Origin of the sequence: Spirosoma utsteinense (genome assembly GCF_014282275.1) — a bacterium.
GTDB lineage: Bacteria > Bacteroidota > Bacteroidia > Cytophagales > Spirosomataceae > Spirosoma > Spirosoma utsteinense.
This window is the reverse complement of record NZ_VFIA01000031.1, coordinates 1-57671: the sequence shown is the minus strand read 5'-3', so window position 1 is coordinate 57671 and position 57671 is coordinate 1. Positions and strand designations below refer to the sequence as shown.

Annotated in this window: 47 protein-coding genes (1 of these 47 running past the window's edge); 27 read left to right on the top strand and 20 right to left on the bottom strand. The window is 51.9% G+C overall.

The features are described from left to right. Positions 1 to 703: the 3' portion of a carboxynorspermidine decarboxylase gene (nspC, locus tag FH603_RS20830; protein ID WP_186739635.1), read on the top strand. Its footprint begins 494 nt before the window's first position; the window shows 703 of its 1197 coding nt (coding positions 495-1197); its start codon lies off the left edge, out of view; it ends in the stop codon at positions 701 to 703. Between the two features lie 160 nt (positions 704 to 863). On the opposite strand, the gene FH603_RS20825 is transcribed toward nspC, so the two are convergent. Both FH603_RS20825 and FH603_RS20820 read right to left on the bottom strand, forming a co-directional pair. Beyond that, positions 864 to 1844, bottom strand: a complete 981-nt coding sequence (locus tag FH603_RS20825; protein WP_186739634.1) for a UDP-glucuronic acid decarboxylase family protein — start codon at positions 1842 to 1844, stop codon at positions 864 to 866. Between the two features lie 97 nt (positions 1845 to 1941). Next, positions 1942 to 3276 (bottom strand): UDP-glucose dehydrogenase family protein, encoded by a 1335-nt coding sequence (locus FH603_RS20820; protein WP_186739633.1) that lies wholly within the window; start codon positions 3274 to 3276, stop codon positions 1942 to 1944. Positions 3277 to 3632: 356 nt separating this feature from the next. On the opposite strand from FH603_RS20820, the gene FH603_RS20815 reads away from it, so the two are divergent. After that, positions 3633 to 4805 carry an acyl-CoA dehydrogenase family protein gene (locus FH603_RS20815; RefSeq protein WP_186739632.1) on the top strand — a complete coding sequence of 391 codons (1173 nt, stop codon included), beginning with the start codon at positions 3633 to 3635 and terminating at the stop codon, positions 4803 to 4805. A 118-nt stretch (positions 4806 to 4923) separates the two neighbouring features. Here the strand turns inward: FH603_RS20815 and FH603_RS20810 are convergent, their stop codons facing one another. Both FH603_RS20810 and pgeF read right to left on the bottom strand, forming a co-directional pair. Further along, positions 4924 to 5166 carry a GlsB/YeaQ/YmgE family stress response membrane protein gene (locus FH603_RS20810; protein WP_186739631.1) on the bottom strand — a complete coding sequence of 81 codons (243 nt, stop codon included), beginning with the start codon at positions 5164 to 5166 and terminating at the stop codon, positions 4924 to 4926. A 73-nt stretch (positions 5167 to 5239) separates the two neighbouring features. Then, complete coding sequence (gene pgeF / locus FH603_RS20805; protein WP_186739630.1) at positions 5240 to 6004, bottom strand: peptidoglycan editing factor PgeF; 765 nt, start codon at positions 6002 to 6004, stop codon at positions 5240 to 5242. A 237-nt stretch (positions 6005 to 6241) separates the two neighbouring features. On the opposite strand from pgeF, the gene FH603_RS20800 reads away from it, so the two are divergent. From FH603_RS20800 to FH603_RS20780, 5 genes are all read left to right on the top strand, one after another. Continuing rightward, positions 6242 to 6646: a hypothetical protein gene (locus FH603_RS20800; RefSeq protein WP_186739629.1), complete on the top strand. Its 405-nt coding sequence runs from the start codon at positions 6242 to 6244 to the stop codon at positions 6644 to 6646. A 349-nt stretch (positions 6647 to 6995) separates the two neighbouring features. Beyond that, the gene (locus FH603_RS20795; RefSeq protein ID WP_186739628.1) at positions 6996 to 8672 is read left to right on the top strand and encodes a putative maltokinase; all 1677 of its coding nucleotides are present in this window, start codon (positions 6996 to 6998) and stop codon (positions 8670 to 8672) included. Between the two features lie 84 nt (positions 8673 to 8756). Further along, on the top strand, positions 8757 to 9617 hold the full coding sequence (locus FH603_RS20790) for an SDR family NAD(P)-dependent oxidoreductase (protein ID WP_186739627.1): 861 nt from the start codon (positions 8757 to 8759) through the stop codon (positions 9615 to 9617). Positions 9618 to 9762: 145 nt separating this feature from the next. Further along, positions 9763 to 11778, top strand: coding sequence for a 1,4-alpha-glucan branching protein GlgB (gene glgB / locus FH603_RS20785; RefSeq protein WP_186739626.1), 2016 nt, complete (start codon positions 9763 to 9765; stop codon positions 11776 to 11778). 132 nt (positions 11779 to 11910) lie between these two features. Beyond that, positions 11911 to 12684, top strand: a complete 774-nt coding sequence (locus tag FH603_RS20780; protein ID WP_186739625.1) for a hypothetical protein — start codon at positions 11911 to 11913, stop codon at positions 12682 to 12684. A 73-nt stretch (positions 12685 to 12757) separates the two neighbouring features. Here the strand turns inward: FH603_RS20780 and FH603_RS20775 are convergent, their stop codons facing one another. Further along, a complete protein-coding gene (locus FH603_RS20775; protein WP_186739624.1) occupies positions 12758 to 13720 on the bottom strand; it encodes an alpha-E domain-containing protein in 963 nt (320 codons plus the stop codon). A gap of 143 nt (positions 13721 to 13863) precedes the next feature. On the opposite strand from FH603_RS20775, the gene FH603_RS20770 reads away from it, so the two are divergent. Then, positions 13864 to 14640: an NIPSNAP family protein gene (locus FH603_RS20770; RefSeq protein WP_186739623.1), complete on the top strand. Its 777-nt coding sequence runs from the start codon at positions 13864 to 13866 to the stop codon at positions 14638 to 14640. A 97-nt stretch (positions 14641 to 14737) separates the two neighbouring features. Here the strand turns inward: FH603_RS20770 and FH603_RS20765 are convergent, their stop codons facing one another. Beyond that, entirely contained in the window at positions 14738 to 15391 is a 654-nt protein-coding gene (locus tag FH603_RS20765; RefSeq protein ID WP_186739622.1) for a DUF3267 domain-containing protein, read from the bottom strand. A 67-nt stretch (positions 15392 to 15458) separates the two neighbouring features. On the opposite strand from FH603_RS20765, the gene FH603_RS20760 reads away from it, so the two are divergent. Beyond that, positions 15459 to 16853, top strand: a complete 1395-nt coding sequence (locus tag FH603_RS20760) for a Gfo/Idh/MocA family oxidoreductase (RefSeq protein ID WP_186739621.1) — start codon at positions 15459 to 15461, stop codon at positions 16851 to 16853. A gap of 63 nt (positions 16854 to 16916) precedes the next feature. Here the strand turns inward: FH603_RS20760 and FH603_RS20755 are convergent, their stop codons facing one another. After that, positions 16917 to 18767 (bottom strand): ABC transporter ATP-binding protein, encoded by a 1851-nt coding sequence (locus FH603_RS20755; RefSeq protein ID WP_186739620.1) that lies wholly within the window; start codon positions 18765 to 18767, stop codon positions 16917 to 16919. A 127-nt stretch (positions 18768 to 18894) separates the two neighbouring features. On the opposite strand from FH603_RS20755, the gene FH603_RS20750 reads away from it, so the two are divergent. The 4 genes from FH603_RS20750 (at position 18895) to FH603_RS20735 (ending at position 22860) form a co-directional block, all read left to right on the top strand. Further along, entirely contained in the window at positions 18895 to 19401 is a 507-nt protein-coding gene (locus tag FH603_RS20750; RefSeq protein WP_317171271.1) for a thioredoxin family protein, read from the top strand. A 115-nt stretch (positions 19402 to 19516) separates the two neighbouring features. Then, on the top strand, positions 19517 to 20011 hold the full coding sequence (locus tag FH603_RS20745) for a low affinity iron permease family protein (protein WP_186739618.1): 495 nt from the start codon (positions 19517 to 19519) through the stop codon (positions 20009 to 20011). A 78-nt stretch (positions 20012 to 20089) separates the two neighbouring features. Continuing rightward, positions 20090 to 22111, top strand: coding sequence for an excinuclease ABC subunit UvrB (gene uvrB, locus FH603_RS20740; protein ID WP_186739617.1), 2022 nt, complete (start codon positions 20090 to 20092; stop codon positions 22109 to 22111). 224 nt (positions 22112 to 22335) lie between these two features. Continuing rightward, positions 22336 to 22860 (top strand): DUF2911 domain-containing protein, encoded by a 525-nt coding sequence (locus FH603_RS20735; protein WP_186739616.1) that lies wholly within the window; start codon positions 22336 to 22338, stop codon positions 22858 to 22860. A gap of 7 nt (positions 22861 to 22867) precedes the next feature. On the opposite strand, the gene FH603_RS20730 is transcribed toward FH603_RS20735, so the two are convergent. After that, entirely contained in the window at positions 22868 to 23815 is a 948-nt protein-coding gene (locus tag FH603_RS20730; RefSeq protein ID WP_186739615.1) for an alpha/beta hydrolase, read from the bottom strand. 475 nt (positions 23816 to 24290) lie between these two features. On the opposite strand from FH603_RS20730, the gene FH603_RS20725 reads away from it, so the two are divergent. Continuing rightward, positions 24291 to 25442 carry a sigma-54-dependent transcriptional regulator gene (locus FH603_RS20725; protein WP_186739614.1) on the top strand — a complete coding sequence of 384 codons (1152 nt, stop codon included), beginning with the start codon at positions 24291 to 24293 and terminating at the stop codon, positions 25440 to 25442. A gap of 82 nt (positions 25443 to 25524) precedes the next feature. Here FH603_RS20725 and FH603_RS20720 read toward each other — a convergent pair whose 3' ends face one another. Continuing rightward, positions 25525 to 26709, bottom strand: a complete 1185-nt coding sequence (locus FH603_RS20720; protein ID WP_186739613.1) for a LuxE/PaaK family acyltransferase — start codon at positions 26707 to 26709, stop codon at positions 25525 to 25527. A 38-nt stretch (positions 26710 to 26747) separates the two neighbouring features. Here FH603_RS20720 and FH603_RS20715 point away from each other — a divergent pair, with 38 nt between their 5' ends. Then, positions 26748 to 27290, top strand: coding sequence for a hypothetical protein (locus FH603_RS20715; RefSeq protein WP_186739612.1), 543 nt, complete (start codon positions 26748 to 26750; stop codon positions 27288 to 27290). Positions 27291 to 27341: 51 nt separating this feature from the next. On the opposite strand, the gene FH603_RS20710 is transcribed toward FH603_RS20715, so the two are convergent. Continuing rightward, the gene (locus tag FH603_RS20710; protein WP_186739611.1) at positions 27342 to 28535 is read right to left on the bottom strand and encodes a sensor histidine kinase; all 1194 of its coding nucleotides are present in this window, start codon (positions 28533 to 28535) and stop codon (positions 27342 to 27344) included. A 401-nt stretch (positions 28536 to 28936) separates the two neighbouring features. On the opposite strand from FH603_RS20710, the gene hemA reads away from it, so the two are divergent. Continuing rightward, the gene (gene hemA, locus FH603_RS20705; RefSeq protein ID WP_186739610.1) at positions 28937 to 30235 is read left to right on the top strand and encodes a glutamyl-tRNA reductase; all 1299 of its coding nucleotides are present in this window, start codon (positions 28937 to 28939) and stop codon (positions 30233 to 30235) included. 92 nt (positions 30236 to 30327) lie between these two features. On the opposite strand, the gene FH603_RS20700 is transcribed toward hemA, so the two are convergent. Continuing rightward, positions 30328 to 30891, bottom strand: coding sequence for a hypothetical protein (locus FH603_RS20700; RefSeq protein WP_186739609.1), 564 nt, complete (start codon positions 30889 to 30891; stop codon positions 30328 to 30330). Between the two features lie 128 nt (positions 30892 to 31019). On the opposite strand from FH603_RS20700, the gene recQ reads away from it, so the two are divergent. The 4 genes from recQ to FH603_RS20680 all read left to right on the top strand — a co-directional run bounded on the left by recQ (position 31020) and on the right by FH603_RS20680 (position 37201). Then, the gene (gene recQ, locus FH603_RS20695) at positions 31020 to 33218 is read left to right on the top strand and encodes a DNA helicase RecQ (protein WP_186739608.1); all 2199 of its coding nucleotides are present in this window, start codon (positions 31020 to 31022) and stop codon (positions 33216 to 33218) included. A 182-nt stretch (positions 33219 to 33400) separates the two neighbouring features. Then, entirely contained in the window at positions 33401 to 34480 is a 1080-nt protein-coding gene (locus tag FH603_RS20690) for a lytic transglycosylase domain-containing protein (protein WP_186739607.1), read from the top strand. 155 nt (positions 34481 to 34635) lie between these two features. After that, the gene (locus tag FH603_RS20685; RefSeq protein ID WP_186739606.1) at positions 34636 to 35868 is read left to right on the top strand and encodes a lytic transglycosylase domain-containing protein; all 1233 of its coding nucleotides are present in this window, start codon (positions 34636 to 34638) and stop codon (positions 35866 to 35868) included. A 103-nt stretch (positions 35869 to 35971) separates the two neighbouring features. Beyond that, complete coding sequence (locus FH603_RS20680) at positions 35972 to 37201, top strand: lytic transglycosylase domain-containing protein (RefSeq protein WP_235985451.1); 1230 nt, start codon at positions 35972 to 35974, stop codon at positions 37199 to 37201. On the opposite strand, the gene FH603_RS20675 is transcribed toward FH603_RS20680, so the two are convergent. Together FH603_RS20675 and FH603_RS20670 are read right to left on the bottom strand one after the other, a co-directional pair. Further along, positions 37202 to 38518 (bottom strand): cryptochrome/photolyase family protein, encoded by a 1317-nt coding sequence (locus FH603_RS20675; protein WP_186739605.1) that lies wholly within the window; start codon positions 38516 to 38518, stop codon positions 37202 to 37204. It abuts the gene before it with no gap. Positions 38519 to 38631: 113 nt separating this feature from the next. Continuing rightward, positions 38632 to 38979 carry a hypothetical protein gene (locus FH603_RS20670; protein ID WP_186739604.1) on the bottom strand — a complete coding sequence of 116 codons (348 nt, stop codon included), beginning with the start codon at positions 38977 to 38979 and terminating at the stop codon, positions 38632 to 38634. Between the two features lie 423 nt (positions 38980 to 39402). Here FH603_RS20670 and FH603_RS20665 point away from each other — a divergent pair, with 423 nt between their 5' ends. Continuing rightward, complete coding sequence (locus FH603_RS20665) at positions 39403 to 41457, top strand: penicillin acylase family protein (RefSeq protein ID WP_186739603.1); 2055 nt, start codon at positions 39403 to 39405, stop codon at positions 41455 to 41457. 104 nt (positions 41458 to 41561) lie between these two features. On the opposite strand, the gene FH603_RS20660 is transcribed toward FH603_RS20665, so the two are convergent. Then, positions 41562 to 42269: a GNAT family N-acetyltransferase gene (locus FH603_RS20660; RefSeq protein ID WP_186739602.1), complete on the bottom strand. Its 708-nt coding sequence runs from the start codon at positions 42267 to 42269 to the stop codon at positions 41562 to 41564. Between the two features lie 351 nt (positions 42270 to 42620). Here FH603_RS20660 and FH603_RS20655 point away from each other — a divergent pair, with 351 nt between their 5' ends. Together FH603_RS20655 and FH603_RS20650 are read left to right on the top strand one after the other, a co-directional pair. Beyond that, the gene (locus FH603_RS20655) at positions 42621 to 43997 is read left to right on the top strand and encodes an MFS transporter (RefSeq protein ID WP_186739601.1); all 1377 of its coding nucleotides are present in this window, start codon (positions 42621 to 42623) and stop codon (positions 43995 to 43997) included. An 81-nt stretch (positions 43998 to 44078) separates the two neighbouring features. After that, a complete protein-coding gene (locus FH603_RS20650; RefSeq protein ID WP_186739600.1) occupies positions 44079 to 44885 on the top strand; it encodes an ion transporter in 807 nt (268 codons plus the stop codon). Positions 44886 to 44930: 45 nt separating this feature from the next. Here the strand turns inward: FH603_RS20650 and FH603_RS20645 are convergent, their stop codons facing one another. The 5 genes from FH603_RS20645 to FH603_RS20625 all read right to left on the bottom strand — a co-directional run bounded on the left by FH603_RS20645 (position 44931) and on the right by FH603_RS20625 (position 50462). After that, entirely contained in the window at positions 44931 to 46046 is a 1116-nt protein-coding gene (locus FH603_RS20645) for an ABC transporter ATP-binding protein (RefSeq protein ID WP_186739599.1), read from the bottom strand. Between the two features lie 24 nt (positions 46047 to 46070). Further along, positions 46071 to 47345 (bottom strand): hypothetical protein, encoded by a 1275-nt coding sequence (locus tag FH603_RS20640; RefSeq protein ID WP_186739598.1) that lies wholly within the window; start codon positions 47343 to 47345, stop codon positions 46071 to 46073. A gap of 14 nt (positions 47346 to 47359) precedes the next feature. After that, positions 47360 to 48172 (bottom strand): carbohydrate ABC transporter permease, encoded by an 813-nt coding sequence (locus tag FH603_RS20635; RefSeq protein ID WP_186739597.1) that lies wholly within the window; start codon positions 48170 to 48172, stop codon positions 47360 to 47362. 59 nt (positions 48173 to 48231) lie between these two features. Beyond that, on the bottom strand, positions 48232 to 49083 hold the full coding sequence (locus tag FH603_RS20630; protein ID WP_186739596.1) for a carbohydrate ABC transporter permease: 852 nt from the start codon (positions 49081 to 49083) through the stop codon (positions 48232 to 48234). A 71-nt stretch (positions 49084 to 49154) separates the two neighbouring features. Next, entirely contained in the window at positions 49155 to 50462 is a 1308-nt protein-coding gene (locus tag FH603_RS20625) for an extracellular solute-binding protein (protein ID WP_186739595.1), read from the bottom strand. A gap of 493 nt (positions 50463 to 50955) precedes the next feature. Between FH603_RS20625 and FH603_RS20620 the strand changes: the two genes are divergently transcribed. Further along, the gene (locus tag FH603_RS20620; protein ID WP_186739594.1) at positions 50956 to 52899 is read left to right on the top strand and encodes a DNA polymerase III subunit gamma/tau; all 1944 of its coding nucleotides are present in this window, start codon (positions 50956 to 50958) and stop codon (positions 52897 to 52899) included. 124 nt (positions 52900 to 53023) lie between these two features. On the opposite strand, the gene FH603_RS20615 is transcribed toward FH603_RS20620, so the two are convergent. Further along, a complete protein-coding gene (locus tag FH603_RS20615) occupies positions 53024 to 54136 on the bottom strand; it encodes a tetratricopeptide repeat protein (RefSeq protein ID WP_186739593.1) in 1113 nt (370 codons plus the stop codon). A 109-nt stretch (positions 54137 to 54245) separates the two neighbouring features. On the opposite strand from FH603_RS20615, the gene FH603_RS20610 reads away from it, so the two are divergent. From FH603_RS20610 to FH603_RS20600, 3 genes are all read left to right on the top strand, one after another. Next, entirely contained in the window at positions 54246 to 55493 is a 1248-nt protein-coding gene (locus FH603_RS20610; protein WP_186739592.1) for a M16 family metallopeptidase, read from the top strand. Between the two features lie 55 nt (positions 55494 to 55548). Then, positions 55549 to 56025 carry a 2-C-methyl-D-erythritol 2,4-cyclodiphosphate synthase gene (gene ispF / locus FH603_RS20605; protein ID WP_186739591.1) on the top strand — a complete coding sequence of 159 codons (477 nt, stop codon included), beginning with the start codon at positions 55549 to 55551 and terminating at the stop codon, positions 56023 to 56025. Between the two features lie 84 nt (positions 56026 to 56109). Further along, complete coding sequence (locus FH603_RS20600; protein ID WP_186739590.1) at positions 56110 to 57405, top strand: AAA family ATPase; 1296 nt, start codon at positions 56110 to 56112, stop codon at positions 57403 to 57405. Positions 57406 to 57671 lie beyond the last annotated feature (266 nt).

The following is a 57671-nucleotide window of genomic DNA, read 5'->3' as shown; positions in this document are numbered from 1 at the left end:
GGGTTCCCGCCTGGGTGCCACCCGCGATCAACTGCCCGATCAATTACCGGATGGACTGGACGGTATTCACTTCCACACCCTCTGCGAAAATGACTCGTTTACGCTGGAACGCACGCTCGACGCGCTCGAAAGCCGGTTTGGAGAATTGCTCCATCAGGCAAAATGGGTAAACCTCGGCGGAGGCCACCTCATGACCCGCGAAGGCTACGACACCCAGCACCTGATTGGTCTGCTCAGGGCATTCCGCGAGAAATATAACGTCGATATAATTATGGAGCCTGGCTCGGCCATTGCCTGGCAAACGGGCGTACTGGTTTCCACGGTACTCGACGTGCTCAACAGCCAGGGAATCGACGTAGCAATTCTGGACACCTCCTTCGCGGCCCATATGCCCGATACACTTGAGATGCCCTACAAACCACGCATTCTTTCTGCCTATCACGAACCGGTAGCAGGCAAACCTACCTACCGGTTAGGTGGTATGACCTGCCTTGCCGGTGATTTTATGGGCGATTACTCGTTCGACAAGCCATTGGAAATTGGCGATACGCTCGTCTTCGACGATATGATCCACTATACGATGGTAAAAACGACGACGTTCAATGGGGTCAATCTGCCAGCCATTGGTATGTTGACAACCGACGACCGGTTTGAATTGATCCGGACGTATGGCTACGAAAGTTTTAAAGATCGGCTGAGTTAACCGGTTGTTAGCCGACCATCACTTATGGTCGGCTAACAAACAAAAAACCTGCGTACAATACAGTTCGCAGGTTTTTAGAAGACAGCTAAAGGCAACGGCGCAAGGCAGTTACCTCTGTAAAGGTAAGCCGGTTTTACAAATCATACTACCGGCAACTTTATTAAATCTTGGCAAACTCCCGGTGGTAAGCGGCTTTGTAAAGCTCCTCTTCGGGCAGGCTCTTAAAGTATTCGTAGGTAATCCGAAGACCTTCCTCGCGCGACACCTTCGGCTCCCAACCCAAAATTGCTTTTGCTTTGGTAATATCGGGCTGACGCTGCTTGGGATCGTCGGTAGGCAGGTCCCTGAAGACCAACTGCTGCGATGTACCCGTCAGTTTGATAATCTCCTCACCGAATTCTTTGATCGTGATCTCCGACGGATTGCCAACGTTTACCGGGTAGGCGTGGTCGCTCAGCAGCAACCGGTAAATTCCTTCAACCAGGTCATCGACGTAGCAGAACGAACGCGTCTGGCTACCGTCGCCAAAAACCGTCAGGTCTTCGCCCCGGAGTGCCTGGCCAATGAAAGCCGGCAACACACGGCCGTCGTTCAGGCGCATTCGTGGTCCGTAGGTGTTAAAAATCCGAACAATACGCGTTTCCAGGCCGTGGTATGTATGATAAGCCATTGTCATGGCTTCCTGAAAGCGCTTGGCTTCGTCATAAACGCCACGCGGTCCAACGGGATTCACGTTACCCCAGTATTCTTCTGTTTGCGGGTGAACGGTTGGGTCGCCGTACACTTCAGAGGTGGATGCGATCAGCACACGCGCCCCTTTCACACGCGCCAGACCCAGGCAGTTATGGATACCCAGCGACCCCACTTTAAGGGTCTGAATCGGAATTTTCAGGTAGTCGATCGGACTGGCTGGCGAAGCAAAATGCAGGATGTAGTCCAGTTCACCCGGCACGTGGATGTACTTGGATACGTCATGGTGGTAGAACTCAAAATTCGGCAGGTGGAACAGGTGCTCGATATTGCGAACATCGCCCGTGATGAGGTTATCCATAGCCATCACGTGATACCCTTCTTTAATAAACCGGTCGCACAGGTGCGATCCTAAAAACCCGGCCCCGCCGGTAATGAGTACTCGTTTCATATGTTTGACGGTATGTTGACCCATGTCGTGTAATTTACCCAGAGGTAAACGGACTACATGGGTCAACGATCGGTATCCTTTTTACGTGCAGGTTTACTTATTTAACAGGCTGCTCAACAGGCACCTTGATAGCCTCACGGCCAACGCTGTAATAGGTATACCCCATATCGCGCATCTGCTCCGTTTCGTAGACGTTACGTCCGTCAAAGATAACGCGGCCTTTCATCAGCAGATTCATTTTATCGAAATCAGGTGTACGGAACAGCGGCCACTCAGTAATGATAAACAGGGCATCGGCATCATCGAGCGCAGCATACTGCGTATGGGCGTAGGCTACGGTATTGCCAATCTGATTCCGCACGTTGTCCATCGCTTCGGGGTCGTAGACGGTTACCTTCGCACCGGCTTCCACGAGCGCCTTGATATTGTCAAGCGCTGGTGCTTCCCGAATATCATCCGTGTACGGCTTGAAGGCCAGTCCCCAGACAGCAATGGTTTTCCCTTTCAGATTGCCGCCAAAATGCGCCAGTATCTGCGGAATCATCATTGTTTTCTGACGGTAGTTGACTTCCATAACCGACTTGAGCACCTTGAAGTCGTAGTCGAAATCCTGGGCCGTTTTAGCCAGGGCCTGTACGTCCTTAGGAAAACAGCTGCCACCATAGCCGATACCGGCAAACAGAAAGCGCTTACCAATGCGGCTATCGGTACCGATTCCCCGGCGGATATCATCGACGTTGGCCCCAACTCGTTCGCACAGGTTGGCAACTTCGTTCATGAACGTGATTTTCGTGGCCAGAAACGCGTTAGCCGCATATTTGGTCATTTCAGCCGAACGCTCATCCATAAAAATAACGGGGTTGCCCTGCCGAACCAGCGGAGCATACAAGCGGTTCATTACCCCTTTCGCACGATCTGATTTCGTACCGATCACGACACGGTCAGGCTTCATGAAATCTTCGACGGCCACACCTTCCCGGAGAAATTCGGGGTTGGAGACAACATCGAAGTCCACTTTGGCATTGTCGGCAATGTGGGCATGAACTTTTTCGGCCGTTCCAACGGGAACCGTGCTCTTGTCGACGATCACAGCATACTGGTTCAGGATTGGACCAAGGTCGCTGGCTACCTTCAGAATATATTTCAGGTCGGCCGATCCATCCTCGCCCGGAGGGGTTGGCAGGGCAAGGAAGATAACTTCCGCTCCTTTGATGCCTTCTTCCAGATTAGTGGTGAACGTCAGGCGACCTTCTTCAACATTCCGGTGAAACAAGGTTTCGAGACCTGGCTCGTAAATGGGCACGATGCCGTTATTGAGTTTTTCAACTTTACGCTCGTCAATATCAACGCACGTAACCTGGTTACCCGTCTCTGCAAAACAAGTACCCGTAACAAGACCTACATATCCTGTACCGACGACTGCCAATTTCATAGGCGTATATAAAAAGAAGTTAAAATTCTACGATCGATAATAATCCACTCTGCTCCGGACTATCGCAAAAATAGGAGTTTTCTCCTAACACATCACTCAATTCGCCCCTTTAATGACTCACCGGTAGCTAAGTTGTTACGGGCGTCGTCAAAATCCGGTATCTGACAAAAAAAGTTACAAAACCGGCGTTAGTTGTCATCAAAACACTCATTATAAAGATCATCCTTTTTTTTCATACTAATTTCCGGCCATAGGGCATCCGTTTTGGTCGAATTGTGGTTATATAAGAAGATATTGCATTTGTCCATTATGGATATAAATTCATCAATAAACTACACAAGTAAACAGTAACCAGAATGACCAGTGAAATTGTAGAAAACCAAGTAAGCGCCGGTGATGAGAGGGCAGACGTTTCACAACTTATTGTACAATCGGTACGCGATTTGAGCGAGCGATTAATTCGCCCGAACATTCGAAAATGGGACGAAGACCAGTATTTTCCCGCCGATCTGTTTCGTCAGTTAGGGGATCAGGGCCTGATGGGCATGCTGGTGCCGGAACTATATGGCGGAGCCGGTTTGGGCTACCGTGAGTATGTGGCCGCTATTGTGGAGCTATCACGGGTCGATGGGTCTGTGGGTTTATCGATGGCTGCCCACAATTCACTCTGCACCAACCAGATTTTGATGTTTGGCAATGAGGCCCAGAAACAACTGTACCTGCCCCGGCTGGCTACAGGCGAATGGCTGGGCGCGTGGGGGCTTACCGAACCCAATACGGGGTCGGACGCAGGCAATATGCGTACTACAGCCGTTAGAGAGGGAGACGAATGGGTGCTTAATGGTGCTAAAAACTTTATTACCCACGGTCGCAGCGGTAACGTTGCCGTAGTCATCGCCCGTACGGGCGAACCCAATACGTCGCGCAATGCCACAGCCTTCATTGTCGAACGCGGAACCCCCGGTTTCTCAGGAGGGCGCAAAGAGGATAAATTAGGGATGCGGGCGTCAGAAACCGCCGAGATGCTTTTCCAGGACTGCCGCCTGTCGGACAGCCAACGGCTGGGCGAAGTGGGCGATGGGTTTGTGCAGTCGCTGAAAATACTCGATGGTGGGCGAATTTCCATCGCAGCCCTAAGCCTGGGCATTGCTTACGGAGCCTACGATGCAGCGCTGGCCTACGCCAAAGAACGTGAACAGTTCGGCCAGCCCATTGCTAACTTTCAGGCTATTGGCTTTAAACTAGCCGATATGGCAACGGATATTGAAGCCGCCAAACTGCTTACCTATCAGGCAGCCGATTTGAAAAACGAAGGCAAGTCGGTTACGAAAGAATCGGCAATGGCGAAACTGTTCGCATCAGAAACAGCGGTACGGGTAGCGAACGAGGCCGTCCAGATTTTTGGTGGCTACGGTTATACCAAAGATTTTCCGGTTGAGAAGTTCTACCGCGACGCCAAACTCTGTACTATTGGCGAAGGCACCAGTGAAATCCAGAAACTGGTTATCTCGCGGCAGATACTGAAATAAAGGGAGGAAAGGGAAGAAAAAAGGGAGTAAAGGGAGGAGGGGGACGAAAGGGAGGAAGGACTAGCGCGACAGCAATCCTTTTTCCCTTTCGTCCCCCTCCTCCCTTTACTCCCTTTATTTATATTGTTTTGCGTGACCCTTTGATCAGAGCAGCAATACCAAGCACAATAACAGCGCCAACGAAGGCGGTCACAATCTGATCGATGATTCCACCATCGCGGCCAAAGATGTAGCCGCCAATGAACCCGCCTAAAATACCCAGCAGAATCTGGACGATCAGCGAGAAAGAAAACCGTTTAAATACGAGGTCAGCCAGAAAACCAGCAATACCACCGACGAGGATTGAATACAGGATACCCATAGTTTTAATAAATGCGTTGAGTGAGAGATATATTTGAGAAACAGGAACATAACTCCGCTCCTTCCCTTTTTGTTTAAGCGCCTATACCAATAACGGCCAGCATCCGCCCGGTTTTCCCCTGTTCGGCCCGGTAAGAAAAATACTCATCATTGTTTAGTACCGTCGAGAAAGCTGACACGTCGATCTGTGCGGCAGGAATACCAAAGGCAGCTAACAGGCTTACGTTGGCCGCTTTAAGATTGGCGCAGGTTACCTGTCTACCGGGGTCAGTCTGCACGAAAGCTGGCGGAAACTGACTCGCCACCTCGTCGCCGACTTCAAATGTCGTTTCGTCAATGCACGTACCCACATAAACATAACACTGTTTCCCCGTTGTCCCGAACTGCTGCTGCATAGCCAACAGCGTTTTGGTGACGATACCCCCCACCGTGCCGCGCCAACCCGCATGAACGGCCGCCACCGCCTGGTGCTCGTGGTCATAGATCAGGATAGGCACACAGTCAGCTACGGTTACGCCAACCAGGAGACCCGGCCGACTGGTGATGAGCGCATCATACCCAGTGAACCGGCCAGACTCCGTTGTGTGTAAAACGTCAGTACCGTGAACCTGATAGGAAGACGCAAACCCGAACGTGTCGGCTGTTAAAGCCTTGAAAAACCGGCGTCGGTTTTCGTCGACATGACTGGCTTCGTCATCGGTGTTGATACCAAGGTTAAGCGAAGAGAAGGGCGGTTGGCTCACCCCCCCATGCCGGGTACTTTCGGCCGCAACCAGATGCGTAAAGGGCTTGAACACGTGCGGAACACGATGGGTTAGAGCAGACGATTCAATGATCATGGTCAAATTCAGCTGATTGAGCGCTTACAGGTGCAAGTTACACCCTGAAGTGATATCGTTCAGCGTCAGAAATTCAGCTCACTTATGATCGATACAACGCCCTTTATCCGCTCATCCCGACATTCGACCGTTCTAGTACTTTGTAATGCATAGTACCAGCTGTAGCCTATATCTTTGTTTCACCAATCGGGAATAACCCGGGTCTAACTAGTCACTCAAACAAAAAAACCAAGTATCATGAAAACGCTCACCAAATCCCTGCTCCTGGCTTTTTCGCTAAGTTTTGTCGCTCTCTCGGTTAGCGAAGCCAAACCTGGTCGTCCAACAGCGGCAACCTTCAAAACCGGCATATACACCTCCGGCAACAGCAAACTCAATATTGCGCTCGACAAACAAGTTGGTGGGGCTGTCGATATTCAATTGAAAACAACCAATGGTGTACTCCTGTATACGCAGCGCGTTGGCAAGAAAGAAGAATCATTCCGCATTCGTCTAAATCTGGACGAGTTGGTTGATGGTGATTATGTGCTCGAAATCACCAACGGTGTTCAAGTAACCCGTCAGACCGTTTCGCTCAAGACCAGGCAGCCAGCCGCCCTCAACCGTGTTATTCAAACTGAACTTTCTGCAATCAATGAGTAGCGGCTCAGCACGCCATTACCAGCCGGACCGATCAGATCGGGCCGGCTTTTTTTTGACCTGTCCAGGCTGCTGCCCCTGAAATGGGCGGGAAACAGCGTAGTCGCTCGTCTCTCTGCCCCAGGTAGACAATTACCTGAACGGGGCCTTATTCGAATCAAAACCAGTTTCATCGGGCCGAAACTGGTTTTTTAGTGTTTACTACCCAGCACCTTGCCTGGCCTAAGCCGATTTTTGTCAGCACTGTCATGGTATACTATAGTGTATATTCAAGAAATTTTTGACTCATAAAAGGAAAAGGCGACTTTAAGGTAACCCAAAATGCTGCCTATCCTTTAACCGACTGCCATTCATGCCTACAGATCAGCCTTTTGTTTCGTCTGTTACCTGGTCCGATGCGATCAACAATTCCGGTTTCTGGTCCTCCCTGGCCCAGACAGTACTTCCTCCCTACGTCAATACCTGCCGGTGGTTTGCCGGGAAAGCCCGTCCTCAAACTGGTTTCGCCATTCAGACTGTACATGTAGTGCCGTTGAGCGATGGAGATGTAGCTTATCTGCTCATTCTGGAAGCCAGCTATGCCAACGGCTTACCCGAACAGTATTTATTGCCCCTTTCGTTTGTTAGCGATCGGGCATCGCGGACCCTGCCCTTTCGTCTGGCCGACGTTCCTGAAAAGGGCCGCATAGGCGACGCGACGCTGGGCGGGCGGGTAGGAACCCTTATCGACGCCATTTACGATGAGCGCTTCCGGCAAGCCTTGTTTGGCGGTATTCAGCAAAATCAGACCATAGCGCAGGCCAACGGTCAGCTTACCTTCCATCGCGGTAATGGGCTCGACAATGACGACAGACTTCATTCGCAGGTATTGCCTGTCGATTCGAGCAATTCGGCAATGACGTTCGGCGATAAATATTTCCTGAAGCTTTATAGAAAGTTGTTCAGCGAGACAAATCCGGAGGTGGATATGGTAGCCTTTTTAACCGACGAGAGCAGCTTCGACAATATACCGGCTTTCGGCGGCAGCATTGTCTGGAAGCAGGGGTCTACCGACGTAACACTTGGCATGATGCAACGAATGGTTTCCAATGACAGAGATTCGTGGGCACAAACGGGCGACTACCTCAACGATTTCCTGTATGCCGTTCCGCAACGTATTTTTTCAATCCGGGAAGACGTCTTCGAAAAGGTTGAACTGCTCGCCAGACGGACAGGTGAAATGCACTGTGCCCTGTACAAACCTATCCGGGACGGTATACCCTCTAACCCGGATTTTGCCCCTGAATCGTTCACCCCTGAGTACCGTGATTTCCTGATCCAGCGCTTCGAAGATTTGCTGGAACGCCGGTATACATTGCTGATCGACAACTACACGAAACTCGATCCACAGGCACAGCGGCTGGCCTGGGTGTTTATGGAAGCCCGGGAAATGATTGAGACGTTTATCGCCGACTTCCGCACGCGTTCCATCGATTCGATGCGTATCCGTATTCACGGCGACTATCACCTCGGGCAGGTCCTGGCAGTAAAGAATGAGAACAACGAGGATGACTTCATCATTATTGATTTTGAGGGTGAGCCAGAGTCCAGCATTAGTGAGCGTAAGATCAAACACTCGCCCCTTAAAGATGTAGCGGGCATGATCCGGTCGTATCACTACGCTGTTTCGGCTAAGCTCTTTAACTCGGCCGAAACGGAAGAACTCGACCCCGATCATTTACAGCGGGTGTCGGACCGATGGTTTTACCTCATCCGGGACACCTTCCTGAATGCTTATTTCGACGTCTTCGGTACACCGCATCCGCTATTCAGGAATAATAATGAAACCAACTTTCTGCTACTGATCTATCTGCTCGAAAAAGCGGTCTACGAACTGGGTTATGAAATCAGTTACCGACCCTCCTGGGTGAAGATTCCTCTCAAAGGTATTATCGACGTGATCCGCGAAATCGAAAAAATCCGCCTGAGCGATAGCGATGGTCCGTCCGACGTTCCCATGCTACAAACCGGGTTGTTGCAGAAAAATTGAGGGTACCCGTTACGGGCATTTGTGAAAAGCAATCTCTACATTACCGGACATTATCTTTACTCCGTAACATTCATCTTTTCCGGTATGAATCTTTTCCAGAACACCACCGTCATCATTACCGGGGCTGGCTCCGGCATTGGTCGCCAGCTCACGTCTCAGGCAGCGGCCGAGGGCGCGCACGTCATTGCAACGGATGTGAACGAAACCGGGCTGGCAGAGACAAAACAGCTGGCTTCGGGAAACGTTACGACTGCCCGCCTGGATGTGGCCGATGCCGAAGCCATCCGGAGTTTTGCCGACAAAACCATTCCGACATTAGCCAATACCCGGCTCGTGCTCATCAATAATGCGGGCGTGGCGTTAGGGAGCGGCCCCTTTTCGGAAACAAGTCTGGACGATTTTGACTGGTTGCTCAACATTAACCTCTGGGGGGTAATCCGAATGACGAAGGCTTTTCTACCGTACATGCTGGACCGGGATCGGGACGGTGGTCCGGGCAGTCATATCGTCAACCTATCCAGCGTTTTTGGGCTGGCGGGCGTTATGCACCAGTCAGCGTATTGTACCGCCAAATTCGGGGTTCGGGGATTCAGTGATGTCTTGCGCATGGAATTGATGGATACCAGGATTCGGGTAACGTGTGTACATCCGGGGGGTATCAAAACCAATATTGCGGCCAATGCCCGCCTTGGCAGCAGTGGTTTCGTGAGCCGATCCATGCACCGCCAGGGAGCAGCCAGCTTCGCCAGGGTAGCCAGAACGACACCCGAGGAAGCAGCCCGGCAAATTATAGCGGGCATCCGTCAGCAGAAAGCCCGGGTGCTGATTGGGACCGATGCGTATCAAATCGAGTGGCTAACGCGCTTATTCCCTACGCGTTACGTCCAGCTCATGCGCCAGCAAATCGAGAAAACATTTGGGACGACAGGTCAGGCCATACGGTAAAGCAGGCGATAAAGAACCGCCGGCAATGGCTGTCCTGTATCAACACATTTCACCCGCTTGCGGACTGGAATGCAAGGGCCTACCGGTTTTTTTTTAACTTTCCAGCATTGATCGGGTTCAACCCTGTAACCGATTCACTTAACCAATGGCAAAACGCAAAACCACGCCGTTACCGGCCGAAATTGAACCAGTAGTTCAACCATCTGTTACCGGGCAGCCCCGAACCACTCCCGAAGTCGATCCGGCGACGCAGCAGGCAAATCCGATATATTCCCGTTTTTCCGACTTCGACGTTCATCTGTTCCGGGCTGGAAAACATCAGAAGCTATACGAAAAATTTGGCTCTCATGTCGTTGAACATAACGGCGTCATTGGCACTTACTTCGCCGTCTGGGCCCCTTCTGCCCGTTATGTTGCGGTCATCGGCAACTTCAACGGCTGGGATAAAGGCAGTGCGCCTATGAGCGTGCGCTGGGATTCATCGGGTATCTGGGAAACCTTCATTCCTCATATTGGCCGGGGCGAAACGTATAAATATTTTATTGTTCACGAAGGGGGCCGTGAGGTTGAAAAAGGAGACCCATATGCTCACTCCTGGGAAGTTCCACCTAAAACCGCGTCGCTCATCTGGGATACCTACCACGAATGGCAGGACCAGGACTGGATGGCCAACCGGAAAGCCAAAAACGCCCTGAACGCCCCGTTCTCGGCCTACGAGATGCACCTCTCGTCGTGGCGACGTGATCCAGGCAATCCGGAGCGCGAACTCAGCTACGGCGAAATTGCCGATGCGCTCGTACCGTATATTCAGGATATGGGCTTCACCCACGTCGAGTTCATGCCGGTTATGCAATACCCGTATGCGCCGTCATGGGGCTACCAGATCACGGGCTACTACGCGCCCAGCAGCCGGTTTGGCACTCCGCAGGAGTTTATGCAACTCATTGAACGCCTGCATCAGGCGGGGGTTGGCGTTATCCTGGACTGGGTTCCCTCCCACTTCCCGGGCGACGCCCACGGCCTGTATGAGTTTGACGGTTCGCATCTCTACGAACACCCGGACCCGCGCCGGGGCTACCACCCCGACTGGAAAAGTTATATTTTCAACTACGGCCGCCCCGAAGTACGCTCCTTCCTGATTTCGAACGCCATGTTCTGGCTCGATCGTTGTCACGTAGATGGCTTGCGGGTAGATGCCGTAGCATCCATGCTCTATCTGGACTACTCGCGTAACGCCGGCGAGTGGGAACCGAATGCCCTGGGTGGTCGCGAAAACCTCGAAGCCGTATCGCTGTTCAAAGAAATCAACGAAGCCATTTACGCTCAATTCCCCGATACTCAGGTTATTGCTGAAGAGTCGACTTCGTTTCCGGGTGTGTCGAGACCCGTTTATGTAGGGGGGCTTGGTTTTGGTATGAAGTGGATGATGGGCTGGATGAACGATACGCTGCGGTACTTCGAGCGTGACCCGGCTTTCCGCAAATTTCACCAGGACAACCTGACCTTCAGTACGGTTTACGCGTATACGGAGAACTTCATGCTGCCGCTGTCGCACGATGAAGTGGTCTATGGTAAGAAATCGCTGGTCGAGAAAATGCCGGGCGATGAATGGCAGCGGTTTGCCAACCTGCGCCTGCTGTTCAGTTATATGTTCACCCATTCCGGTACGAAACTGCTGTTCATGGGCGGGGAGTTTGGCCAGACCTCGGAATGGAAATTTGATGACAGTCTGGACTGGCATCTACTGCAACACGCTCCTCATAAAGGCACGGCTGCCTGCGTAAAATCCCTCAACCACTTGTACAGAACCGAACCGGCTATGTATGAGCGAACCTTTACGGCCGACGGTTTTGAGTGGATTGACACGGCCGACCGCGAGAACAGTATCGTTAGTTATGCCCGCAAAGGAAACGACCCAAACGATACATTGCTCATTGTACTGAATATGACCCCTATTCCCCGCAGTAACTACCGCATTGGTGTTCCGTCAGCAGGGAGCTATTGTGAAATTTTCAACAGCGACGCCACCGAGTTCTACGGAAGTGGCGTAATGAATGGCACCCCTATCGAGAGCGAACAAACTGCCTGGCAGGGCCGCCCTCAGTCGATTCAGTTAAACATCCCACCCCTGGGCGCTGTGGTGCTTAAAGTGGGCGCTTAAACGAAAAAAGAGCTGATTGGCGAAAGGGAGGACGGAGAAAAGCGGTATAATGTATACCCCTTCCCTGGTCCTCCCTTTCTCCGTCCTCCCTTTCCCGCTATCTTTGCCCGCCAAAACAGGCTGCTCCATTGCATGAAGAAACTACTTATCGCGTTACTGACTTTCTCTTCCGTTTATAGTTTTGCCCAATCGCCGGTATCGAACCGGCTCAGTAGCGGTTACGAGGTGGGGATGGCTTATTCGAAAAATAATTACAATCCATCCCTGGGGTACTATCAGTTGATCAATATTGGTGAACACAAGCTGGTTTCGCTGGGGTGGACAGCCAAACTTGGTGCTTTTTATGGCGACAACATCAATTACTACACCGCACCCGCCCGCCTGACGCGTGGCAAAACTGGCTTCGGAGCCTTATCAGGGCCGCTGATCGACAATAACATCGACACCGTCCGGTTCGATTATGTGACCATGACCTCGCTGAATATTGGCGTTCGGGCTCAGGTAAATCTGGGGCGGGTAGAGTTGGGAGCAAGTGCCGATCTGCTGGGGCTAACACTCGGCCGCCGGCGTACCGCCCGCTACAGATCATCGACGGGAGCCTTTGACACAGATACGGTACAGAATGCTACTGTGCAGACGACGCCTTTCACAGGAGCCAACATATCCCAGCGGGCTCGTCCAAGCCACCTGAACCTGCGGCTGCTAGGCGACAACGACATGGGTACACTCACGACCGAAGTATACGCCCGTGTTCACGTTAGCCAGCGCCTGGCGGTTAAAGTCGGCTACCAATGGCTGACCACCGAGGTGACGGTTCAGAACCGGGATGTTATTGCCGACAACAACCGCTTTCGGAATCGGGCAGGCATGGCGTATGTAGCCCTGACGTTCCCGATTTTCTACTAGGTAAAAAAAGGATAAAGGGTGAACGAGCGGCTGGATTGTGCTGCTCGTTCACCCTTTATCCTTTTTTGCTGGTTTAGGCGTCTACCGGTTTCAGATCGAAGTAAGTTTCAAAGATAGCCGCCCCCGCTTCGTTGGTACGGGTCTGGAACGTATCGAGGTACTGGTGTAGCCCGGCTTTGAAAATATCCCTCGTTTCGGTAAACTCGATATCGGTACGGAGCTTACTGAGTGTCCGCTCGGCCGTATTGCCGAAACCGCTGGTGATGTTATTACCCGAAATCTCGTAAAGCGACAGTTCGGCCTGCCGGATACAGTGAGCGGCCGCCCGGGGAAACATCTTGTCCAGAATCAGAAACTCGACAATGCTCGACGGTGTCAGCGATCGGTATTGCTGCCGGTGCATATTATAAGCACTGACTGACTTGAGCACCGCCGACCAGATCATCAGATCGAGCGTCGATCCAACAGCGTCGGCTTCGGGCAGGAGGGTAAAATACTTCACATCCAGAAAGCGCGATGTTTTATCGGCCCGCTCCAGAAAACGACCTAAGCGCCCAAAGTGCCAGGCCTCGTTGCGGGTGATGGTAGCGTCGATGATGCCGTAAAAAAGCTGTGTACCGTTTCTGATTTCGGTGAAGAAGCTCTGCGTCTGACTTTGGCCCCACTGTTGTTTAGGGGCCGTATCACGCACCATGAGGTAAAACTGGTTGAGGTGTTCCCACATCTCTTTAGAAATAGCCTCACGAATGGTGCGGGCGTTCTCGCGGGCATAACTCAAACAGGCGACAATCGAATTGGGATTGCGCTTGTCGAAGGTCATAAACTGAATGACATTCTCGCGGGTAGGCTCATCGTAATACTTGGCAAACAATTTATCGTCGGCGGTGGCAATCAGCAGCGGTTGCCACTGTTGATCGACATTGGGCGGCAGGTCGAGGGCAAGATTAAAATTGACGCTCATAAACCGGGCATAGTTTTCGGCCCGCTCAATGTAGCGATGCATCCAGTAAACAGAGTTGGCAACGCGGCTTAGCATGAGGTAATTATAAATGGTTACAGGATGGGGTATTGACAAAAATAGGCGTTGGCCCGTGTTTTACAAGTAATATGAGAGCAGTTGCCCCTTTTTCATTCGCATACCGTCTCTATTGTTCTTATTTTCGCTTTTCATTTCAAATTATGCACAAATTAATTCTATCGCTGGCCGTTGGCGTATTTCTGGCAACCACCATCTTCACCGGGGGCGTTTCGGCTAAGTCCGCTCCGGTCAAACCCACGAACAAGCTATACGAGATTCGGATCTATTACCCTACACCGGGCAAATACGCCGAAATCGTTGACCGGTTCCGGCAGTATACGACCAAGATCTTCGCCAAGCACGGTATGGAAAATATCGGCTACTGGACTCCTACCGATACCAGCCGGAAAGAGTTGGTCTATATTCTGGCCTATCCCAGCCGCGAAGCACGCGAAGCATCCTGGCAAGCCTTCGGCAGCGACCCGGAATGGAAAGCTGTCGTTGCCAAAACAGAAGCCAATGGCAAACTTGTCGATCATGTCGATCAGATTTTCATGATGGAGTCCGAACTGTCGCCGGCGGTGAAAACCGTAGCCAAACAACCCGAGCGCACCTTCGAGCTACGCACCTACACGCCCGCGCGCGGCAAGCTGACCAATCTCCTCGCTCGTTTCCATGACCATACGCTGAAGCTGTTTTCCAACCACGGTATGACTAACATTGGCTACTGGCTCACGACGGAGGCCGATGGGAAACAGCCCAAACTGATCTACATACTGGCCCATCCATCAGAGGCAGAAGGGAAACAGCATTTCGATGACTTCCGCAAAGATCCTGAATGGGTCAAGGTAAAAGCCGAATCTGAAAAGAACGGACCCCTGACCGACAAAGTTGAATCCGTTTACATGAAGCCAACGGATTATTCACCGATTCGATAATTCTTTTTTCAGACAGGATAAAGGGGATGGACAGGATTTGTTTTATACATCCTGTCCATCCCCTTTATCCTGTCTGAAAAGTATTCTGTTCAACTCATCACCCTCGTTCCTCGAAGAAGTACGTCATTCGCTCGCCTTCTACGTCATCATACGTGTAAACCCTGCGATGGCGGGTCTTGATGTAATAATTGATCAGCACAAAGTCGCCTATGCAGCCGCTCGTATGCATAAGCAGCAACATAGCCCAGAACACACCATACGTTGGCCATACGATCCAGGCCGTGATCAGCCCGGCCGTAATAAGCACAAAAGGCAGCACCGCCACGAACGCCACCTCACGCATAGTGGTCGGAAACTTCTGGCAGTAGGCATACACCATCATACTCCTGAGTGAGTAGCCATACCCAACGTTCGGTGCCCCAATGCGTTTGAAAGCCAGCCCATGAATAAATTCGTGGATCGGCAGGAGCAGAAACAGCGCCAGCACCCCGGCTCCCACCTGCCACAAAAACGAGTCAACACCTGCGTTACCCTTTAACAGTTTTCCCCCGGCATACCCAAACGCTCCCCCGGCCAGTGTCAGACCGACCAGAAAAATCCAGCTTCCGGTGCGCTGTTTTTGAGGCTCCGGGTTCGGTTTCTTTACCATCCCCAGTTCCCGCATCAAAAACTGACTCATCTCGTCGATTTTGAACGATTCGAGCAGTATGTACTGGCCTGACGTATGCAATTGCTCAACTGTTGGACGCATGAAGTCATTCGATTGGTTTTTTTACAACAAAGTAAAAATCAGTCAGTTTTCCTGCAAATACAACGTTATGAAACCGATCAATTCGCTTGTCAACCAGTTTTTCAGTCAGGTTGGTGAACCTGCCCTGTCTCGTCATCAATTCTTAAAAGCGGCCGGGCGTAGTGTGGCCCTTGGCGTGGTAGGTAGCACCATCGCTTCGTGCGATAAGAAGCCCGCTACCACCACCGCGACACCACCGGTAGCCAGCACACCCAGCGGCCCGGTGCCTAAATTACCCGCCACATCTCCACCAGCCGATATCCCGGCCGATCAGCAGAAACCCGTGGAGCTGGAGCAGATCAAAGCCAACACCGAGCAGCAGGAATCGTCCACGCCTACGCCCCTGCCACCCGATCAACGCGTTGGCTACGCTGTTGTAGGTCTGGGCCACCTGACCCTCAACCAGATTCTGCCTGCCTTTGGAACCTGCCAGAAGTCCAGAGTTGTGGCATTAGTGAGCGGCAGTCCCGAAAAAATGCAGAAGGTAGCGACCCAGTACGGCATCAAACCCGAAAGCTGCTATAGCTATGCCGATTACGACAAACTGCGTGATAACAAAGAAGTACAGGTGATCTATATCGTGTTGCCCAACGGCATGCACGCGGAGTATACCATCCGGGGGGCGCAGGCAGGCAAGCACATTTTATGCGAGAAACCTATGGCCAACACGGCCTCGGAATGCCAGTCGATGATCGACGCCTGTACGAAAGCGGGCCGTAAACTGATGATCGCCTACCGGATTCAGTACGAACCACACAACCGGATGGTGCGCGAGATGGTACAGAAAGAGCAGTTCGGCAAGGTGAAATCGATCATAGCCAACAACGGACAAAACTCCGACAACCCGAAGCACTGGCGGTTCAACAAGGCGCTGGCCGGGGGCGGGTCACTGCCCGACGTAGGCCTGTATTGTCTGAATACTATCCGGTATGTGCTAGGCGAGGAACCCACCGAAGTGTCGGCCTATGTGCATAGTACGCCCAACGACCCGCGCTTCAAGGAAGTAGAAGAGCAGGTAAACTGGCTGATGAAATTCCCGAGTGGGGTTCAGGCCAGTTGCGCTACCAGCTACGGTCACCACGATGACAAGAACTACAAGGTGCTGGCCGACACGGGCTGGATCAAAATGGACCCGGCTTTCCCCTACAAAGGGCTGAAACTGGAAACCAGTCAGGCGCAGGGTGAAGCGAATCAGGTAATCCAGCATAACCTGGGCGACAAAGACCATTTTGCCACTGAGATGGACCATTTTTCTACCTGTGTGCTGGAGAACAAAACGCCGTTCACGCCCGGGGAAGAAGGCCTTCAGGACCAGAAAATCATGGAAGCTATCTACCAGTCGGCTCGCGAAGGGCGACCCGTTAAGCTCCCTGCGGTAGACAAAAAAGATGCGTTTCGCGGACCCGAGCCGGAGAAAGCGTAAATCTGTTTGTGCACAGAAAAGCCAGCTACAGTTGACTATAACTGGCTTTTCTATGCACAAACATTATTGATACCCCCGCGCCTGCAAGCCGAACAACTCGGCGTAGCGGCCGTCTTTTTCGAGTAGCTCGTAATGACTCCCGATTTCGAGCAGGGTGCCGTTTTCCAGCACCAGAATCCGGTCGGCCATCCGTACAGTGCTGAACCGGTGGGAGATGATAACAGACGATTTCCCGTCGGTCAACTGACCAAACCGCTGGAACACTTCGTACTCGGCCCGCGCGTCGAGGGCGGCCGTCGGTTCGTCGAGAATGATCAACTGGGCATCACGCATGTAGGCCCGGCCCAGCGCTACTTTCTGCCACTCGCCACCCGATAGCTCAACCCCTTTCCCAAACGACCGGCCCAACTGCTGATCGTAGCCACCGGAAAGTTTGGCAATGACCGTGTCGGCCAGACTCCGCTGCGCTGAGGTTTCGATACGGGGCTGGTTGGTACGCTGGTCGATGTCTCCCACGGCAATGTTGATACCAGCCGACATTTTGAACCGGGTGTAGTCCTGAAAGATGACCCCGATATTTCGTCGGAGTTCTTCGAGATCATACTCGCGCAGGTCGTGTCCGTCGAGCAAAATACGGCCTTCGATGGGGTCGTAGAGTCGGGCCAGCAGTTTGACCAGCGTGGTCTTACCCGCACCGTTCTCCCCCACCAGGGCCAGCTTCTCGCCTGCCTGAAGTGTAAACGACAGATTACGCAAGGCCCAGCGTTCGGAATTGGTGTATTTGAAACCGACATTGTCAAAGACAAACCCTTCACGAATGGGTTTAGGAAATGGCCGTATCGTTTTGGGCGAATGAATGAGCGGCTCAATGGCGAAGTAATCGAACAGATCCTGCAGGTAGATAGCTTCCTGCGTCAGGCTGCTGAACTGAAGCAGAATCCCTTCCAGGGAACCCCGCACCTGCCGGAACGACCCGGCCAGAAACGTCAGATCGCCAAGCGAAATCTGCCCGCTGACAGCGCGGGCCACAATCCAGACATAGGCACCGTAGTAGCCAGCCGTTCCGAGGGCTGTAAGTACCACGCCCCAGCCTGCCCGGCTGATAGCCAACGCCTTATTTTTCTGAAAAAACTCATCCGACAATGTACGGAACCGGTCGATCAGGAAACCCGATAGTCCGAAAATCTTGACCTCCTTGGCCGTTTCATCACTAGCGCCCACAAACCGCAAATAGTCAAGCTCGCGCCGTTCGGGCGTCCACGAACGGGTGAGTGAGTAGCTGCGCTGGTTGAAGTAGTTGTCGCCGATGAACGAGGGCGTAACCGCCACCAGGATCAGGAGCAACAGCCACGGATTGTATACGGCCAGACCAGCCGCCAGAAAGCCAACCGAGATCAATTCCTGTACCTGCCCGAACACCCCGGAAAGCAGCGCCGTCCGGCCGTTGGTCTGCCGTCGGGCCCGTTCCAGTTTATCGTAGAAGGTAGCGTCCTCGAACTGCTCCAGATCGAGCGTGGCAGCATGCTCCATGAGCCGGACAGAAGTCCGGTTGGCGAACAGATCGCCCAGCAGCCCATCCATGAGTGCCACTGCCCGACCTAATGCCGTCGACAGAATGGCCAGTCCAAATTCAGCCCCAACAAGGGTCCAGAGGTAGGTCGTATCATCAGGCCCGCCCGGTGCCGATAGCCGTACGACCTCATCGATCAGCAACTTGCCAATGTAAAGCGTAGCCGCCGGAATGGCGGCCCGGATAAGCCGCAGGAATGCGTTGCCAATAAATAATGCCGGTGATACCTCCCACACCAGTTTAAAAAAAGCAGGCAGGTTTCCGAGGGCAGCAAATCGTTCGCGCCAGCTTAGTTCGTCCTTAGTATCAGCGGGATTCGTGCTTGTTTGTGTCTTCTTTGCCATGTATAAAAAAGACAAGCTGGCCAGGGTATTAGTTCACCCGAATACCACGGAACGGAGCCCGGAAAACCGTTCGTCTGGCTACCTTTGTTTCTGCTTGTCTACGTTCATTCCCCATTGCCCACAACCTGTGAAAACCGCATTACTCCTGTTGGCATTTTGCTTCCTCACTACGCGTCAACTCCATGCCCAGCCACCGGCAGGCGTTACCTTCTTTGCGGGCTCGTGGCAGGCGGCCCTGGCCGAAGCCAGACTTCAGAATAAGCCGATCTTCCTCGATGTCTATACAACCTGGTGCCCGCCCTGTCGCCGGATGGCCCGGGAAGCGTTTCCAAATGCCAAAGTGGCTGAGAAATACAATGCGCGCTTTGTCAATTACCAGATAAACGCCGAGTTTGGCGAGGGCGCAGACCTGGCCCGTACCTATGCCGTAGGGAGTTACCCTACCCTGCTCTTTATTGCCCCCAATGGCGAACTGGTCCAGCGTTCTGTTGGCTACACCGGCATCAATGGCATGCTGACCCTGGCCGATATGGCCCTGGCCATACCGAAACTACGCCGGTACCTTGCCAAAGGCGCAAGGGCGGCAAAAATTTCTGCCGACAGCCTGCGCCGTGAAACCGGACAGATGCCCTAGACAGGAAAAATGGTGCCTCAAAGCCCCCGGAGCAGACATTAATGTGATTTAATTTCTGGAAGTAGCGTTGGCAGCGTTTACACGGTATCTATACGTTTAGAAACCATTCCTGTTCATGAAAACAAATTCATTCACGCAACGCTTCGAGTCGTTTGCCTCTACGGCAACCCGGGCTACCGGTTCATCGACGGCCTTTTTGCTGGCGTTGACAACCATTATCGTCTGGGTCTTTACCGGTCCGCTTTTCGGCTATTCCGATACCTGGCAACTGGTCATCAACACCAGCACGACGATCATTACCTTTCTGATGGTATTTCTGATTCAGAAATCGCAGAACAAAGACTCACTGGCCATGCAGATCAAGCTGAACGAATTGATCGCGGTCAATCGGAAAGCCTCCAACCGACTGCTCAATGTGGAAGACCTGAGCGAGGTAGAACTTATGGCCCTACACCAGTTTTTTGGCAAGTTGGTCGAGAAAGCCAAAGCGCAGGACAGCCTGTATGAAACGCACTCCGTGGAAGAAGCGGAGGAGATCCACCAGGAGAAACTGGACGAGCAAGAACACCGCCGGAAAGACAAACAAAGCATGAAGCGGACGATAAAATAACGGAAAAGCCAGCCTTGCAATCCGTTCCGATTTTTCGTAAATTAGCCTGATTACAGCGGGCCGCACAGGCCAATACGAATGAATTTCAAACTAACGTCAGAATTCCAGCCTACCGGCGATCAGCCTGCCGCTATCGAGAAGATGGTGAAAGGCGTTCGGGAAGGCGAACCCGCCCAGGTGTTGCTGGGTGTAACGGGGTCGGGCAAAACGTTTTCGGTGGCCAATGTCATCGCTCAAACCAACCGGCCCACCCTCGTACTGAGCCATAACAAGACATTGGCTGCTCAGCTTTACGGCGAATTCAAGCAGTTTTTCCCTGAAAACGCCGTCGAGTACTTCATTTCCTACTACGACTACTACCAGCCCGAAGCCTACATCGCTACAACGGGTACGTACATCGAGAAAGACCTCGCCATCAATGAGGAAATTGACAAGCTGCGGCTGGCAGCCACGTCAGCCCTGATGAGCGGTCGGCGCGACGTAATCGTGGTCGCGTCGGTGTCATGTATCTATGGCATGGGCAACCCCGAAGAATTCAAACGTAACGTGGTGCGGATCGGGGTGGGCGAGCAGATGAGCCGCAACCACTTCCTGCACCAGCTGGTCAGTATTCTCTACAGCCGTACCGAAGGCGAGTTTGCCCGGGGCAATTTCCGGGTTAAAGGCGACACGGTCGATCTGTATGTGGCCTACGCCGACTTTGCTTACCGCGTTATTTTCTTTGGCGACGAAATAGAGACCATACAGCGGATCGATCCCGGCACCGGCAAGAAACTGTCCAGCGAGACACTGGTGACTATATTTCCGGCTAATCTTTTTGTAACAGGCCGCGACACGCTCAACGGGGCCATCAACCAGATTCAGGATGATATGGTCACGCAGGTCCGCTACTTCGAGTCGGAGTTTCGCGAACAGGAGGCTACCCGCATTCGGGAACGAACCGAATTCGACCTCGAAATGATGCGCGAACTGGGTTACTGCTCGGGTATCGAGAACTATTCCCGCTATTTTGACAAACGCATGCCCGGCCAGCGGCCTTTCTGCCTGCTCGATTATTTTCCGGATGATTACCTGATGGTCATCGACGAAAGCCACGCGACCATCCCGCAGATACGGGCCATGTGGGGCGGTGACCGATCCCGCAAGACGGCCCTCGTAGACTATGGTTTCCGGCTTCCCTCGGCCATGGACAACCGCCCGCTGACCTTCCAGGAGTTCGAAGAGCTATGTGGTCAGTCAATTTATGTGTCGGCTACCCCATCCGATTACGAATTGCGCCGGAGTGAGGGCGTCGTTGTGGAGCAGCTTATCCGGCCAACCGGCTTGCTCGATCCCGAAATAGAAGTACGCCCCAGCCTGAACCAGATCGATGATCTGCTCGAATCCATCGACAGCCGTATCAAAGTCGGTGAACGGGTGTTGGTCACGACGCTGACCAAACGCATGGCCGAAGAGCTGACCAAGTATCTGGAGCGGGTAGGCATCAAAACGCGCTATATCCACTCGGAAGTAAAAACGCTCGACCGGGTCGAAATCCTGCGCGATCTGCGGCTGGGCGTATTCGATGTACTGGTGGGTGTCAACCTGCTGCGCGAAGGACTCGACTTACCGGAAGTGTCGCTGGTGGCTATCATGGACGCCGATAAAGAAGGCTTCCTGCGGGATATCCGGTCGCTGATTCAGACCATTGGCCGTGCAGCCCGGAATGTAAACGGCAAGGTTATCATGTATGCCGATACCATGACGGGCTCTATGCAGAAGGCCATCGATGAAACGAACCGACGCCGGGCCATCCAGCTGGAATATAACACCGATAATGGTATTACGCCTAAAACGATCTTCAAGTCGCGCGAGGCCATCATGGGTCAAACCAAAGTTGCCGACTCGAAGGTGAAACAGTTTTACGTCGAACCTGACGAGATTCGGATTGCGGCCGACCCGATTGTCAAATACATGGGCAAGAACGATCTGGAAAAAGTCATCTACGATACGCAGGTCAAAATGGAGCGTGCTGCCCGGGATCTCGACTTCCTGGAAGCGGCCCGTCTGCGCGATGAACTGTTTCAGCTGCGCGACAAGCTGAAGAAGGAAACGGCTTGATAGCCTGCCTGTCGCTTCGCCGGGCATAAGTTGCCAGCTCATGCACGGGCAGGAAGCGACTTCAGACAGATTTTTATAGGCTCATAGTGAGGTGATGCGGTATGACCGTGTCACCTCATTTCTTTTATTCCTGTCAGTTTCCAGAACAGGCAGCAACGTTTGGCGAGCCGATTTCCTAATTCTGCCTAACTTGCCCGGTATCAGTCCCAAACCACCAGGAAATTATGAAACGTATCTTTATCATCCTCGGCGTCATTGCCGCTGTCGTACTCGTCGGCATCTTTGTACTGCGAACGGTCACCAAGTCGGGAAGCCCCGAAGCCGTAGCGGAGACCACGCAGAATGGCCTCACCGTAAAAGTCAACTATTGCCAGCCCTACAAGAAAGGGCGCGTAATCTTTGGCGAACTGGTTCCTTACCAGAAAGTCTGGCGTACGGGTGCCAACGAAGCAACAATCATTGAGTTCAAACAGCCAGTAACCATTGCGGGCAAGCAATTGAAATCGGGCAAATACTCATTATGGTCTGTTCCATTCCCGAATGGCTGGCAAATGATTTTCAATCGGGAGACCGGCCAGTGGGGTACTAATTACGATTCCACAAAAGATGAATTGCGCGTCATGGTCAACACCCGTCCGCACAGCCCGATGGCCGAGCAATTCACAATCAGTTTTGCCCCAGCCACGGGCGGAACCGACATGGTATTGGCCTGGGACACCACCGAAGCCGTCGTTCCGATCAGGCAGTAGGTCCCGCTTACCGGCGGAAATTTTCGGCTATGAATTTCAGCGCATCAGGTAGCCCCGTCCGCCAGTAGGCCCAGGTATGGGCACCATCCCGAACGCGGTATTCGTGCGGAATCCTACGATCGAGCAGCGCTATATGTAAGAGCGAGTTGCCTGCCGACAAAGCGTCATCGTCGCCACAGTCGATATACCAGCGTACTTTCTTCAGGTCACCTTCGGGCGCTGACCGGGCCAGGGTAATTGGGTTATTGCGTTTCCAGGTGAGGGTTAGCCGGTCGTTACCCGTGGCGGGGCCGCTAAATACCGGGCTAAAAACAGCATTGTACCGCTCTTCAGGTATAGCAACAAACATCTCGTCGGTGCGGGCAGCCGCACTCAACGCGGCACAGGAACCAAAGAGGTCGGGCCGGTGCATAGCCAGGGCCAGTGAGCCAAAACCGCCCATCGACAGGCCCGATATAGCCCGGTACTCCCGTTGCGGACGGGTACGGAACGAAGAATCGATATAGGGGATCAGTTCCTGAACAAACATGTCCTCATAACGAACCTTGTTCTGGTAATCATTGACGTAAAAGCTGGCACCCCCGTTTGGCATCACAATAATCATGGGTGGCAGGTGGCCCGTTTTCACGTTGTCATCTACGATACGGTCGACTTCGCCGAACTGCACCCAGCTGGTTTCATTATCGCCGTAACCGTGCAGTAAATACACAACCGGATAGCGACGATTAGATACATAATAATCAGGCGGCAGATAGATCGAGTAGTTGATTGCCTGGTTCATCAGCGAACTATTGAACCGCAGACTCTCCAGCAGCCGTGCCTGCGGAGCCGAAACAACCGGCACCGGGCTGTTGCTCTGCGGAGCTGTCAGCTGCGCCCGACGGCGTGACTGGGCCGGGACGGTTATCGCTGAGAGTGTGATCAACGCACATAAAAGTACAGTACGAGTAGACATGGGTACGATGAGTGGGTTAAGCCAAATAAATGTAGACCAAATTTAACCGGTAACATGGGTCCACTAGTCATTAACGTACACACCGGGTGCAAACGCCTGTAGTCTATTTCATTTCTGCCGTTTTTCGCCCTCACGACCGGTCACGCATACTGGATAACAAATCGCGTTAACCTGACAACAGCAGGGCTTTACAATACACTACTTTCCCTATATTATTAACGGATTATTACCATCTTCAGAAAGGATAGGCTGATTTTCCAGGAAACCGGATGAACATAGCTCCTGATGGAGGTATTTACGTACAATTTGTTAACGATTAAAGCACGTTTTCAGGGAAAAAGGAATGATGCCAATAGCTTCCTTAGCCCCCACAATGTGTAAATTGATTACATTTGGGCACTAACCAGTACAGGGCAATTACAAACCCTTTATTTTAGCTTGTACACAACCTTACTGTTCAAACCACCCTTACTATATGGCCAAATTGATTATCGTGGACGACGAAAAAAGCATTCGGGCGGCACTACGCGATATCTTAGAGTATGAAGGCTACGATGTAGACGAAGCCAAAGATGGCGAGGAGGGACTGGAAATGATTATGCGCACAAACTACGAAGTAGCCCTGTGCGACATTAAAATGCCCAAAATGGATGGGCTGGAATTGCTCCTGAAAGCCAGCGAGGCCAGTAAAAGCACCCAGTTCATTATGATTTCCGCCTTCGGTAACGTCGAAAACGCCGTTGAAGCAACAAAGCGGGGTGCCTTCGATTTTATCACCAAGCCACCCGATCTTAACCGATTACTCATTACGGTCCGTAACGCCATTGAACGGGCCAAGCTGGTTCAGGAGACCAAGACACTCAAGAAACGGATTTACAAACTCAATGAGATCGTTGGCGAATCAGATCCAATCCGAAAGGTAAAAGATACCATCAACCGCGTGGCTGCTACCGAAGCGCGGGTGCTCGTTACCGGTGCCAACGGTTCGGGTAAGGAGATGGTTGCCAAGCAAATTCATGAAAAAGGCAGTCGTGCCAATATGCCACTCGTTGAAGTGAACTGCGCGGCCATTCCGAGCGAACTCATCGAGAGCGAACTGTTTGGCCATGAGAAGGGTGCCTTCACGGGAGCAGTAGCCCGGCGCGTGGGTAAATTTGAGCAGGCTGACAGCGGTACGCTTTTTCTCGACGAGATTGGCGATATGAGTTTATCGGCGCAGGCCAAGGTGCTGCGGGCGCTACAGGAAAATAAGATTACCAGGGTTGGCGGAGACAAGGAGATCAAAGTCAATGTCCGGGTTATTGCGGCTACCAACAAAGACCTGCGGCAGGAAATTGCCAACGGGAACTTCCGCGAAGACTTATTTCACCGCCTGAGTGTCATTGTTATCAACGTACCACCGTTGGCCGAACGCCGAAGCGATATCGCCCTGCTAGCCGATAAGTTTTTGCAGGATATCGCTACGGAGTACGGTTCGCCACTAAAAGACATGACGCCTGATGCTATGACCTACCTCCAGTCGCTCCCCTGGACGGGTAACGTCCGCGAACTGCGGAACGTCATTGAGCGGCTGGTGATCATGTGTGGTGATCAAATCTCGCTGGATGACGTGAAACTGTACGCGTAAGTAATTGAGGTGTCCGTCAGTTGACGAGCCGGGGAATAGTTATAGAAAGCAGTCCTCCCCGACTCGTCAACTGACGGACTTCTCAATTGATAACCAGCAGATTGCATCCCCGTACGTCGGAGTTGTCGAAGCGGCCGATGACGCGAAACGCCCCGGAGAACGATTCGCCCTCGTCAACGTACTGCCCCAAATCCTGCGTTTCGATAAATGAGCAGGAATCCAGATTGGCCAGATCGACAACATTGATACCGCCGGTCTGGCGTGACCCCGTCTGGCGTGACACGGTCTGGCCGGGGGTAATACGCTGAAACGGGTCGTTGATGTCGCGCAGGACCACGCGCAACGTTGGACTTGGCCGAAACACGCCCTCCCCCATAGAATAAGCCTGCGAAAGCAGTTCCGTCATCCCGTATTCGGAGTGAACGCGGGAAATACCCAGCCGGTCAGTCAGGACTTCATGCACCTCTTCGCGCAGTAATTCCTTTCGTCGGCCTTTCATGCCACCTGTCTCCATCACAACCAGGTTCGGATTTTGGCCCAGAAAACGCAGGTCGGCATCAGACTCGGCCCAGTCGAGCAAGGCAAACGTGACACCAATAAGTAGAATCCGTTTGCCATCCGGCTGGTCGGTCAACTGCCGAAGCCGCCGGGTTAACTCGTCGACGTTGTTCAGAAAGAAATTTGCCGATTCGTCGGCGGTCAGGGCAGCATCTGTGGGCAGGTGTCCGCTTGTAAATCGTCCACTCTGCGCCATAAATCGCTGAACCATATACACGAGCGACGAGTTATTTCGTTCAAGATAAGATGGCAGCAGCGCCAGAATATGAAAGTTTGTGAGGGGGCCGTAAGCCTGCTCGAAAATGCGGGTGCTCACAGCGTCATACAGCTCAGGATCAGGCACAAGGTGGTGGCTGGTCTCGGCAGATTCAGAAGACGGCGACCCGACCTTTCGGCTTGTGGTTCCGCTGCTGGCAAACGTCAGGGTGTCAGCAGCCATTCTGTCGTTGGGATCCAGTCCCGTCAGGATGGTGTGATATTTGAAAAAGCCAATCGGCATGAACGGAACCTGATCTAACCCGGTCACGTGTTCAGGCCGAACGGAAAGGCAGTCCAGATAGGTCCTGTAAACTGGGTTGTAAGCTGCCTGATAGCGAAAAACAGCCAGCGCCAGCGATTCGAACGATTCGTTGCCGACCGTCAGGATTTGTTGCCGGAGTGATTGCCGTATGGATATGGCTTCGGCGGAGAGAGTTGATAGAAAAGACAAAGTTAAAAACGCGTTTATTGCAACACGAATACAACAGTATGCGACGGCAACAAATTCAACCGTATCTTCTTATGCTGGGCATGGCCCTGGCCCTTTCGGCTTGTTTCAACGAGCCTAACTACTCCGACACACCTGAAATTGAGTTCGAGGAGATCTATCCTTACCCCCTGCAAGCGGGCACGGGAGTTGGTAAAGCCAGGCGTGATTCGGTCGTTATTACAGTCAACTTCAAAGATGGTGATGGTAACTTGGGCAACGATACGCCGGTTCCGTCGGGCGATTCGGCCCGTTACGCATCGAATGGTGGCTGGGGCAACTACCGGCTACGTACGTTTCGTCTGATAAACGGAAAATACGAGGAGATCAGGCTCGATGTGACCAACACATTATTTTTCCCGGAACTCACCAAAGGAAAACCTAAAGGGCCCATCAAAGGCAAACTGGACTTTAATACCACGTTCCAGTATGGAACTACGTTTCGGATGTACCCAACAAAGTTCAGGATCACCGTACGCGACCGGAGCCTGAATGTAAGCAACGAGATCGAAACCGATACGATTAGTCTTCCCTTTATCCGGTAGTTTTCGATCAACAACACCGATCAGGAAAGTTTATCGTCTGAGCAGGCTTTCCTAATCGGTGTTCAGAACAATCCGGAAGGTGGTTCCCTTACCCACATCCGAGCTTTTAACATAAAGGCGTCCGTCGTGGTATTCTTCGACGATCCGTTTGGCCAGCGTAAGGCCCAAACCCCATCCTCGCTTTTTGGTACTGTAGCCGGGATTGAACACTTTCTGCATGTTGGCTTTCGAAATACCTTTGCCCGTATCGGTAATGTCGATGGCAACCTCCTGATGGGGTAGCATGATCATGTTCAGCCGCAATTCGCCTACCCCTTTCATGGCATCCACTGCATTCTTGCAGATGTTTTCGATTACCCATTCGAACAGCAGCTTATTCATCTTCACCGTCTGACCAGCAGGAAGCTGGCTGGCTACACTCATTTTCACTTTTGTCGAAATACGTCTCGCCAGGTAACCAGTAAACTGCTGGACTACGTCGTTCAGGTCTTCGTCTTTAAGCGTTGGAACTGATCCAATACTCGAAAAACGCGCCGTTATGGTTTCCAGCCGCTGAACATCCTTTTCGATCTCATCCGTGATAGACCCATCAAACTGCTCCGGATCCGACCGCATGTATTCTACCCAGGCCATCAGCGAGGACATGGGCGTACCGAGTTGGTGGGCCGTCTCTTTGGCCAGTCCTACCCATACCCGGTTCTGCTCAGCCCGGCGCGACGAACTGAACGCCAGGTAGGCTAGTACCCCCAGCGAGGTTAATATGGCTAACAACGCATACGGAAAGTAATTGAGCTGTCGAAGCGATCCGGAGTTGTTATAGTAAACCAAACCCCGTACGCCATTACCGATTTCGACAACAACGGGCATATGATTCTTACGCATCTCATCGCGCTTTTCCCGTAAATACTGTTGTTTTTCTTCATCGGTCATAGTCGCCGAAAGCGTAAAGTTTAACGGCATCGAAATTTCACCGTCCGGATTGACGTAGATCGCCGGGATCGTCTGGTTCGCCTGTAGAATTTCGCTGGTAACAAAGTTGAGATCCCCGGAGTTGGAGTGTGTCGTATCGGTCAGGTAAGCGATGCTTTTGGCATATAGCTGTATGTACTGCTCTTCCCGAAGTTCCAGCTTGTTGATCAGCCGGTTGGTATACAATAACGAACCCGTTCCTACCAGAAGCAGATTCAGGGCCACGATGATCTTCAGAATATTATTCTGACTGTAAATGTCGAATGACTTCAGCATAATGTTACGTTACGAATCAACGACGGATATATTGACTAACCGCTGGTTGAAAGCAACCCGCTCAGAAAATAGTACCAGAACCTACCCTGCTCGTCAGCTTGTATACTCTATCAACCCTATCAGATTGACACGAACGGATATTCTGTTCAAGTAAACGGAAAAATACGATCGATGGTGCAAAAGAGATGACTGAAGCATAAAAGCTGCTAGTTTATATACCCTGATAGAACGTCTGAAGCCAAACTCCTGTTATTTTATAGAATAGGACTGTAACAAGAATGAAAACTTATTATTTGGATAGATTCTAAATAACCAAACCCTTTACACAGGTTGTTTTCATGTCCAGTGATTGTACCGTATTTTTGTGCTTGCTAAAGGTCCTTTAGCGTGTTTTATCTGAGATGTTAGATACGTTCAAATCAATTAGTTTATCTCATAAAACGGCTCCTCTCCGGGTGCGTGAACTAATTGCACTCAACGAAGATGAAGCGAAGCGATTAATGCTCCGTCTGCGTGATTTCTTCGGCCTGACCGACCTTCTGGTGGTTTCGACCTGCAACCGTACCGAAGTGTACTATGCTACCGAACCTGCTGCTGCGTCGCCCAATCTTAACGCCGATATTGCCCGGTTGCTGCTCATAGAAAAGGGCCTGACCGATACGGACACTTACCTGCCTTACTTCCAGTTTTTCGATGCTCACAACGCGGCCGTTCGGCATTTGTTCGAAGTTTGTGTTGGGCTCCATTCGCAGGTAGTGGGCGACATGCAGATCCCGAATCAGGTGAAGCACGCTTACCAGTGGTCGGCTGACCTGGACATGGCCGGACCATTTCTGCATCGGCTGATGCACACCATCTTCTTCACTAATAAGCGCGTTGCTCAGGAGACCTCATTCCGCGATGGAGCGGCTTCGGTTTCCTACGCAGCTGTTGAACTGATCGAAGAACTGGTTGGCGAAAACCAGAACCCTAACGTGCTGGTTATTGGCCTGGGCGAAATTGGCACCGACGTTTGTAAAAACCTGGAGGCGAGAAAGCTCAATAATATTACACTTTGCAACCGCACTCACGCGAAAACCGAGGCCCTTGCTCAAAAGTACGGATTCCGGGTGGCCGACTTTGCCAACCTAACCGACGAAATTCGCCGGGCCGACGTGATTATTTCGTCGATCACCCGCGACGAACCGCTGGTTACGCCCCTGCTGCTGAAGTCGCTGAACGTGTTGACGTATAAGTATTTTATCGACCTTTCGGTACCACGCAGCGTCGATGCCGCTGTTGAGCAGATACCGGGTGTGCTGGTTTATAATATCGACCACATCCGGAACCGCGCTGACGAAGCGCTGAATCAGCGGCTGGCAGCTATTCCACAGGTCGAAGCCATTGTGGATCAGGCAGTAGCTGAATTTGGCGACTGGTCTAAGGAGATGATCGTTTCACCGACGATCAACAAACTTAAAAATGCGCTGGAGCAGATCCGGAAAGAAGAGATTGCCCGGCATCTAAAACACCTGACTCCCGGTGAGTCGGAGAAAATAGACAAGATTACGCGGGGCATCATGCAAAAGATCATCAAGTTACCCGTCTTACAGCTTAAGGCTGCCTGCAAACGGGGCGAAGCCGAAACGCTGATCGACGTGCTGAACGATCTGTTCGATTTGGAGAACCAAACCAGCGACGAACCGAAACGTACTATTTAACTGCTTATAAAACCACCAAAAATGCCCGAGCCATCCTGTGGCTCGGGCATTTTTGGTACTAGTAGACTTAGACAGTTAAGTGAGACTGGATTTTAGCCCTTGTTACCACTTAGATAGGTCTTATTCCCGTTTTTATTGATGTAATACTTCCCACCGCGCGGGCCAGTCATCACGGGCTCACCATTGGGTCCTTTCGACGACCGATCGATTGGTGCTTTATAATCAGCGGGGGTGGCTTTCTCTTCTTTTAACGCCTTGGCCATCTTTTTGCCGTCGTCGGATTTAGCCGTTTTCAAATCGGCTTTAGCCTCTTTTTTATCGGCCTTCGCTTCCTTCATAGCGGTCTTATCGCCCGTTTCCTTAGCCGCCTTCTTATCTGCTTTCGCTTCTTTCATGTCGGCCTTAGCTTCTTTAGCCACCTTTTTCTCCTCCGGGCTCATGGCCGCTTTCATATCAGCCTTGGCGGCTTTCTTTTCTGCTTTAGCAGTCGTTTTGGCCGCATCGTCGCCAGCCTCTTTGGCTATTTTCTTATCCGCTTTCGCTTCCTTCTTTTCGGCCCTGGCTTTTTCTTTCTTGGGTTTATCGTCCTGAGCCATACCATTGATGGTCAGTAGTAAACTAAGGGCAAAGCCTAATAGAGCAACTGTCTTTTTCATACTATTTTATAGATTAAGGTGGCTAATTATTAACCAGAATTGGTATGAAATATGGTACTAAAAACAGATAAACACCACTAAGTCAGCCCAAAATTTTTATGTATATTTGATAGTAGTTCGCTTTATCAATGACTCCAACCGACGCATTTACCAGTAAACAACCTATTTCCGAACGTTCAGATCTTAGCCAGCCAGCCGATTATCTGAAGCGGTATTACGGGTACGATCTCTTCCGACCTATGCAGGAAGACATCATCAAATCGATTACCAGCGGTCGGGATACAGTTGTACTGATGCCTACGGGCGGGGGAAAGTCTGTTTGCTTTCAGATCCCGGCGCTTATGCTGCCCGGCATCACAGTGGTTGTCTCACCCCTGATTGCGCTCATGAAAGACCAGGTTGGCGCTCTGCATATGAACGGCATACCGGCTGCGTTTTACAACAGCACGCAAAGCGGTCGTGAACAACGCATTATCGAAGACGACTGTATCAGCGGCAAGCTCAAGTTACTGTATGTATCGCCTGAGAAATTGCTCACAGAAGCCTTTTTCACCTTCCTCAAGCACGTAACCGTCTCCTTATTTGCCATCGATGAAGCGCACTGTATATCGTCGTGGGGGCACGATTTCCGCCCTGAGTATACGCAGCTACATGTACTGAAAAAGCAATTTCCTGCTGTACCAACCATTGCGCTGACGGCCACAGCCGACAAACTTACCCGGCACGACATTGCCACCCGGCTCGGCATGAATGACCCAGCCATATTTATTTCGTCCTTCAACCGGCAGAACCTGAGTCTGCAGGTGCTGCCTGGCCAGAATCGTATACAGCAGATTATAAAACTACTTCAGCAAAAACCGGATACGTCGGGCATCATCTACTGCCTTAGCCGCAAATCGACCGAATCGCTGGCGGCTAAACTACAGGAAAAAGGATTCAATGCAGCCTTCTATCACGCCAAGATGGACCCCGCTGACCGCTCCCGAACGCAGGAGGCTTTTTTGCGGGACGATGTCAAAATCATGTGCGCGACTATCGCGTTTGGCATGGGTATCGACAAGTCGAACGTGCGGTGGGTAATTCATTACAACATGCCCAAAAACATTGAGGGCTTCTACCAGGAAATTGGCCGGGCTGGCCGCGATGGGGCCGCGGCTCAAACTGTGTTATTTTACAGCTTTGCCGATGTAGCAACCTACAAGGAAATGCTGGCCGAAAACAACCCGGCTAACCTTGGCCTTCAGCTGGCTAAACTGGAACGGATGCAGCAATATGCCGATGCACATACCTGCCGTCGTCAGATCCTGCTTTCCTATTTCTCGGAAGAACTACCCGAGCCATGCGGCAACTGCGACGTTTGCCGCGACCCGCGTGTAACGTTCGATGGAACTGTGCTGGCTCAAAAAGCACTCTCGGCCATAGTACGGACGGGGGAACGGGTACCCATGAACCTGCTCATCGACATTCTGCGTGGTTCCCGAAGCCAGGCCGTACTACAGGGTGGCTACGACCAGATAAAAACGTATGGTGCCGGTCGGGATCTGCGCTTCGAAGACTGGCGAAACTACCTGCACCAGCTTATTAATGTTGGGGTCATTGAAGTTGGCTACGATCAGCATTATGCGTTACGCCGGGGTATTCTCGCCGATCAGGTACTGAAAGGCAACCGTAAAATCGACCTTGTCCGGCCCGATGATGCCCCAAAACAGGTAGTCGAAAAGACACGAACAAAACCCGACGCGACGCGCGACGACTTATTCGAACAGTTGCGGGTGTTGCGCAAACAACTGGCCGACGACCAGAACGTGCCTCCTTATGTGATCTTCACCGATACAACGCTGGAAGATATGGCCCGGCAGCGTCCAACTACACCCGATGCCTTACGCAATGTAAGCGGTGTGGGCGAACGCAAGCTTCAGTTGTTTGGCCGTAAATTTCTGGAGGTCATCGCCCGCTATGTTCGGGAAACGTCCGGTCGGGGAACCGTGGTACGCACCATCGTCAACGAGACGCCAAAACGATCTACTCAGCAGCAAACGCTTGATCTTTATAATACAGGCATGACAATTGCGGAGATAGCCGCCGAACGTCAGCTGACCACAGGTTCCATTGCCAGCCACCTCGTGCAGGTAGCTAAATCAGGATACAACCTGGATCTGGAAACCTTGATAAGCTCGTTTGTCAGCCCGGCCGAACGGGCTGATATTGAGCGCGCCATTCAGGCAGTAGGCATTCAGGAAGGCCGATTGAAAGCTATATTCGACCATTTAGAAGGTCGCTACGATTACGGGAAGCTGACGCTGGTAGCAGGCGCTTTTGATAGATAAAATCCTACTTACTATATGTCCCGTTGGATAATTCTTAGAATTACGATTTGGTATGTACCAGATAATCAGCTATATTCGTTCTAAGTTTGGTGACAAACCCGTGATTTAGGTCCGGGTTTTGTCGTCTCATGTGCTACCCAAATTATGTTCCTTTGATTAAAGAAGTAGGTTTTTCACTGCTTATGGCAGCTATAAAACCAGTTGTCGCATTCTCGGCTCCTGGTCTTGCTGCTTTCGGGATTGATACAAGCCGGGCACTTGCCTTGCCGAACGATTTAGACAATCCCGCCCTGTTAGTCGTCGACTCAACCAAACGGGTTTTCCCCATTTACTTTTGTGGAGAGGAGGTACCTATCGACGAACCGCGTGTATCGCGCCGGTGGTTACAAACATTACGTACCTATGGTGCCCAGCAGGAATGCCTGTTCGATCTTCGTCGGCGGGCATCGACGTTCTTCCCAATTATCGATCCTATCCTGCGCAAGTACAAAATTCCCCGCGATTTTCGGTTTATGCCGCTGGCGGAGAGTGCGCTGGTCAATGATTGTGTATCGCCAAAAGGGGCATCAGGTTACTGGCAACTTATGCCCGGTACTGCCCGGGAACTGGGATTGACGGTAAGTGGGAACGTTGATGAGCGCAACAACCTGCAAAAAGCAACCGTAGCCGTTTGCCGCTACCTGCACCAGTTATATCGCCAGCTTGGCTCGTGGACACTGGTGGCTGCTGCCTACAATGGCGGCATCACACACGTCCAGAACCGGATGGAACAGCAGGGTCAAACGAACTACTACCGGCTCCGGTTACACCGCGAAACAAGCCACTATCTATTCAGAATCCTTGCCTATAAAGAGTTGCTCAGCAATTCCCGGCAATATGCGGTTCTACTGCGGGGCTCTACCATCGAACAGTTGACCAAGCCACTACCCACCTGGCACAAGCCCCTGGCATTATCGAAGAAAAACAAGGACTCGCCAACGGTTGAGTTAGTCGACGACGATTATACAGACCCCACCTGGGGGCCACGCCCGAATACGACTTTGACTAAAGCCCCGTCTGACACGCAGCAATTAATTGCTATGGCTACTTCGGCGGCTACTTCCCCCGATGCGCAGGACGCTGATCTGGAAAAGCAACGAACCGGGTTACCCATAAAAAAATTAATGATGGGTTTGATGGTACTCCGTTTCCGTCGCCCCCGTTTTCTATCCTGGAAAAAAGCCGGTGGTGTTCGTCCTTTACACTTCTGGGACTGGCTCTAGAGAAAGCAACGCAAGCAAATATAAAAATAGGCCACCTTTTGTAGGGTGGCCTATTTTTTGTTATACAAAGTTTGACTCCCCAATGACTGAAAACTGACCGCTACGAAAAATGCTGAAAATTATAGCCAAACATTTACCATCCTCTCCCACCGCACATGAATATAGCCACCTTTCTTGTACTGGCTGTTGGCCTGCTTTTAACCACGGTATCCATCCCGTTGTCGGGGCCTTATACTACTTCAGGCTCCATCACTTCTTCATCAACATCGGAACCATATTTTGATCCTTCCTTCAACCCTGCTTTGCCCCCGGTCCATTTCTGTGGCGAATCGGTACCGCTACATGAAGAGGTTATTGCCAGGCGATTATTATCGGCTTTAGCCAGCAAGTCCGTTGCAAGCCAAGCCCTGTACCGAATCCGGCAACGGGCAGCAAAATTTTTCCCGGTGATCGAGCCTATTCTGGCTTCTCACCATGTACCCTCAGATTTTAAATATTTACCCTTAGTAGAGAGTGCCCTTCAGGGGTTTGCGGTGTCGCCAAAAGGGGCAGTTGGCTACTGGCAGTTTATGCCTGCTACGGCCCGCGAATTAGGCCTGCGGATCCATCCTAGTGATGAACGGCAAAACCTGATCAAATCTACCCACGCAGCCTGCCGGTATCTGAACTACTTACACAATCGGCTGGGTTCGTGGACGCTGGCCGCAGCAGCCTATAATAACGGCATTGGTGCACTGCTCTCTAACATTCGCCGGCAGCAACAACATGACTATTACTACTTGCGGCTGAATGCCGAAACCGGCAAATACCTGTACCGAATTCTGGCGTTTAAAGAATTGTTCTCCAACTATTGCCATTATGAAAGTCTGATTCCAACTACTATGATGGCTTTGTTAAGTGAGCCGTTGATTCCCGAGTCAGCACCGCAAAGCGACGAAGTACTACTCCCGGAAGCTATAGTGGACAACGAAACGCACTCGGCGATTGATGCACCTATGCAGGAGTCAGCAGCACTGGCAACTGGTCAGACAATAGACATTCCTTTGCCAAATGCCGCCGACGTATTCCGGGGCGGTATCAAAGCTCGTTTAACCGAAGCGGCTGCAGTGAAACGCGGAGAGGTATGGTCTTTTCGCTTAACCCGCAGCAACATAATTGATAAAAAGCAGGTCGAAGAGGGTGACATTCTATATGCCATTGTGGAGGATATAGACCGAAGAACCAACAAGGTCTATTTACGGGCCGATAAGATCTACTCTGCATCCGACAGGCAGACCTACGATCTCTCCCTGGCCGCTGTTGACGCATCGACAGGCCGGATTGGTGTTAACCTGAACGACATCGACCGCGTAAAAGCGGGCTGGATTTTGACCTGGAAACAGTTATAAACGTGCAATTGGTTAATAACAGAGCAAAAACGCACCGATAAAGCGTCTGAACTAAACCCCGGCATCGATTCGTTGTCTATGGGTTGCACCATCACCTGCTGTTTTGATTTTAACTACACGCTGCCTAGTCGCCCTGATCATCAGCCCCTTATTGGTTGTTCAGGTTACGTTTGCTCAGAAAAAGACGACGCTTAAAAGGGTGACTCCGGCCCGCCCTGTACAGACGCGCCCTGTTGTGGGCCTGGCGAGACTTCATTTTTCGGGAGAGATCGTTCCCACTCAGCAGGGCGAAGTCTCGACCAAACTGGCTGGTGCCCTAGCCAGCAGCTCAGGATATGCTCGCCATGTAAATGCATTGAAGGCGCGCTCAGCCCCGTTTTTCGCCGTCATCGAGCCAATTCTGCAAAAACACAATATTCCCAATGACTTCAAGTACCTGCCGCTTATTGAGAGCGCGTGGCAGGCTAATGCGGTTTCTTCGGCCGGCGCCGTTGGCTATTGGCAATTCATGGACGAAACAGCAAAGGATATGGGTCTATCCATCGCTCCCGGAAACGATGAACGTACCGACCTACGCAAATCGACCGAGGCTGCCAGCAAATACCTTCGGTTTCTACACCGTAAGCTAGGCTCCTGGACACTGGTGGCCGCAGCTTACAACGGCGGGGTTGGCATGGTCGAACGTAAAATCGTACACGCCGGCCACCGTGATTATTATGCCATGAGTATGAATCCGGAAACCGGCTATTACCTCTACCGGATTCTGGCCATGAAAGAACTGTTCACTAACCCAGCGTATGGGGTTGGTTCGATAGGTATGATGCTGGCCTCGACGGGCGACCTCTACAATCAGGAACGCGAACAGGCCCGGCGGATGGGCTGGCTTCGCGACGATGAGCCGGAGCCCGAAGGTGTTCCTGTCGAGTCGTTGCCCGACCCGATCGGAACAACAAGCGAGGTCAATCTGATCGATAGCGTATTGACCGAACTACTGAAAAACAAACCAGCAACGCCTTCGCTATTTGTGGGCGATGCAGCCGCCTGGCTTGTGCGGGCAGGACTTCCTAAAGTGGGACAGAGCTGGACATTCTCCCTGACGGAGGACCTGCAAATTGGCGAAGAACAACTCCATACCGGCGATGCGCTTTACGCCATTGTTGATGATGTAGACGCTCGCGGCAACCTATTTTTTCGGGCTACCAAAGCTATTTCCACCCAGACGAAAACGGTTGTGCCCATTACGCTCATGGCTATAAATCCGGCGACGGGCCTTGCGGGTGTTCCGCGTCCAAAAACAGTGAAACCGGGTTGGCTGGTCCAGTGGAAACTGTAACTATTTGGCTAGTCCTTTTTTGTACAAATCGAGTGCCCGCTGACGCGCCATCGTATGCTCTACCATAGGAGGCAGATAGTCAAGGCTATTGAATTCGGGTACCCAATGCCGGATATATTCTCCTTTAGGATCGAAACGCTGGGTTTGCAGCGTTGGATTGAACACCCGGAAGTAAGGAGCGGCATCTGTTCCTGAGCCAGCAGCCCACTGCCAGCCACCATTATTGGCTGAAAGATCATAATCACGAAGTTTTTTACCAAAGTACGCTTCCCCCCATCGCCAGTCGATGAGCAGGTGCTTACAGAGGAAGCTGGCCGTAATCATCCGAACCCGGTTATGCATCCAGCCAATGGTATTAAGCTGGCGCATACCCGCATCGACGATCGGGTAGCCGGTTTCGCCCCGACACCATTTGTCGAATTCATCTTCGTTATTGCGCCACTCAATCCGATCATACTCCCGGCGAAACGAACTCTTTTCGACATGCGGAAAATGGTCGAGCACCTGGAAGTAAAAATCCCGCCAGCACAGTTCGTTCAAAAACGTTTTGTCGTTAGCCGCTCTAGCCTGCCGCGCCAGATCGCGAATGCTGATCGTTCCAAAGCGCAGATGTATACTTAACTCACTGGTACCGGGCCGGGCCGGAATATCCCGCGTCTCTTTGTAGGCATCGAGTAACGTATCGGACACTGTCCGGTTTGGGAAGGGCTCACCAACCGGCAGAAAATCCATATCGCCCAAAGTAAGGACGTTCGCTTCGTCCTGGCCAATTCCCCTGTGTAAATGTTCGAAATACGCTTCCGTCGGGTACGATTTTAGAAAAAACGGATCGAGTTTTCCATGCCAGTTACGGCTGTAAGGAGTAAAAACCGTGTATGGTGTACGGCTTCCGCTCAGCACCTCATCCCGTTCAAAAATCGTCTGGTCTTTATAGGTATGGAAACCAATACCGCGCTCGTTGAGCAGTTCGCCAATCGCTTTGTCGCGTTCTTTGGCATATACTTCGTAATCGTGGTTGGCAAACACATCACCAACGGGGTACTGCGTTGTTAATTCACGCCATATATCGATAGGGTTACCATAACGAACCAGAATCGTCGATCCCATCCCGGCCAGTTCGGTACGGAGCCGATCGATCTCCTGCACCAGAAATTCTACCCGGCGGTCGCGCCGGTCGTCCAGCGCATCCAGAATAACCCGATCGAATATAAAAACAGGTAGAACAGGGCGACCACTCTTAAGCGCGTGGTATAAAGCCGCATTATCGTGTAAACGTAGATCGCGCCGGAGCCAGACCAGCGAGAGTGATTCAGACATGAAACGGTGGGTTGTGGTTTGTGGGCTAACCTCGGGTTCATGGGAAAAGTTTAGGCATAAAAAAAGTCCTCTATCGACCGATCGATAAAGGACTTTTTTTATGGTATGTCTGCTTATTCAGGCTGGAACCGCAACCGAACCGTATGAAGTTCCGCTGCGTCGCTGCTGTAACCAGCTAATTTCTTGCCGGTAAGCTGCTTGGTCAGACTGGTATTGATCTGTTCATTTTGGCTAAACACCGTCAACTGGCACAGTTCGCTGTCGGCGTTTACCCGAAACTGGATAACAACGACGCCTGCCCGCTGGATGGGTGCCAGCGCTTCAGGGAACGAGATATAACTGGCTAATTGCTTCTCTAAAGTAACTTTCGGCGCTTTGGTTTTGCGGGGACCTGTCGGCGAAGCGTAAGCTTGCGTCGCCAGGAAGCCTACCAGCGTAAGAAGAAAAAAGACTTTTTTCATGACTTCAATGACGTTAAAAAGTGAATAATCCCTGCAAGTCAAAACGCTCGAATTGTTGTGACTTTCAATGTTATGTCAATATTACTCAAATATTACCTTAATGTTATGTAAATGTGAATAAATACCAAAAACTTAATATTGGAATTATTTATTGGCTGTCGAAATAGTGACAGACTCACATCATTCCAGACTGAAAATTGGGAACAAGAGACGTAAATGCCGCCTTTTCTCGTCAACTAGCCCGATCACCAATCAAGCCCAATGTTAAGCCAATGTTAACAAAGCTCTCTCATCTTCATCAGGTAACGACGAGCTACCAGCCATTTCATTCAGAAACAATAAGCCCTTGCCTCGTTAGTCGGTGGGGACCTTGCCTGGTGTTGAAGGCAATTCGTCTACCTTTAGCGCACCTTAAAAACCTGCATGAAAACGCTGTCTCTTCTATTCTTCTGTATCCTACCGGTCTTGGTTACTGCTCAAATCAATCCAGCGATGGTCACTATTGCCCGCGATGGATATGGTGTACCGCATATATTCGCTAAAACTGATCCTGAAGTAGCCTATGGCCTTGCCTGGGCTCATGCGGAAGACGATTTCAAAACGATCCAACTCCTGATTTTGCCGACAAAAGGGTTGTTAGGTCGCCATCTGGGCAAGCAGGGTGCTGCCGCCGACTATGTCGTTGAGTTGCTCCATGCACCAGAACTGGTAGCCGAGCAGGGCGCAACAGCCCTTTCAGCCGATTATAAAGCTGTGCTTACCGGGTATTTGCAAGGCCTGAACGACTACGCCCGAGCACACCCCGGGGAGGTGCTGGTACGGGGAGCGTTTCCCGTGTCCGTCAGCGATTACCTGAAAGCAACAGTGCTGTCGCTGTCACTTATATCGGGTGTCGATCAGGCTTTGCAGGCTATTCTTGGGGGCAAGGTGCCACCCATCGACTTTCTGAAACCAACCGGCTCCAACGCGATTGCCATACACCGCAATAAAACGACGGAAGGGAAAACCCTTCTGGCGATCAACTCCCACCAGCCACTGGAGGGGCCTGTAGCCTGGTATGAAGCCCATCTGTGCAGTGAACAGGGCTGGAATATACTGGGTGGTCTGTTTCCGGGCGGCACGACCATCTTTCACGGTGTCAACGAACACCTCGGCTGGGCGCATACGGTCAACTACCAGGACAAGATCGATACCTATCAGCTACAAACCGACAAAGCCCATCCAAAGCAGTATTTCTTTGATGGCAAGTGGCTCCCGCTGGAAGTAAAGACGGTGAAGCTGCGAATAAAGGGAATTCCGTTCGCAATCGGTCGCAAGGCGTACTGGAGCACTTATGGCCCAACCCTTGTCACCAAAAAGGGCACCTTTGCCATTCGTACCGGTGCCAACCAGGATCTGCGGGGTATTGAGCAATGGTACCGCATGAACAAAGCCCGATCGTTCTCGGAGTTTCGTGCAGCCATGCAGATGACGGCGATTCCGGGCTTTAACGTCGTCTATGCAGATCCCGACACGATCTATTACGTTAGCAACGGCAAGATTCCCTACCGCGATCCGGCCTACGACTGGAGCGGGACACTACCGGGTAACACCTCGAAAACCCGCTGGACGAACTTTCACCCACTGAGCGATTTTCCGCAGTATATCAATCCCCCCGGCGGCTACCTGTTCAATACGAACAACACCCCGTTCAATGCTACCGCCCCCGCCGATAATCTACCAGCCGACCAGTTCGACAAAACAATGGGCTATGAGCGGTGGAACAACAACCGTAGTGTACGCTACGGCGAACTGATGGCCCAATATGACAAGCTCAGCTACGCCGATTTCAAGCGAATTAAATACGACCTGCAACTGCCGGCCCGGCTATCCTACACTTCCGGTCCTGATGCCAATAACCTGTTTACACTCAGCCCGGCCGACTACCCCGATATCCGCGACCTCATTCAGTCCCTGGTGTCCTGGAACCGGCAAGCCACAGCCGACAGCCAGGGGGCCGCAGCTTTTCTCCTCTTTTATAACTACTGGAAGAACAAAGCGTCTACCATGACCAACCCACCAGCTACCCTCACGACTACGGACTGTGTTGAAGGGCTTCGCTATGTTAGAACGTACCTGCTCAAACACTTTGGCCGTACGGCAATTGTGCTGGGCGACTACCAGAAACACGTACGGGGAAGCAAAGAACTGCCTGTCTGGGGTATTCCCGATGTTATGGCGTCTATTTACGCTAGACCCTATACGAAGGGCCGTGTGCGTAGCAATCAGGGGGAATCCTATATTTCACTGGTGAAGTTTCCAAAGGTCGGTCTGCCCGAGATTGAAACGGTCAATTGCTTTGGCGCATCGAACCACCCCGACAGTCCACATTATACGGATCAGATGGAGTTGTTCGTCAATCAGAAAACAAAACCCATGACGCTGGATAAAACCACTGTCCTGCGGGAAGCCAAGCGAATCTATCATCCCGGTGAGTAAATGGCTATGTAAGCGTGGCTCCGCCCCGGTTTTACAAAAAAAGTCGTACCCAGCTTACCTGAGTACGACTTTTTTTGTAAAACCGGTTGGTTCGAAAAACGCGATTAACCTACTGATTCCATTTCACGCGTCGGGCGCGATCGGGAACGATCGCTATGGAGCCGGAGCAAAACGCGTTCTTTGATACGCATCCAGCGTTCATAGAGTTTCGACTCCTTCAGAAAATTCCACTTATCTTCTTTCTTTTCTTTCTGGTGCTCCTCCGGGTCATAGAGCATGCCCGTACAGAGGCAGTGTTTACGGTTGGTGCGCGTTAGAATATCGAAATTGGCGCAGGTCTGGCAGCCTTTCCAAAAAGCCTCGTCGCCGGGCAGTTCGTTAAGCGTAACAGGCTGATAGCCGAGATCGGAGTTGATCTTCATCACGGCCAGACTCGTCGTGATACCAATAATTTTAGCGTCGGGAAACTTCGTCCGGGAGAGTTCGAACGCTTTGGCTTTAATGCGCGTGGCAATACCGCTTTTTCGGTATTCCGGCCGCACGATCAGGCCGGAGTTCGCCACGAACTTGCCGTGTTCCCACGTTTCGACGTAGCAAAAGCCGACCCATTCACCTGCCATGGTAGTTGCCACGATGGCTTTACCTTCCAGCATTTTCTCCATTACATAAATGGGGGAGCGCTTGGCAATACCGGTTCCCCGGGCTTTTGCACTTTCCTCCATTTCATGGCAGATGGTTTCAGCCAGTTTCAGATGGTTTTCATTAGCGACCTGAACAATGAACTGATCGTTGACTATTTCGGGCGTGATCATTGGCGTTACTTGGGGCGGCTTCGCAGCCACAAAACGGATTGGGTCGCCGGAGCAGACTTTTAACCGTGCTATTGTTAAAGATGAAGAAAAGGGAACTGACGGAACGACGTTGCCACGTAGGCAATCAATTTTATATAGTCCTTACGGACCTAAACCGGAATGGCGTAGTATGGAAGAAGGTCGGTATGTAAACGAGCTTGGCCATTAGTTGTTGCGCAGAAACGCGGACAATGTTAGATACTTTCTCCGGGTTGTGCAATAGAATAAACGGTTTTTTTACGCGATAGTTCGCCAACGGGGTAAACATAATCATTCGTTACCGGGTACAGGTATTGTGATCGCTCTCAACGTATGCTCTCCGCCTTCCCCCCTCCATATTATCCATTAACCCTTAGTCAAAGCCGTCCCTTACGGTATGGCCTCTTTTTCTTCCTGTATGTGATGCAGGGTATCCCGTCAGGATTTTATCTAACGGCTTTAACCAATTACTTCACTGCCGAAGGTGTGCGGCCCGATAAGGTTGCCTCTTTCATCGCTATCATCGGCCTGCCGTGGGCTTTCCAGTTTGTTTGGGGGGCCCTCATCGACCGGTTCCAGGGGTCGCCCATGGGCCGACGAAAACCGTGGGTGGTTGGGTCGCAATTGATGACGGTACTGGCCTCGGGCCTATTACTTTTTGTGGGGGACCCGGTTGCGGAGCTTACCCCGCTGGCATGGCTTTTCTGTATACGAAGCGTGTTTGCCGCTATTCAGGATGCCAGCGTCGATGCAATGGCGATCACTATTCTTCCCGAAAAGGAGCGCGGCCGGGGCAATGCCTTCATGCGGGCTGGTTTTCTGGCTGGCACAGGTATTGGAGCGGCCGTATTTTCCCATATCCTGCGTGACTACGGGTTCCATACCGCAGCCCTGGCGCAGGTTGCCTTTTTGTCGACGGGTGTACTGCTGATGGCCTTCATCCGGGAACAACCCGGCGATCGGCTGTTGCCTTCGTTTGGCCGGGCCACGGTTGGCCGCGCCACGCTTGGCCGACTCACGGTTGGTCGGGTTACGGTTGATAGCATCAACAGGTCTGGCCAGGAAATAAAATCCTCCGAACGGGCTGATCACGATTTTCGCTGGTTGTTTACCGAACTTTTCCGGGGCTTATTCAGCCGCCAGAGCCTGCTGATCTTTGGAGCCATTCTCCTGGCTTACATGAGTAACGCGCTGTTTTTACGGGCTTATAATCACCACCTCATCGACAAGCTCGGCTGGCGCGATACCGAAGTTTCTGTGCTAGCGGGTACCTATGGTATGATCGTTGCAACAGTAATTGCGTTAACGGGTGGGTACCTGGCCGACCGTATCGGAGCGCGTCGACTGTTGCTGATCATGCTGGGAATCGTTGCGGTTTACTTACTCGGTTTCAACCTGTTTTCAGAAACCTGGGTCCGGCGCGAAGTAGCCCAGGTGGGCCTGGTAGCCTTGTACTTTATGGACCCGGCCGTGAGTGCTGCGGCTATGCCCGTCCTGATGAGTATTTGCCGCAAAGGTGTAGAAGGGTCGCAATTCACTACGTACATGGCTTTCGTGAACCTGGGCGACATTGTCGGTACCTACTTTGCCGGCAATGCACTGCTGTATCTGACCGCCCCCACGATCGGGTTGACTTCGGGCGTACTAGCCGTGGTGGCCACAGCCATAGCCGTGCTTGCGGTTCGGCATTACCGCTCTGCCAGACAGTAAAGCACCCGATAATTTGACGACGGCGGGTTCTGAATTCAGTCAGGTTGCGTAGCTTACGGGCTGTTTACACGCCCCGCCGTCATGCACCATTTACGCCTTTCCGTCTACCGCATTCTCGAAACCTCGTCGGGCAAACGACGAGGTTTCAGCCTGGCGTTCAATATCGTTCTTATTACAATCATCACCCTGAACGCCATTGCTATTGTACTACACACGGTTCCCGAATACAACCGGCGGTTTACGCAGCTTTTTTATGACTTCGAACTATTCTCGGTGCTCTTCTTTACCATCGAGTATCTGTTAAGGATCTGGGTCTGCGTCGAAAACGACAGATACCGGCACTGGTTCTGGGGACGGTTGAGGTACCTGTTTTCGGCATCGTCGATCATTGACATTCTGGCTATCTTTCCGTTCTATTTTACGCTCTTCGCCACCGATCTGGCTATCGTCAGAATTCTACGGCTATTCCGCATTTTTCGGCTGTTCCGCATCTCCCGTTATTCACACGCCTTCCGTATGATCCAGCGGGTAGTGACTGACAAAAAAGAAGAATTGATCCTTAGTATGACGTTTGTCGTGTTCATGCTCATCATCGTATCCAGCATCATGTATTATGTCGAACATACGGCTCAACCCGACAAATTTTCCAGTATTCCGGCAACCATGTGGTGGGGCGTGAGCGCTATGACGACGGTTGGTTATGGGGACATCCACCCCATAACACCCCTTGGCAAACTACTGGGTGGCCTGGCGGCTATTATGGGTATCGGCCTGTTTGCCCTGCCGACGGGTATCCTGGTGTCAGGCTTTACGGAACAGATTCGCAATCAGAAAGTGACCGTCATACGACGCTGCCCGCACTGCGGCAAAGAAATCAGGGACGTATAACGCCAGCTGGTATATTCTCCCTTTGGGATGGGCCTCCCGAAGACCTCATCGGATAGTCTGCTCGGTGTCGGCATCGAAGAAATGGGCTTTGTCAATGTCCCAGAACGTAGATACCCCCACGCTCGTATCAACCGTGGAATCGCCGGATAAACGCGCCACGAACCGTTGCCCTTCGAGAATGAAATAGGCCAGTGTTTCGCTGCCCATCCGCTCAACCGCATCAAAGACAATGAGCTGCTCCGGCGAAAAGTAAGACCGCTGTCTATTCATCGGCTGGTCGGTAAGGTGTTCTGCCCGAATTCCCAGTTCAACGGCCCGGCCTGCGTAGGCTGCCAGCGCCTGCTGATGAACGGAGCCGTTCAGCCTGATCGACACCGCCCCGCCTGCACTCTCGAACCGCAATGCCGTTCCGTCAGCCACGATTCGACCGGGCAGGAAATTCATAGGCGGGCTGCCAATGAAGCCCGCCACAAAGCGATTAGCCGGTTGGTTGTAGAGCGCCAGGGGCGTATCATGCTGCATGACATCGCCGTTACGCAACACCACGATACGGTCGCCGAGCGTCATAGCCTCAACCTGATCGTGGGTCACGTAGATCATCGTTGCCTGAAGGTCGCGGTGGAGTTTCTGAAGTTCGATCCGGGTTTGGCCGCGCAGTTTGGCATCGAGGTTACTCAGCGGTTCATCGAACAGAAAAACCTTTGGATTTCGAACGATGGCACGCCCGATAGCTACCCGCTGCCGCTGTCCACCCGACATATCTTTGGGCTTTCGGTCGAGCAGGCTCTCTATCTCCAGAATCTGAGCGGCCCGCGTCACGCGCTGCCTGATTTCATCCTTCGGCATGTTACGCAGCTTCAGCCCGAACGCCATGTTCTCATAAACCGTCATGTGCGGATAGAGCGCGTAATTCTGAAACACCATGGCAATGTCGCGGTCTTTCGGCGCCCGGTCATTGATACGCTGACCATCGAGGAGCAGATCGCCGTTTGTGATGTCTTCCAGCCCGGCAATCATCCGCAGTAATGTCGATTTGCCGCAACCGCTCGGCCCGACCAGCACGACAAACTCGCGGTCCTTCACGTCGATGCTGATATCACGGATCACTGTCGGGCCGCCCGCATACGCTTTGGAAATGTGTTTCAGGAGTACTTCAGCCATGTTTGCCGATCGCTTTTTTGCGCTTCAGTTAAGTTTATTCAGCACCTCGGGGTACTGTTCCAGCCGTTGAAAGGCCCAGAGCGATTCGATCGTAGACTCAGCACCCGCGTTTTTATTGATAACCCCGTTTGCTCCGATCCCATCGTATCCGCGGCCTGTTGCCCGGTCATACATGATAACGCCAGCGGGGTTTTTACCCAAAAACCAACCCGCGAACTGTACAGCCATATCGGCATACCTGGCGTCTTTGGTCTGATCGTAGGCTTCGAGCGCAGCCCAAACCATAGGGCGTACACCATAGGCAATCTGCGAAAACTTGCGGGTATCGATCGCCTTCCATTCATTGCCTGTCTGCTCAATAGCCAATGATTCCAGCAGTCCTTCCCGGAGCAGATACGGGTAGAAATTGTCGATTTCGCGACGGGCAGCCGCTTGCCAGGCGGGCTTGTTCAAGGCTTTGCCAGCCCGCAGCAGCGCATAGGCCTGATCACTGGCGTAGGCATGCCAGTTGTTCTCAAAACTCAGGATTGCCCCGTATGGATACTGTCCCGGACCGCCATACTGCATGGCCAAAATCCCTTCGCCCAGCAGTTCGATCAATGTCAGCTTATCGGCTGTAGGCGTCCGTTGCTGAAGGGTCGTCAGGCTGATGAGCAGCATAGCGGCCTGGTCGGAGCCTGACCCAAATGGCAGCCATTTGGGCACCTGAACGCCTTTTACGACAGTGAACTCCTGCCGCCGACGGCCAAAATCACGTACAATAAGTGTCGTCAGCTTCTGCGTCGATGTTTCGATACGACTGGCCAGCGCTGGATCGGCTCGCTGGTAATAAGGATACGCGTCGGTCAGGTACCACAAGGCCCGCCACGACCAGAAATTAGGCTCGGCAACGCTTGTTTTGAACGTCTTGTTGATAGACCGGTCGGGCCACAGAAAATTATAGAAATACCCTTCGTCAGACTGGAGTTGCAGGACAAATTCGGTCATGGTCCGAAGCTTCGCCTGTTTGTCGGCGCTGGTGGTCAGGTCAGGTTCGCGGAGTAACAGCATCGCGGCCCGCGACACATCATCGATGCAGGTAAACCCCTCATCGGCATCGGTCACCAGCCGGTAATCGGGTGCTTCGCTGTAGATACCCACCGTACCCACCTCACTGCCATTCGGTAGCCTGACAGCCTGGTAAAGCCGGTCCAGATGGGCCAGGTTAACATAGCGGCTCGTGACGGTCTGGGCGACAGACTGTTCTTCTTTACAGGAAAGAACCAGCAGGAAAATAAAGAAAACGTTGAAACAGCGCATACGAGATTTTCTGATCAATCCTTCATACCCGAGGTGGCCATACTTCGGATGAAGTGTTTTTGGAAAAATAAGTACAGAATCACAATCGGCACAGCCAGCATAACGGCTGCCGCGATCTTCACCCCTAACTGCGCGTCGGCCCGCCCGCCTACCGAGAACAGCGTTACCAGCTGCGGCATTGTCATCGTTGGTTCATCACGAATGACGATCAGCGGCCACAGGGCTTCGTTCCAAAGCCCCATAAATGTCAGGATCGTGATCGTCAATACGGTTGGCAGGATATTGGGAACAAGAATCTGAAAGATGATCCGCAACTCCCCCGCCCCATCCATCCGGGCCGCGTCGATAAGTGATTGCGGTAATCCCTGAAACGCCTGCCGAAACAGCAACACCGATAGTGAACTTAGGGCAAAGGGTACGATCAGGGCAAAATACGTATCGACCCAGCCGAGTCGTACCATGGTGATATAATTAGGAATGAGAGTAATTTGAAACGGCAGGGTCATTGTGAAAATGATGAGGTAAAAAATGGCATTGCGCCCCACAAAGTCGAGCCGGGCGAGGGCGTAGCCGACCATGGCCCCTGATATGAGTACCAGACTGGTGGTGATGATGGCAACGAACGCACTGTTCAGAAAGGCCCGCCCCAGCGGAATCTTCGTAAAGACCGTGACGTAGTTGGTCCACGTAAACCCCTCCGGCAGCAGTACCAGCGAACCGAGTCCACTCTCCGACGACAACGACGCGCTGAGCATCCAGATAAATGGATACACGAACGACAAAGCCGCCAGAACGAGTAGTGCGTATTTAAGAATGGTTTGGGCCATGTGTTGGGTTGTCCCCGAACCACTACCAGTGAACAAAGCTCCTGGCAGCGGTCCGCTGGTTATACTTCCTGTTCGACATACCGCTTCTGAATCACCACAACGAACAGAATGATCAGGGCGAAGCAAAAGCCAAGCGTAGCTGAATACCCCATATGGTAATACTGAAACGCTTGTTTATAAATGTACATTACTGCCGACAGCGTTGTGTTCATCGGTCCACCCTCGGTCATGATGTAAGGCTCGATAAAGAGCGAGAATCCACTGATGGTCGACAAAACAACGACCGTAAAAATGGTTGGGTTGATAATGGGTAGGGTGATAAACCGGAACTTTTGCCAGCTGGTAGCCCCCTCCATATCGGCTGCTTCATAATACTGCTCCGGCACAGATTGCAGGCCAACCAGAAATAGAATTACATACAGGCCCACATTCTTCCAGGTGGCCATAACCGCAATCGAATACATAGCCACCGCCGGATCGTCGAGCCAGGCTACCCGCGGCAGGGATATAGCCGTCAGCATACGGTTTATAATACCGGAATTAAAGCTGAGCAGTTGCTGCCATAAAATCGTAACCACCACCCCCGACACAATGACCGGCAGAAAGAAAGCAGCCCGAAAAAAGCTGGCTCCCCGCACCGTCCGGTTCAGTAGCTCAGCCAGCATCAGAGCCAGTAAAATCTGGAGCGGGATATGCACCATCAGAAACCGCAGTGTGTTCCAGATCGCCTGCCAGAACAGCCGGTCATTGAACAGCCGTTCATAATTGGCCAGCCCAACATACTGCATCGGCGAAATGATATTCCAGCTATGAAACGTCAGCACGACCGAGAACACCACCGGAAAGGCAACAAACACGGCTACATGCAGCAGGTAAGGCGAAACAAGGAGGTAAGGAAGTAGCTTTTTCATCTATAACGAACGGGCGAAGGAGCGATAGACTGAACGAACAAAGAGGGCTCGACCAACGGGGTTTCACGTTTTTACTCAATCGTCCTTTCACTCATTAACAGTACATCCACCGCCCTGGCCGCATCGGCAATGGCAGATTCGGGCGTTTTTTTATTGAAGATCACACAGGCTTCGTACTCCTGCGAAATAATGTCGAAGACTTCGACAATCACCTCGCTGTTATCGACGCCCTTGATGTACCGCGTTTGCCTGGCGAATGGTTGCAAACGCGGGTGTTTGGTCAGGAATGGCGCAAAATAGGGGTCCGTATCCAGGTTCTTCCGGCGCGGGAACTGCCCTGTCAGCTCCAGCAACCGAAGGTCGCCGGGTTGATCGACCAGGGTTTTGATAAACTCCCAGGCAGCTTGTGGGTCACGGCATGTGTTGAAGATAACAATGTTTTTAGGATCACCGTAGCTATAAACGGGACCGGTATGCCCATCGGGTACGGGCATAGGGAAAGAGCCGTAGTCAAAGCCCGGATCTTTGTATTTTTCCAGAAACTCAACGGTCCATGGCCCCGTAAACTGCGTAGCGATGCGATTGGCCAGAAAGGGGTCGCGGGTTGCCGAAAGACGCTCTTTAGCAAAGTAATTTTCACGATAGAGTGTCTGTAAAAACCGGAACACCGACACGGCATGCCGGTTGTTGAAGGCGGCCTGTAATCGACCGTTGGGGTTACGGGTTAGCAGGGGTGCCCCCTTCGATGCCGCCAGGTAAAGCGGGTAAAAGTTAAAAAGCCGCTGATACCAGATCGCTTTCACTTCTGTATAGCCCAGCCACTGATCGACATAGCCGTCGCCGTCCTTATCCCGCTTGAACTGCCGCCCTGCATCGGTGTAGCTCGAATAGGTATAGGGTGGCCCCTTGGTACTCAACCCATCCATAGCGCGCGTATTGCAGAGCAGCATAATGGGATTTACTTTCCACGGAACCTGGTAGATATGCCCGTCCGACGAGGTTATCTCCCGGATCACAGCGCTATCACACCGGGCGTTGATAAATGCCCGAAACCCTGCCAATGTATCGAGTGGGACCAGCACCCTGGCTTTGGCGTACATCTCAACGCTGCCCTGCCACATGTTGGCATAAATATCGGGCGTAGTCTTGCCCACCACCGATGCCAGAATGATTTCTTCGCTCGACTGTCCTTCAGGGATGGGCTGGTACCGCAGCGGTTTATCGGGCCGGTTTCGCTGCCACTGCCGGGTAAACTCCCGCGCAAACGTGATCTCTCCTGCGTTGTTCGAGCACCAGAACGTCAGCGACCGCGACTGGTTAGCGTCGTCACGCTGACAGGCGCTGAAAAGCAGAAAGAGCAGAATGAAGTACTTAAGCATCGTTTAATAAGTAAACGAGAGCCATATCTTACCGATACGGTTCTCGTTGCTACGGGAATTTAGGACGTTTCAGCGTTGCAAATCGACCGGGCAGGAACGCATTTCCGGCGTCGATCACGCGTCCCGTTACAAGCCGGTTGGCCAGTGTGGAGAACGGAGTTTGAGATGAGCAGACGCGGATGGCGAGCCAGGGAATGAGCAGAAAAGGCAGAAGTAGCCGGCAACGATTCCTGGGGATTCGGGGGTAACCTGTTTTTCATAAAGTCGTTGAGCTGATCGGTTATGGCAACTAATTACCATTTCACCAAAAATACTTCTTTTATTTCGTCAAATAATACAAAAAATAAGATTACCAGTAACTAGTTTGTATAGCGTAGGTGTGATTACAGGTTATCCTATTCATACAGAAGGGAATCTGGTAGTTTCGCATCGTGGGCGGTCAAGTTGGGGGTATTCGGGTTTGAAATACGCCCCTCACCTGCTAACTTGCGGTATGGAAAATTTCGTGGTCTCGGCCCGCAAGTACCGCCCCGCTACGTTCGACACCGTAGTTGGACAGGAGCATATTACTACTACGCTTAAGAATGCAATCAGGACCAATCACTTAGCGTCGGCGTTTTTGTTCTGTGGGCCGCGTGGTGTTGGCAAAACAACCTGCGCCCGGATTCTTGCCAAAACCATCAATTGCCAAAACCTGACGCCCGAAGGTGAGGCCTGCGACCAGTGTGAGTCGTGTGTCAGCTTCAACCAGAATGCGTCATTCAATATCCATGAACTCGATGCGGCCTCGAATAACTCGGTCGAAGACATCCGCAACCTGATCGACCAGGTACGCTACCCGCCCCAGTCGGGCAAGTACAAAATCTATATCATCGATGAGGTTCACATGCTCTCATCGGCGGCTTTTAACGCGTTCCTGAAAACGCTGGAAGAACCGCCCTCCTACGCCATTTTTATTCTGGCAACAACCGAGAAGCACAAAATCCTGCCGACGATCCTGTCGCGCTGCCAGATTTTCGATTTCAACCGGATTCAGCCGCAGCACATTGCCGACCACCTGGCGGGTATTGCCGAAAAAGAAGGGATCACCGCCGAAAAAGAAGCGCTCGACCTCATTGCCCAGAAAGCCGACGGAGGCTTGCGCGATGCGCTGTCGATGTTCGACCTCAACGTGACCTTTGCTGCCGACCGGATCATTCGGTACAAAGAGGTGCTGGACAACCTGCACATTCTCGACTACGACTATTATTTCAAACTGACCGATCTGCTGCTGGCCGGCAATCTTCCGCAAAGCCTGCTAACCGTCGACGAAATCCTGCGCAAAGGTTTCGACGGACATCAGTTCGTGGTTGGCCTGTGCCGCCATTTCCGGGATCTGCTGGTCTGCAAAGATGCGGCAACGGTACAACTGCTACAGGTCACCGAAAATGTCCGGCGTCAGTACCTCGATCAGGCCGTTCGGGCTCCCATGTCGTTTCTGCTGTCGGCGCTGAGCATTGGTGGCCAGTGCGATATGAATTACAAACAGGCTAAAGATCAACGGCTGCATACAGAGCTATGGCTGATGAAACTAGCCAACCTGCGCAATCTGCTCAATTGGGATGCGCTGCCTGAAGTGCCTGCCGAAGCCGTTTCGGGCGGTACCAGAAACGGGGTAATGGCTGCTGCGGAAGGGGCAGAGGGTGAAAAAAAAAACGCTGGACCGACGTCCGGCATTCCAGTATCCAGCAGCCCGCAGTCCTCAACTGAACCAGCGAACATAGGCCGACCCGAGCCGGAACCCGCCAATCAACCGGTTGAGATCCACCCGATCACGAGCGAACCCGTAAACGGTTATCAGGTAGGCCAGCCCGCTAGGGCCAGCGCCCCGGCTGTAGCAGAAAGTAACCGAAGCAGTCAGCCTGCCGCGAACGGTGCGGCTACCGCTGCCCAGCCCGTACGACCACAAATTGCACCGTTACCTCGTCCGGCTACCAGTCGGTTGCGGTCAACAACTTCCCTGACCGTTGGCCCGGCTCAGCCAGCCACAGCTGAAGAGGAAGGTCCGGTAACGGCTCCGACCCAGCCCGACAAAGGCTTCGGCCTGGAGGATTTACAGGCGCACTGGCTGGCATTCGCTAAACTTCGCTTACAACAAGTCGACTCAGCCACCGAACAGCTGGTACTCAACCGGGCGCTTACCCTCGATGGTACGACCATCCATATTACCCTCGACAATACGCTTCAGGTTGGCTACCTGACCGATATAAAGCCGGAACTGCTGGGCTATCTGCGGGAAAGACTACAAAACAGCAAAATTTTGCTGGAGCACACGGTTACCCAGCAGGAAGTAAAAAAGATGATCTACAGTTCGCAGGACAAATACAACTTCATGGCCGACAAAAACCCGGCGCTGCAGGAGTTACGGAAAGTGCTGAATCTGGAAGTGGATTATTAATAAAGGCTATTTTGGGGTATACCCGGTTTGGGAACCGATAAAATCGACCAGACAGGAAACAAGCGTCAGCAGGATTTCATCCCGATTGGGTACACACAGAAACGCCAACAGACAACACGGGCTGTTATGATTTTGCGTAGGCTTTCGCTTCTTTGATCAGGCCCTTGTAATGACCTACAGAAAGGGCCTTTTTGTAAAACGTTTTAGCGCGGTTCCGGTCGTTGGCGCGGGCTGCAATACGAGCCAGCCCTGCATAAGCCATGGCATGATACTCTTTCGTATAGGGGTCGTTGAAAGGCAGTTTGAGCGCGGTCTGGTACGATTCGGTGGCCGCCTTATCGTTCTTATCGGCCTGCTCTTCCAGGATTCCTTCAAACATATTTACGGCCATCGGCACCAGCTTATGGTTCAACTGTTTCAGCCGCAGTACATAGGGCCGGGCTTCGGCATACCGACCTGCCAGCAGCAACGCTTCGACGTTAGACATGCCGAAGAGTGGATTGTTCGGGTATTTGTCGGCGAGGTATTTGGTGTATAACGCGGCCTTGTTTGGCTGTATCTCATGCTTTAGCAAAACGTGGGCCAGCCAGTAATTTGCTCCGGCACGCATAAACAGCCCTTTCCGGGCGGCCACATCCATCTGCTTGATACCTTCGGTCATGTCGCCATCATCGAAAAAGAACATGAACGGCCGAACAACGGGATGGTCCATCGGGTAGCGCTCTACGTAGTAGTTATACAGACCGGTGGTGAAATAAAAGTCGGGACTCTTGTTCAACATGCTGAACCCGTCTTTCATATAACCGAACGACTTCCGCGACTCGCTCACAGCTTTCATCGATTCGCCCTGATTACTATATAGCGAGGACAGGTAGCTATGGGAAGTAAGGGCAAAGAAAACTCCTTCAGGGTCCTTGTCATTTTTGGTCAGCATCCGCTTCGACAACTCCAGTCCCTGCTCGGCTGCCTGGATAAACTGCGCCGTTGCTGCCTGGTTCTCATGAAGCGGCAGGTACTGCAACTCAAGCTTGGTAGCCAGCAGAACCGGCCCAATGGGGTGCTCTGGATACCGGCCCCGAATCTGTTTGATGGTAACATCAGCACCGGCAAAATCAAAATTGTAGATGTCGTCCAGCGCACGCTGTACCGTTTGCTGAAAGGCAGGGTCGGTAAAGACCTGAGCTGGCGCCAACAAAGGCAAACAGAGCAGACAGAACGTAACTATTATTTTTCTCAAGGTCGATAACGTTGGTATGCAGAAACGTCGTTTGATTCTGTACGGGCATAGCCGTACTTTTGTTTCTATGCGTATTATCTAACGTAGGCTATACGCAAAAGTTTTATCCATGATTCATTACGATCAATTTGTGCTGGACAACGGCCTGAAGGTTTTCGTCCACGAAGATAATTCAACGCCCATCGCGGCTGTCAATATCCTGTACAACGTTGGCTCCCGCGATGAAGACCCGAACCGAACGGGCTTTGCGCATTTATTCGAGCACCTGATGTTCGGCGGGTCGACGAACATTCCCAATTACGACGAGCCACTCCAGAAGGTGGGGGGCGAAAATAACGCCTTCACCAGTCCTGATATCACGAATTACTATATCACTCTACCGGCGGCTAACCTGGAAACCGCCTTCTGGCTCGAATCGGACCGGATGCTGAGCCTGTCCTTCGATCCGCAGGTACTCGATGTACAGCAGAAAGTAGTGATCGAAGAGTTCAAGCAGCGCTACCTCAACCAGCCCTATGGCGATGTATGGCTCAAACTCCGGCCGCTGGTATACCAGGCTCACCCCTACCGCTGGGCCACTATCGGGAAAGACATCAGCCACATCGAAAACGCTACCCTCGACGATGTACGGGCTTTTTTCTACAAATACTACCTGCCAAATAACGCCGTGCTGGTCGTAGCGGGCAACGTAACCACAGAGCAGGTCAAACAGCTCTGCGCGAAGTGGTTTGCCCCCATCCCTGCCGGCGAACAGTACATCCGGAACGTACCGAAAGAGCCGTTGCAGACGGCCGCCCGCAAACTCGAAGTTTCAGCGAAAGTGCCCCTCAACGGTCTGTACAAAGCCTACCACATGCCCGGCCGCTTCGAAGCCGGTTACATGGCTACCGACCTTTTGAGCGATATGCTGGGTCGGAGCAAATCGTCGCGTTTATACCAGCAACTACTTCGCGATAATCCGCTCTTCAGCAATGTTGGTGCTTACCTGACAGCCTCCGATGATCCGGGCCTGTTGATCGTACAGGGAACATTGAACGAAGGCGTATCGCTCGAAGAAGCCGATGCTGCGGTAGAAGCCGTTGTCGATGATTTTATCAATCAGACCGTCTCGGAGGAAGAACTGGCCAAAGTAAAGAACCAGGCCGAAGCTACGCTGGCGTTCTCGGAGGTAGAATTGCTGAACCGGGCGATGAATCTGGCGTTTGCAGCCAATGCCGGCGATCCTGAGTTCGTAAACCAGGAAGCCGCCCAGATTCAGGCTGTTACACCAGCCTCTATTCAGGAAGCGGCCCGGCAGGTGTTACGCAAGGAAAACAGTTCGACCCTTTACTACCGGCGTGAGGAAGCAGCGGCCTAAACAAGCGGTCGATGCCCGGTATAGCAATAAGACCATTCACCCAGCAGGTTAATTCATGAAAATACGCGTAGGACAAGGGTACGACGTGCATAAACTGGTGGAAGGTCACCCCTTCTGGCTGGGCGGCATTCAAATTCCACACACCCACGGCGCATTCGGCCACTCGGACGCCGATGTCGTCTGTCACGTCCTCTGCGACGCCCTGCTGGGAGCGGCCAACATGCGCAACATCGGCTACCACTTCTCCGACAAAGATCCACGCTGGAAGGGCGTCGACAGTAAGGTATTGCTCGCCGAAGTGCTGAGGATGGTACGGGCCGAAGGCTACGAAGTGTCCAATGTCGACGTAACGGTGGTGTTACAGGAACCCAAACTTAACCCTCACATTCCGGCGATGAAAACGTGTCTGGCCGGGGTTATGGCGATTCCAGAAGAAGACATATCCATCAAAGCAACTACCTCCGAACACCTCGGCTTTGTGGGTCGGCAGGAAGGCATTGCCGCTCATTGTGTTGCATTGATTCACAAATAACGACTCTATTTGAGAAATTATCTCAAATAGAGTCGTTATTTGTCAGTGTGTACAGATTTGTAGCTGTTGTACATGTCAACGACTATGCTTGTAGAATTCAGCGTTGCTAATTTCCTGTCGATCAAAGATCGCCAAACCTTACGGATGGATGCTTCAGGTATAAGCGACTTTCCGGAGCGGGTTATTGATACCGGCCGACATAAGCTTTTACGTAGTGCCGCCATCTACGGAGCAAATGCAAGCGGCAAATCAAATGTGTTGAAGGCTATGAATACTATGGGAGTTATCATTAGAAACTCTGCCCAACGCCAATCAACAGACGAAATAAGTGTTGAGCCATTCCTACTGAGTACAGAAACTGAGCATGCTCCCAGTTACTTCGAAATCGTCTTTTTAATAGATGAAACCCAGTACCGGTACGGTTTTGAAGTTGATAAGAAATCAGTGAAGGCCGAATGGCTATTCGAGACAAAAAAGGCACGGGAAAAATATTTATTCCTGCGACAAGACAGCGATATCGAAGTTGTCAAAGAATTTAAAGAAGGCAAAAGCCTGGAAGAGAGAACGCGCGAAAACGCCCTATTCCTATCTGTTTGTGATCAGTTCAATGGACCGGTAGCAAAACGTATATTTGAATGGTTTCGCCAATTGCTTTACACATCTGGAATTGACCATGACTTATACAGAAATCACTTACTGCAACTGCTGGATGCACCGCCTGTGCGCGAAGAACTCATGGCAATCATTGGAAAGATGAACTTCGGGTTTACAGCTATTGGCCTTCAGAAAGCAGCTATGAGCAAGGATTATCTGTCGGCCTTTTCAGAAGAAAACCAACAACGGTTTTTCGACTTGTTAGGAGGGGAACAAACCGTCTCGATTAAAACAATGCATGATAAATACGATGCTAACCATAAGCCTACTGGTCACGTTGAGTTTGATTTAGCCAATAATGAGTCTTCAGGCACAATCAAGTTTTTTGACTTATTAGCACCGGTTTACCTTTCTATCATCAAATCTGCTGTGCTTGTCATCGATGAACTTGATGCCAAACTTCATCCACTCCTTACCCATGCCATCATTCGACTTTTTAATGATCCCGAAACCAACCTTAATAATGCCCAACTGATCTTTGCAACACACGATACGAACCTGCTTACCTACGGGCAGTTTAGACGTGACCAGATCTGGTTTACAGAAAAAGATCAATATGGAGCCACCTGCCTGTATTCGTTAGTGGAGTACAAAGAAGAAGACGGCACTAAAGTTCGCAAAGATCGTTCGTTCGAGACTGACTATATTCAGGGCCGCTACGGGGCTATTCCCTATATCGGCGATTTTTCCAAACTCTTTCAGCATGGCACGCGTAGCGAAAATTGATAATGCCATCAAGAAACGGTTTGAACGGAAGGAGACTGAACGTAAACAGAACAGCCGTCCTAAAAGGCGATTTTTCCTGATCGTCTGTGAAGGCACCAAGACCGAGCCTTACTACTTTGAAGGGCTAAAAAAGAAACTGCCACCGCATGTACTGGAATTATAGACATTAGGAAAAAGGTTTGCAATTTAGGTTCAGCATAACTCAAACAAACTCCAATCATGCGTAAGCTAGTAGAAGATGCTCATTTGCTGGATGAGTTCATTCA

What these genes read in the sequence shown, in the direction of transcription:
- FH603_RS20645 (WP_186739599.1), bottom strand. Translation starts at nt 46,046, where the DNA reads ATGGCTGAAGTACTCCTGAAACACATTTCCAAAGCGTATGCGGGCGGC.
- FH603_RS20730 (WP_186739615.1), bottom strand. Translation starts at nt 23,815, where the DNA reads ATGTCTACTCGTACTGTACTTTTATGTGCGTTGATCACACTCTCAGCG.
- FH603_RS20800 (WP_186739629.1), top strand. Translation starts at nt 6,242, where the DNA reads ATGAAAACGCTCACCAAATCCCTGCTCCTGGCTTTTTCGCTAAGTTTT.
- FH603_RS20625 (WP_186739595.1), bottom strand. Translation starts at nt 50,462, where the DNA reads ATGCTTAAGTACTTCATTCTGCTCTTTCTGCTTTTCAGCGCCTGTCAG.
- recQ (WP_186739608.1), top strand. Translation starts at nt 31,020, where the DNA reads ATGACTCCAACCGACGCATTTACCAGTAAACAACCTATTTCCGAACGT.
- FH603_RS20650 (WP_186739600.1), top strand. Translation starts at nt 44,079, where the DNA reads ATGCACCATTTACGCCTTTCCGTCTACCGCATTCTCGAAACCTCGTCG.
- FH603_RS20745 (WP_186739618.1), top strand. Translation starts at nt 19,517, where the DNA reads ATGAAAACAAATTCATTCACGCAACGCTTCGAGTCGTTTGCCTCTACG.
- FH603_RS20690 (WP_186739607.1), top strand. Translation starts at nt 33,401, where the DNA reads ATGGCAGCTATAAAACCAGTTGTCGCATTCTCGGCTCCTGGTCTTGCT.
- FH603_RS20685 (WP_186739606.1), top strand. Translation starts at nt 34,636, where the DNA reads ATGAATATAGCCACCTTTCTTGTACTGGCTGTTGGCCTGCTTTTAACC.
- FH603_RS20735 (WP_186739616.1), top strand. Translation starts at nt 22,336, where the DNA reads ATGAAACGTATCTTTATCATCCTCGGCGTCATTGCCGCTGTCGTACTC.
- FH603_RS20765 (WP_186739622.1), bottom strand. Translation starts at nt 15,391, where the DNA reads ATGCGTCCAACAGTTGAGCAATTGCATACGTCAGGCCAGTACATACTG.
- pgeF (WP_186739630.1), bottom strand. Translation starts at nt 6,004, where the DNA reads ATGATCATTGAATCGTCTGCTCTAACCCATCGTGTTCCGCACGTGTTC.
- FH603_RS20780 (WP_186739625.1), top strand. Translation starts at nt 11,911, where the DNA reads ATGAAGAAACTACTTATCGCGTTACTGACTTTCTCTTCCGTTTATAGT.
- FH603_RS20715 (WP_186739612.1), top strand. Translation starts at nt 26,748, where the DNA reads ATGCGACGGCAACAAATTCAACCGTATCTTCTTATGCTGGGCATGGCC.
- glgB (WP_186739626.1), top strand. Translation starts at nt 9,763, where the DNA reads ATGGCAAAACGCAAAACCACGCCGTTACCGGCCGAAATTGAACCAGTA.
- FH603_RS20620 (WP_186739594.1), top strand. Translation starts at nt 50,956, where the DNA reads ATGGAAAATTTCGTGGTCTCGGCCCGCAAGTACCGCCCCGCTACGTTC.
- FH603_RS20700 (WP_186739609.1), bottom strand. Translation starts at nt 30,891, where the DNA reads ATGAAAAAGACAGTTGCTCTATTAGGCTTTGCCCTTAGTTTACTACTG.
- FH603_RS20660 (WP_186739602.1), bottom strand. Translation starts at nt 42,269, where the DNA reads ATGATCACGCCCGAAATAGTCAACGATCAGTTCATTGTTCAGGTCGCT.
- FH603_RS20610 (WP_186739592.1), top strand. Translation starts at nt 54,246, where the DNA reads ATGATTCATTACGATCAATTTGTGCTGGACAACGGCCTGAAGGTTTTC.
- FH603_RS20710 (WP_186739611.1), bottom strand. Translation starts at nt 28,535, where the DNA reads ATGCTGAAGTCATTCGACATTTACAGTCAGAATAATATTCTGAAGATC.
- hemA (WP_186739610.1), top strand. Translation starts at nt 28,937, where the DNA reads ATGTTAGATACGTTCAAATCAATTAGTTTATCTCATAAAACGGCTCCT.
- FH603_RS20825 (WP_186739634.1), bottom strand. Translation starts at nt 1,844, where the DNA reads ATGAAACGAGTACTCATTACCGGCGGGGCCGGGTTTTTAGGATCGCAC.
- FH603_RS20630 (WP_186739596.1), bottom strand. Translation starts at nt 49,083, where the DNA reads ATGAAAAAGCTACTTCCTTACCTCCTTGTTTCGCCTTACCTGCTGCAT.
- FH603_RS20795 (WP_186739628.1), top strand. Translation starts at nt 6,996, where the DNA reads ATGCCTACAGATCAGCCTTTTGTTTCGTCTGTTACCTGGTCCGATGCG.
- FH603_RS20810 (WP_186739631.1), bottom strand. Translation starts at nt 5,166, where the DNA reads ATGGGTATCCTGTATTCAATCCTCGTCGGTGGTATTGCTGGTTTTCTG.
- FH603_RS20815 (WP_186739632.1), top strand. Translation starts at nt 3,633, where the DNA reads ATGACCAGTGAAATTGTAGAAAACCAAGTAAGCGCCGGTGATGAGAGG.
- ispF (WP_186739591.1), top strand. Translation starts at nt 55,549, where the DNA reads ATGAAAATACGCGTAGGACAAGGGTACGACGTGCATAAACTGGTGGAA.
- FH603_RS20670 (WP_186739604.1), bottom strand. Translation starts at nt 38,979, where the DNA reads ATGAAAAAAGTCTTTTTTCTTCTTACGCTGGTAGGCTTCCTGGCGACG.
- FH603_RS20640 (WP_186739598.1), bottom strand. Translation starts at nt 47,345, where the DNA reads ATGCGCTGTTTCAACGTTTTCTTTATTTTCCTGCTGGTTCTTTCCTGT.
- FH603_RS20820 (WP_186739633.1), bottom strand. Translation starts at nt 3,276, where the DNA reads ATGAAATTGGCAGTCGTCGGTACAGGATATGTAGGTCTTGTTACGGGT.
- FH603_RS20755 (WP_186739620.1), bottom strand. Translation starts at nt 18,767, where the DNA reads ATGGCAAAGAAGACACAAACAAGCACGAATCCCGCTGATACTAAGGAC.
- FH603_RS20655 (WP_186739601.1), top strand. Translation starts at nt 42,621, where the DNA reads ATGCTCTCCGCCTTCCCCCCTCCATATTATCCATTAACCCTTAGTCAA.
- FH603_RS20770 (WP_186739623.1), top strand. Translation starts at nt 13,864, where the DNA reads ATGCACAAATTAATTCTATCGCTGGCCGTTGGCGTATTTCTGGCAACC.
- FH603_RS20665 (WP_186739603.1), top strand. Translation starts at nt 39,403, where the DNA reads ATGAAAACGCTGTCTCTTCTATTCTTCTGTATCCTACCGGTCTTGGTT.
- FH603_RS20760 (WP_186739621.1), top strand. Translation starts at nt 15,459, where the DNA reads ATGAAACCGATCAATTCGCTTGTCAACCAGTTTTTCAGTCAGGTTGGT.
- FH603_RS20600 (WP_186739590.1), top strand. Translation starts at nt 56,110, where the DNA reads ATGCTTGTAGAATTCAGCGTTGCTAATTTCCTGTCGATCAAAGATCGC.
- FH603_RS20725 (WP_186739614.1), top strand. Translation starts at nt 24,291, where the DNA reads ATGGCCAAATTGATTATCGTGGACGACGAAAAAAGCATTCGGGCGGCA.
- FH603_RS20790 (WP_186739627.1), top strand. Translation starts at nt 8,757, where the DNA reads ATGAATCTTTTCCAGAACACCACCGTCATCATTACCGGGGCTGGCTCC.
- FH603_RS20675 (WP_186739605.1), bottom strand. Translation starts at nt 38,518, where the DNA reads ATGTCTGAATCACTCTCGCTGGTCTGGCTCCGGCGCGATCTACGTTTA.
- FH603_RS20775 (WP_186739624.1), bottom strand. Translation starts at nt 13,720, where the DNA reads ATGCTAAGCCGCGTTGCCAACTCTGTTTACTGGATGCATCGCTACATT.
- FH603_RS20635 (WP_186739597.1), bottom strand. Translation starts at nt 48,172, where the DNA reads ATGGCCCAAACCATTCTTAAATACGCACTACTCGTTCTGGCGGCTTTG.
- uvrB (WP_186739617.1), top strand. Translation starts at nt 20,090, where the DNA reads ATGAATTTCAAACTAACGTCAGAATTCCAGCCTACCGGCGATCAGCCT.